This window comes from Amniculibacterium aquaticum (assembly GCF_003852705.1).
Classification (GTDB): Bacteria; Bacteroidota; Bacteroidia; order Flavobacteriales; family Weeksellaceae; genus Amniculibacterium; species Amniculibacterium aquaticum.
Genome location: NZ_REFA01000018.1, coordinates 1 through 48,438 on the forward strand (window position 1 = coordinate 1; position 48,438 = coordinate 48,438).

Consider the following 48,438-nt stretch of genomic DNA (forward strand, 5'->3'; position numbering starts at 1 on the left):
TTCGGGACTGCAAAAGTAGAAAGATTATGTTAAATAACAAGCGTTTCGCCTATTTTATTTTTAAATCTTTCTTAACTCGCTGATTGTGATGGCCTTTTTTTTAGTTTTTGGTGTTTGGTGTTTGGTGGATGGAAATGTAGGATCGCTTTAAATGGTGGGGAATTATTGGCGGTACTGAATAAACTCCTTCAAGAATGGTGAATCCTTGAAGGAGGGGAAGGTTGATGGTGTTTGGTTGATGGCTGATGGGGATGTAGGATCGCTTTAAATGATGGGAAATTATTGGTGGGCTGAATTAACTCCTTCAAGGATGGGGAATCCTTGAAGGAGGGGAAAAGGTTGATGGTGTTTGGTTGATGGCTGATGGGGATGTAGGATCGCTTTAAATGATGGGAAATTATTGGTGGGCTGAATAAACTCCTTCAAGGATGGGGAATCCTTGAAGGAGGGGAAAAGGTTGATGGTGTTTGGTGTTTGATTGATGGGGAGTGTTTTATTAATATCTTTCTTCTGGAATATATTTGAGAGGGCATCAAAGAGATATTATTGTTTTATACTTTGATTGAAAAAAAGTTAAAAACATCAAATATACCAAACACTATAAAACTAAACACACAGACCGATTGGAGGTCTCTGTCCCTCTATCCTAGCCCCGATGGGAGCGGCATCCTTTTGTAAGCCTTGGGAAAGCCCAGGCACAAAAGATACAGCGGACAGCGGGACGAGTAATGAAGAGTGACGAAATCTTGTTGCTAAAAATTGTAGAGAGATAAAGGTATGGAAATGAAAAATCGATTTCAACTAATTATGAAATCGATTTAAAAACTTCTGAATGATGTTTTAATTTTTTGAACACCTATATAAGCAATCCCGGTTCCTAGTAGGTCGGCGATGATGTCTAAAAACTCAGCTTGCCTACCTAAATCCATATAATATTGTAAAAACTCTGTGAGAAGTGCATAGAAAAGCATGATGAGAAAATAGGGAGTTGTCTTTGTTTTTGGAAATGCCAAAAGATAAAAAACACCTAAAACAATGAATATACTGAGATGCAATACCTTGTCGACCCCAGAAAACATAAAAAAGTATTCTTGGTTTTCTGTTCCGGGTTTTAGGAGCATATAGGTAAGAAATGCCCAATAAATGGGCAAAATCTTACGAAATATTTTTATGTTATTATCCAATTAAAGCTTGATAATCTTCTGCTGAAAGCAATTCGGACTGATCTGCATCTGCTGCGATTTCTACTTTAATGATCCATCCTTGTCCGTATGGATCGGAGTTTAGCAATTCTGGTTGATCTTCTAATTCTTCATTGAATTCGATAACTTTACCTGCAACCGGTAAGAAAAGATCGGATACCGTTTTCACTGCTTCTACGCTTCCGAAGATATCGTTGTTCGCCAAATCTTCGTCTACAGTATCAACATCTACAAAAACGATGTCTCCCAATTCGCTTTGTGCAAAATCCGTAATCCCGATTGTTGCTACATTTCCTTCGATCTTTACCCATTCGTGATCTTTAGAGTACTTTAATTCTGCTGGTATATTCATTTTTAGATAATTTATTTTTACAAATGTATTTAAAATATACTGATGTGTCCAAATTTAGTTGTTCAAAAACCTTAAAAACCTTTTCCATCAAAAGTGAAAGATGCCGATATCCCTGCTCTGATGGTAGAAAGTGGGAAGGCTGTTGACACTTTGTACTTGGTCATCATCTGATCGTAGAAAAGTCTTAGGTTAAGATTTTGTGAAACATTATAGTCTGCTGAAAGCTTGATGGAAAATAACCGTTGTCCACCGGTAACTTGGGAGTCGTTCAGCAAGATATTGGTGATGTTGGTGATGTTGTCTCTAATTCTAAAATCACCTCGAATGTTCAGGTCACTCTTGTAGTTTTTCTTATTCTTGCCATAGTTCATGCCCAATACAAAATCTTTGATGATGTATCCGAAACCGATCACATACTCTTTTCCGGAATCTTCGGTTAAGGTAGAGTTGACCAATCCCAGCATAAACATACGATCTCTGTTGTATTGCGCACGGAATTGAATGTTGTTTCTCATGGTAAAATCGATCCCGATAAGTGGAGAAAACGCTTCTACATAACCCACTTGGGAATATACAAATGGATTGATGAAATTACCGTTGATGTCTACAGCCGATGGATTGTTGTAGAAATCGATGTTGGACTGTATTCCGCTTGCGGTATAGGTTGATGTGTAGGCATGGTTGATGTCGAACTTAGAAAATTGTCCGTTGATTAATGGGAAATTTCTTAGTCCGGAATAAGTCACCTTCCAGTTAGGCAAAGGAAAGCCTGTTTTCTTTGCATTTTTGAGAGGTCCATCCGGAGATCGCCCTTCAATTGCTGCTCGGAAAGCCGGGATTAGCACATAGGCATTGCCCAATCCGTGTCCTTGGGTATATCCGTTGGCATCCAAAGTACCTCCCATTTGTTGAGAGATTATTTTTGAATTTTCAATCATGTTGTTGTAGATATCCCTACCGTTTGTGAAGGCTGTTTTGGCCGTAAAACTGGTATTGGAATAGGTAAATGAATCGTTTCCGAAAGAAAAATCAAACTCCGGTGTTGAAGGATTGGCATCGACATTAAATCCAGATTGGGTAAAAGTCCGGTTATAGTTGTGCAGTACATTGAAATCTACCCTAAAATCATTGATGGGTTGCACCTGAACATTGGCGGTAAAATTACGATTGGACATCTGAGAGTACGGATCGTTCATCAGAGAAGAGCCTGTTACCCATCCATTTTCAATCGCCATTCTACGGATATCGGATTGTGACCCTAACAAGAATCCGTAAGAAGGTCCGCCTGTCGTTTGTCCATAACCGTACCAATTGGGCGCAGACAGCAATCCCGGAAGTATGGTTCCGTTGTTTTCGTTGTAGTTAAAGTCAATCTGCTTAACGGACATAAACAAAGAAGCTATGCTTTGCAACGGTGTAAGTTTATTCTTGAATTTATACGGTTTGTGCACATACTTTTTCTTTTCCCAATCTTTGGTGAAGGCCGTATTCAGCGAGTCCATTTCTTGTTTTCTCTTCTGAAGTTTGGTGGATATTTTTTTGAAATAATTAAACTTACCCAAGAATTTAGGGAAATCCACAGAACCCGTAGCCATGATGGTATTGGTATTCTGCCCGATGCTTCCCAAATTTCCTTCCGGACTGGATAAAAGAGCAGTCGATCTGGAGTTCCAATTGTAGGTTAACCCGTATCCTACCTCAGCATTTACAAAATCCATGTACGGCAGATATTCAAAAGGCAGTTTGTAGTTGAGTTGCACCTTATGATTGTACAACACCGGTCTCCCTGCACGGAACACCTCTTTGAAAATGGAGTTGTTGTTCATGCCGTTCACATCCAGGTTGTCGTTCATGGTTCTCATGGCAGAATTGACTTCTGCTTTTAGTGATTTGGTAAAGTTAAATCCTAGAGCATATTGCCACCCGAAGTAGAAGTTTCTATTTTTTAGGACATCAAAATCGGCACCGGCGTTTCCACTCAACAAGGCATCGATGTTTCTAAACTCGAGTTCGTTATAATTTCTATCCACTTCCGTTCTGAAAGACAATCTGGTTGGCACCGGATTTAGGTTAAATTCTCTCAGCCATCTCAGATATTTTGTAGCATAAGGTTTGGTCCCTCCAACTTTAGCAAATGGTTTAATGACCCAAGGTTTCGGACTAAAGTTGTAATCGATATACCCTTTTAGGTACTGTCGGTAGTTGCTTTTTGTGTAAATATCACGGTAGAAATCGTCGTTGTACACGGCAGTTACCGATAGGTTTTCCACATCATAAAACTTTGGTTTGCTGTTCGGATTGGTTTTTTCCTTGTGCATATTAACCACTCCAATGCTTCGTTGTTGGGTATAGGTTCTCGCAACTTTTTTCAGTTCTTCTTTATTATTGGCTTTATCAAACTCTACATCGTTATCCAAAGGGTTGTACTTAGGATCTTCGATGGTTTGAGAATACGAATAATTCAACGGAATTTTCATTCCTGATTTTTCCGGTAAGAATTTATCTACATTAACGGTCGTATTGATGTTAAATGCCGATTGCGTCGTTTGATTTCTTTCTGCAGGTCTGGAGTCGATGTTTCCGAAGCCTACAGTAGAATAAGAGGCTGCAGTATTCACCATTGCAAAATCACCAAGGTTGAAATTCAAGCTGGTATTCCCCGCATAACCTCCTTTGTTGTCGATTTCGCCTAGGCGCAATTCATTAATCCATAAAACCAAATTTTTAAGATCACGATTGCTCAGGTTTCTTACCCCAATCATAATTGTGGTTATGCCTCCCAATGACGGACGACCTTTGATGAATATTTTCCTATTCGCATCACCAAATTCCATATCTTGGATACGGTTCATGATTTGGTTGGAGAATTGCTTGTCTCTTCTCAGCTTGGCATCAACAAAATTTTGTACATCCAAATTCATTTCGTTTTCGGAAGGCCAAATTTCCATAGGCGAAGTCGCTAATTTGTCGGTGTACTTCAGCGAGGCTTCGTATTCGTAATAATTATCTGTGGCATCGCTACCAAAACGGATAAAGAATTTGGCATCGCCATCGTAATTTCCAGGAAAAGTCTGACCTTGGTTTAGGTTTTCTGCATGTACAAAAACTTTCAGTTTTTTGTACCTTCTCATGTCCAAATTCACATTTTTATATACGCCTCTTGCTTCTTGAGCCAGGTTTTTGACCTTCATATAAAGCGAAGCTTCGTTTTGTCGTTGCGCTCCGGAAGTTCCGCTCAGTACCTGTCTTTCAATTCCTGGAGGCAAAACATACGGCGGCTGGTTCAGTCCGTTTTCTTCTAAATTAACCGATCCCAAATCAAAATTGGAATTGTCAACTAAAAAAGTGCCTTCGTTGGTTGATGTCGAATTGTCTTTTGCAATATTTTTGGTGTAAGTCCTCCAATCGGAACGCACCAAATCCATGGTTGCAAAACGAAGTGTTGAAGGTTGATCAAAACCTTTCACAATCATTCTGGCAAAACGGATGTTGTTCAAAATGGCAGGATCGGCATCGCCACCTTCTGTTGCCGATACAAAATCCGACACCGGAATTCTGAACAAATACCATTTAGAGGTCGAAGTTTGGTTGTTTTGGAAAGTTACCGGAACCGTTTTTACATCCACGATATGGTTTTGTCCCAATACCAAACTTGTAGGGCTAAGGTCGATGTTGTACTGGTTATAGTTTTCGTTTTGATCCAAATTATAGTCGCGGTTAAGATCCTCGGCATCCGGAGTCTGTGTTGCCACTTCCATAGAATTGCTCTTGGAATTTCCTTCTGGATTTCTGAAATACTTGTATCGTTGTCTTACCGAAGATCCCATGGCACCGGTAAATTGATCCGAGAGATAAAATACAAAATCGTCCGATGCCGGATCGGCTAGATTGGTGATGGGGTTGGTAAAACTAATCCCATATCTAGAAGCTTCGCCTGTGGCATCCAAGCCGTCATAACCCAAATCCTGTGCGGTACGGTCTGCACCCTCGGTGGAAAATGCATACAAAATAGGATTTTGTTTTGGCTGAATTCCCCAATTGGAATTTGTAGTTGTCGTTGCAGGTGTAGACGGTGTAGGCAAGCCATTTTCATACTGCATCATTCCGTCTTTTAGTACATCTTCCGAAACATTACCCAATTGCAATAAAAGTTTTGGTGCAGTACCCAACTGTTGGCCATCTACATAGGGATCCATCATCCAAAATTCTACATATTGAATGTTGGAATTCACAAAATTAGAAACCGTTATCGGGCGCATAAGTCCTGCCCATCGTTGTTGTGTAGATTCTGAATTTGGATTCACATTATACGGACCTCTTTCTGCCGGGAAATACGACAAATCCAGAGTGTTGGTAAAGGTTTGATCTCCGGCTACAAAATCTTTGTAGTTGTAGATTTCGGACATTTTCACCCTTCTGGAAATGTGGTTAGAAACGGCTGCTGCATCGATACCCGAAGGAGCTTTTCCGCCCACTCCGTAAAATCGTGGATCGATATTGTACCAGGTCAACAAGCCTCTTCCGTTCCCATTGGATAAGGAATTGGCAGCACCGGCACCTGCAAACAAAGGATCGTTTTGGTTTTTCTCCGGTTTGGATGCTAAAGACCAAGCATTGGGTTCTTTCAAAGAAATTTTTGAAGAAGTTTGTTCAAAATCATCGATATACGATTGGTCGTTGATACCGCTATTTTGTCCCGGCAAAAGATAGGCTGCTTCTGCTCTGAAATTAATATTGGATGGAGCTTCAGTATTCACAAACGGTATTTTGTCCGTCAATCGGGTCAGGAAAGGCAATTGATTGTTGTACAAAATATTCATCCCTGCCATGGTATTGTTCACCGCTTCTGATCCAAAATTCACTTTCTGGGTTAGTGGCACTTCTCTGTAATTGACCACCGTTCCGCCAATGGTTAGATGTTCATTGAATTTTCTTTCCAAATTCAGTCCCATAAATCGTTTTCTTTGGGTATTGAAGGTCAACTGATTTTCCAAAGAAATATTAATGGCTTGTCCGGATTGCTTCACCGTTTCGTTGATGATATTTACCGTTCCTAGCATATAGTCCACTGTAAAATCTACCCCTTCTTGCAACTGAACGCCGTTGGCGGTTACCTTAACCGAACCTTGCGGTACATTGATGGCACCCAAAGAAATCCCTTGACCTTGTGTTCCCTTGAAGCGGCCTTCCAAAGTATATCGTAGTGCCAAATTGCTTTGTGCAGCCACTTGTTTTTGTTGAGAATAAAGATCGGAATAGACATATTGTGGGTCGTTAGTTCCTAATACCGAAGCCATGTACGAACCAAAAGGCTGAACTTTGGTAAAGATTAGTTTCCCGTTATCTGGATTGATGGTAACTCCAGGTACAAAGTCGAAAATCCCATCGCCCAAGACACCACCACTTTGTTGGATGTCGTTATTGGTATTCAGTCGGTCCCAGTTGAATAATTTCAACAATATTTTATCTTGCACGGGCGTATTTGGGAGGTAGTTCACCTTTCCTCCGGTTTGTGCATCTCGGTAATAGACATTCAGTAAGAAACCGTCTCTGTTCAGGTTATTGGTGTTGAGAGAATAGATGTTTTTCATCATCAAATCCCACATTGGAGATGTGGTTTTCACAATGGAATTCGGTTTCAATAATTTTGAAACAATTACGGGACTTTCTTCAGAAAACTCTCCAATTTTGTAGACCGTATTGGATCCGTTCACCGTGAATGAATAAGACACTGCCAACAATTGATTGTCGTTCAGTCTTTGGTTTAGGGAGATGTATCCCAACTGCGCTTGGTAAGAAAACTCGTTTGGACTCAGTTTTCTGGCTTTTCTGTTGAAGATGAAATTTTCACCGTCAACAAAATTTTCAGTTCCCCCGTTTGCATTGGGCAACAATTGTCCATTGATGGTGTTGTAGGAGGTATCCACATTTCTAAGTCCAGGACCTAATGCCACGATACTGTTGTACAAATTATTTTGCGAATTGTTGGGATAGCCGGACGATCCATCGCCCAAATCTCTTACGCCGACAATACTTTTTTGGTTACTCAGGTTGCTATTTCCCTGATCCAAAACCCATACTTCTATTCGGGTGATTGAAATTTTTGAATTGATGAGCGGATAATTTTGTACTGCTGCATCGTAATTGTTTAAAAAATAATGGTTTAAGAAATAGTGTTGGTTATCTTCATAATCTACGGCATTTACTTTGAAGGTGTTCATCACGCCACCGCCTTGCACCACGATATTTCTAGCCTCACCTTGTTGTTGTGAAAGGACAAGTGTACCTTTGGTTTTCCCAAATTGAAATTCGGATTTCAGACCAAACAAAGACTCCGACCCTCGAATTAACGAGGTAGAAAGCGGCATGTTGACATTACCAAACTCTAATCTTTTCAGCCATTTGTCTTCGCCTCCCGTTGTTGGATCGTTGAGTCCTTTTTGTTGCAAATCTTTCCAAGTCCCTTTGGCTTGCCAAACCATGTTCATTTTATTTTCAAAGGCAAAACCACTTTGGGTATCGTAATTGGCTTTTAGCTGAAGATTTTCACCTACTTTTCCTAACAATCCCAACTGAATTCTTTGTTGAATATCAAATGCAAAACTGGTTCGGTTTTGTGGTAAGATAAGAGGATTATCGATTTTCTGATACAGACCTCCAATATCAAATGAGGCAAAGCCGTTGGGGATAATTTCGATTTTATTGCTGCCAAAAATGCTTTCGAACAATTTATTTTTAATGTAAAGTGCTGGGATCAATCCTTTCTTTTGGGCATCCGATTTATCCTTTCTGAACATTAGATTGTACTTGTTGGACTTTTCTTTGTAATATTCTTTTGCCAACTTCAACCGCATAAATTCGCTGTACTCTTCAGGCGTCATGGAAATGGCGTTTCCGGAAATGACATTTCCAATTTTTGGATATACAAAATACATCCCAGACGGGATATCAAAATAGGCATCGTAGGTGGTAGGATCGGGCAATTCGTACTTTTGCTTTACATAAGTACTATCAACAACCGGCTTTTTCTGTCCCAAAGCTGCAACAGAAAAAGATACGAAGACTAAAAAAAGGAGCTTATAGAATATGGATTTTTTCTTCACCAAAACTTATATGTTTTTTAATATTTGTTTCACCAAATCTTCCACAGAAAGATCCGGATTTTGTTTTAACAAGCGATCGGCCAATTTTTCACTGGTTTTTTTAGGAATACCTAATATCTCTAAAGCAGATAACGACTCGTCTTTCACTTTATTGTTTATTACCGTTGCAGCTGCATCGATTGCACCAAATTTCTGTACTTTATCTCTCAATTCTACAATGATTCTTTCTGCCGTTTTCGCGCCTATTCCTTTTACTTTTTGAAGCATCAGAGCATTGCCGGACATAATTCCGGATGCAATTTCTTGAATGCTCAACGAAGACAGCATGATGAGTGCAGATGCCGGACCTACTCCATTCACACCGATAAGCAAGTTGAACATTTCCTTCTCTTCTCGAGAATAAAATCCAAACAAGAGATGCGCATCTTCTCTAAAAATTTGCTGTGTGTATAAAAAACAAGTTTGCCCAAGAAATAACTTTTGAGAAGTCTGTACCGAAACCCCAACAAAATATCCCAGCCCAGACACTTCTACAACGGCATAAGTAGGACTAAGCTCTTGTACAATTCCTCTTAATGAATAGATCATAACTTTAAAAATTCTCTGCTTTATTTAGATTTCAAATATAAGAATTTGAAAATAAATTCTATTTTGCTTTTAATTAGATGAAAAAAGATTAAAAAATCCATTCACAAATAGATATTATACAACAACTTGTAGAAAAAAATGTAAAGTTCGTGGAGCGAAATAGACCGTTCAACGAACATTTGTTGAAAGTTGATTGGTGTTACGAAATCTTAACATGAATTCTTATTCATATTTCTTAAATTTGTTAGTACAATAAAGATATGGGAGAAAAAATCATAAATAAAATAGGTGTTTTAACCTCTGGAGGCGACGCACCAGGAATGAATGCTGCCCTACGAGCGGTAGTAAGAACAGCAAACTTTTATGGATTAGAATGCATCGGTATCCGAGAAGGTTTTAATGGTTTAATAGAAGGGAATTTTATAAAAATGGGACCACGATCCGTGAGCAACATCATTAATCTTGGAGGCACCATTCTTCGATCGGCTCGATCTAAAGAATTCAAATCGTATGAAGGAAGACAAAAAGCCTTTCAAAACTGCAAAGATCAAGGAATAGACGCTTTGGTATGCATTGGTGGAGATGGCAGCTTTACCGGTGCAAAAATTTTTGCAGAAGAATTTGGCATCAAAGTCATTGGAGTCCCAGGAACCATAGACAACGATATTTTCGGTACAGACAATACCATAGGTTTCGACACGGCTCTGAATACCGCCATGGAAGCCATCGACAAAATTAGAGATACGGCAACCTCACACAACAGGATTTTCTTTGTTGAAGTGATGGGTCGGGACGCCGGTTTTATTGCGCTGAACAGTGGAATTGCTACAGGAGCAGTGGACATCTTAATACCGGAGGAAAACGACAGTTTCGATCAGTTGGTGGACAGCTTTGAAAAGGCAAAAAAAAGAGGAAAAAACTCCAGTATTGTTGTCGTTGCCGAAGGCGAAAAATTGGGCAATGTATTTGAATTGGCCCAAAAAACCAAAGAACAATTTCCCAATTACGACATCAGGGTTTCGGTATTGGGTCACATCCAAAGAGGAGGATCACCAAGTTGTGCCGATCGCGTATTGGCAAGCCGATTGGGATTCGGTGCTGTCACTGGACTTTTAAAAGGCCTTACCAATGTTATGGCAGGCATACAGGCCAACCAATTGGTGTACACCCCAATTGATGATGCCATCAAAAAACACAACGAAATCAACCAAGACCTGCTTCTAATTTCAGAAGTTTTGGCCTTATAAAATAAAATAGAAATTAAATACACAAAAAAATTATGTCAACAATCAAAGTAGGGATCAACGGATTCGGAAGAATAGGCAACTTGGTATTCAACACCATGTTAGAAAGAGACAATATAGAAGTCGTAGGAATTAATGACCTCATCAATGCCGAATATATGGCTTACATGCTAAAATACGACTCTGTCCATGGCCGATTTTCCGGAGAAGTCCATGTAGAAGGAAACAACTTGGTTGTAAACGGTAAAACCATCCGTATTACAGCAGAAAAAGACCCCAACAACATCAAATGGAATGAAGTTGGTGCCGATTACATCGTAGAATCAACAGGGATATTTTTAACCAAAGAATCCGCAACAGCCCACCTAAATGCTGGAGCTAAAAAAGTGGTACTTTCTGCACCATCCAAAGACGACACCCCCATGTTTGTGATGGGTATCAATCATCATGAACTGAACAAAGACACCCCAATTTTCTCAAACGCATCCTGCACAACCAATTGCTTGGCACCGGTTGCTAAAGTCTTGCACGACAACTTTGGTATTGTAGAAGGATTTATGACAACCGTACACGCAGCCACTGCAACACAAAGAACGGTGGATGGAGTATCCATGAAAGATTGGAGAGGTGGGCGATCTGCATTGAACAACATCATCCCATCCACAACAGGAGCCGCTAAAGCCGTTGGAAAAGTAATTCCTGAGCTTAACGGAAAATTAACCGGAATTTCGTTTAGAGTACCTACCGTTGATGTTTCCGTAGTCGATTTTACCGTTAAATTAGAAAAAGCAACTTCTTACGAAGAAATTTGTGCAGCAATGAAAAATGCATCAGAAGGCGCTTTGAAGGGTATCTTGGGCTACACCAATGACATGGTGGTTTCACAAGATTTCGTAGGCGACAAAAGAGCTTCGATATTTGATGAACATGCAGGAATGATGCTTTCTCCAAACTTTGCAAAAATCGTTTCTTGGTACGATAACGAAACCGGATTCTCCAATAAACTGACCGACTTATTGTACCATTCATCCACTTTATAAGAGATCTTTATTTCTTCATATCCATAACCTCTTGACGATTTGAGAGGTTATTTTTTTATCCACATTTCCATTTTTTTGAATGAATAATTGTGTATTTTTGGCAAATAATATCAACAGATGAGCAACATAGAAGACAAAAAAAAAGCACTGAGTTTGGTGCTAGAAAAACTAGATAAAACCTACGGAAAAGGAACGGTAATGACGCTTGGCGATTCGTCCATCGACGATTCCATCGAAGTCATTCCTTCGGGATCTCTAGGCTTGGACATCGCCCTAGGAATTGGCGGCTATCCAAAAGGAAGAATCATCGAAATCTACGGTCCAGAATCTTCAGGTAAAACCACACTGACCCTACACGCCATTGCAGAAGCTCAGAAACAAGGAGGCATCGCAGCTTTTATTGATGCCGAACATGCTTTCGACAGAAATTATGCAGGAAAATTAGGCATCGATTTGGACAACTTAATCATCTCACAACCGGACAACGGAGAGCAAGCTTTGGAAATTGCCGACAACCTGATCCGCTCCGGAGCTATTGACATTGTGGTGATTGACTCGGTTGCTGCACTTACTCCAAAAGCAGAGATTGAAGGCGAAATGGGAGATTCCAAAATGGGACTTCATGCCCGATTGATGTCTCAAGCACTTAGAAAATTAACGGCAACCATTTCCAGAACGAAGTGTACCGTAATTTTCATCAACCAGTTGAGAGAAAAAATCGGAGTTATGTTCGGAAACCCTGAAACCACAACGGGAGGAAATGCTCTAAAATTTTATGCTTCCGTTCGTGTGGACATCAGAAAAGCAGCAGCACCAATCAAAAACGGAGACGAAGCCATTGGTAGCCGTGTGAAAGTAAAAATCGTGAAAAATAAAGTCGCTCCACCTTTCAAACAAGCGGAATTCGACATCATGTACGGAGAAGGTGTTTCCAAAGTAGGAGAAATCCTGGATGCTGCCGTAGATATGGGTATCGTTAAGAAAAGCGGATCGTGGTTCAGCTACGAAGACAGCAAATTGGGACAAGGTAGAGATGCTGTGAAAGAAGTCCTAAAAGACAATCCAGAACTGCAAGAAGAACTGGAAAACAAAATAAAAGAAGCGTTGAAGAACAAGGCATAAAAAAAAGGGAAGTCAAAATTTGACTTCCTATTTTTTTTCTCTTAACCCATTTAGAAATTGCATGAAATCCGAATTTAAATCTTTTGCCAAGCACAAAGAACCAAAGGTATTGAGATGTCCTTTGTCGTAGTACATGATGCTGTCATTTTTATAAGGTGCTTTTTCAAAAATTTTACTTTTTCCAATATCATAAAAAAAGACATTCTTTTTTCCTTTTATGATTTCATGGATTATTTCAGAATTTTTTGTTCTTGGCCAAACCTGAAATTCATCATTCATCTTTTTCATGTAACTGTTGTTCAAACGAAGCGGACTCATATCCAAAGTCGGAAAACTATTCAAAAGGACCAATTTCTGATCCGGACGAATGGTGGTTGAAAAATGATCAATCGCTTCTTTCACCGATGGTTTTATATCGTATGCAATGGCACAAAGAAAAATAACATCGGCCTTTTCTACCTCATTTTTTGTTTTCGCGACCAAAGACCTGGACCATTCATACATTTTCTTTTGAGTAGGTTCTGCATCTTCAAACCTCACCCCTTCCAATGCCGGAAAAGCATCACAAGTTAAAGTCCTAAATGAAAAACCATTTTCCCTTCCCAACTGATTAAAAAACGGTTTCAACATCAAGGCATTGCTATCACCGATCAATAAAATCTTATCATTTTTTGTTGTATCACCCATCGTTTCTACCTTACCTTCATAATGCGATGACCTGCCCATAATCGGCTTGGAAAAATAATCCGGAATGGCGTTTTGTGCAGTCAATTGGGGTAAAAAATAAATGAATCCCAGAGCAACAATTCCTTTTGCAGAAATAATGGTCAGTGTTTTTTTATAAGAAACTTTTCTAAAAACCGATTCTACAAAACGATAAGAAAGCCAAGACATCAAAATCGTAAAAACAATCACAATTGCAATTTGAATGGGCGTAAATTCATAACTCTCGTATTTGTAACGGATAAAAGCCATCACTGGCCAATGCCAAAGGTAGAGCGAATAGGAATATTCCCCTATTTTCACCATCCATTTGTTGGTAAAAATTGAAGTTAAACAATGAGATTTCAGAACCAACAACATGGCGGAAGCCAAACATGGCAACATTACCAAAACACCAGGAAAAAGAGTTTTCTCGGTAATAAAATAAGAACAAGTCAATAAAGTTATCAAACTTAGGACTGAAAGAATATTGTTTTTTACTTTCCCAAGATCCAAACCATTTTTAAACCACAAACCAAACAAACCACCTATGAGAAATTCCGGAATTCTGGCCCAAAGTGAAAAATACATTTCTGTTTGTTGACCTCGTCCGTAAATTTGAAAAGTAGAATACGAAAGAAAAAGCACGATTAAAAACACAAAAATGTAGGACAAATATTTCCTTCCCCAATACACCAACATGGGAAGCAAGAGATAAAACTGCATTTCTATAGCCAAAGACCAAGTGTGCAAAAGTGGATTTTCAGATAATTTAGCTCCAAAATACGATTCTCCATTAGAAAAAACAGTATTGGACATGAAAAAGAACGAATTTTTCAGATAGTATTTCAGCGATTTCATATCCACATACATATAGATAAAAGCTCCGCAAAGGGTTACAAAAAGAATCATGACCAGATAAGCGGGTACAATTCTAAAAAATCTTTTGACATAAAACTGCCAAAAAGAAAACCGATCTTTTTGTATATCGCTGACAATAATTGAGGTGATTAGATAACCGGAAATCACAAAAAACAAATCGACCCCTAGAAAACCACCAGGCAGCCAAGCCGAATTGAGGTGAAAGAAAAAAACCAATAAAAAAGCGACGGCACGAAGTCCTTGAATATCATTTCTAAAAATCATCAATTGTTTTTTTTTAGCAAATATATCAAACGAGATTCAATATTCAATGCCATTCTGTCAGTTTTGACAAGATGGTATTTTTTTTGTGAAGATTTGGAAAATTTAATCTAAAAATATAACATAGAAATCCAACATAAAATGGCAAAAGGAAATATCAATGTTTCGGTGGAGAACATCTTTCCACTCATCAAAAAATTCTTGTACAGCGATCACGAAATCTTCCTAAGAGAACTTATTTCTAACGCTACCGATGCAACTTTAAAGTTAAAACATCTTACTTCCATCGGCGAAGCCAAAGTAGAATACGGCAACCCGAAGATTGAAGTAAAAATAGATAAAGAAAACAAAACCCTTCACATCATCGACCAAGGTTTGGGGATGACGGCAGAAGAGGTGGAAAAATACATCAACCAAGTGGCATTTTCCGGTGCCGAAGAGTTTTTGGAAAAATACAAAGACACAGCAAAAGATTCAGGGATTATCGGTCACTTTGGTTTAGGATTTTATTCGGCTTTTATGGTGGCGAGCGAGGTAGAAATCATCACCAAATCTTATAAAGACGCTCCAGCCGTGAAATGGACTTGCGACGGAAGCCCGGAATTTACCCTAGAAGAAACCGATAAAACCGAAAGAGGTACAGAAATCATCTTGCATATTGCGGAAGATTCTACAGAATTTTTGGACGAGTTCAGAATTAGAGAACTCCTGACCAAGTACAACAAATTTATGCCGGTGCCGATTAAATTCGGGACTAAAACCGAAGAACTTCCTTTACCAGAAGGTGCTGCCGAAGATGCAAAACCCGAAACTGTGGAGGTGGACAACATCATCAACAATCCCAATCCGGCGTGGACCAAAGCTCCATCTGAACTCACCGAAGAAGATTACACCAAATTCTACCACGAGTTGTACCCGATGCAGTTTGAAGAGCCGCTTTTCAACATTCACCTGAATGTGGATTATCCGTTCAACCTGACGGGGATTTTGTATTTCCCTAAATTGGGCAACAATCTAAACATCGAAAAAGATAAAATCCAATTGTACCAAAACCAAGTTTTCGTGACGGATGAAGTAAAAGGCATCGTTCCGGATTTCTTGATGTTGCTTCGTGGCGTGATCGATTCTCCGGACATCCCATTAAATGTTTCCAGATCGTATTTACAAGCGGATGGTGCAGTGAAGAAAATTTCTTCTTACATCACCAAAAAAGTGGCAGACAAAATGTCGTCTCTCATCAACCAAAATCGTGAAGATTACGAACAAAAATGGAACGACATCAAAATCGTGATTGAATACGGGATGATTTCCGAGGAGAAATTCTTCGAAAAATCCGACAAGTTTGCGATGTACCCAACAACGGATGGGAAGTATTATCTTTGGGATGAATTGGTAGAAAAAATTAAAACCAACCAAACCGACAAAAATGACAATACGGTAATTCTTTATGCTTCGGATAAAGATGCACAGCACGCTTACATCCAAACAGCTAAAGAAAAAGGCTATGAAGTTTTGTTGTTGGATTCGCCAATCGTTCCGCATTTGATCCAAAAATTGGAATCTGCAAAAGAGAAAATCCAGTTTGCGAGAGTAGATGCCGATCATATCAACAATTTGATTAAAAAGGACGAACCGGTTATCGCAAAATTGAACGATACTGAAAAAGAATCTTTGAAAAAAGAGGTAGAAACAGCGGTTAACGATAAAAAATTCAGCGTTCAGTTGGAAGATTTAGATTCTACAGACACGCCGTTTATGATTACCCAACCGGAGTTTATCCGCAGGATGAAAGACATGCAAGCGACTGGTGGTGGCGGTATGTTCGGGATGGGCAACTTCCCGGAAATGTACAATTTGGTGGTGAACGCCAATTCGGACTTGGCTACAGAAATCCTAAAAACGGAAAATATCGAAGAGAAAAATGCCAAAATTGGGTACGCTTTAGATTTAGCAAAACTTTCTCAGAATTTGTTAAAAGGAAAAGAGCTTACGGATTTTATCCAAAGAAGTTTCCAAAAGCTTTAAAACACAAACCCAAATCACTTCTTCATATCGAAATGATCCAGAGTTTTAAAGCTCTGGATCTTTTATTTCCGACAAAGGATCCCAAAATAGATTTTTGAAATTTTGGATTCTCATATTTTTTATTTCTATACCTTCAGCTTCTAATTTTTCTTGAAATTCAGCAACCCTTAGCACACCACAAGCCGCCACTACCCGATGGGCAGGGACATCTTTTGGGCAAAGACCCATCGCCATTCCCACCTGTCTGGAAAGGTTGGGATAGCCTACGGCTTTGGCTATCGCGCCATAAGTACTCACCCTTCCTTTGGGGATAGAACGACTGATTTGGTAAACCGATTCTTTAAAATAAGCATCCATATTGTTGTGAAATTTCTAACACAAATTTAGCATAAAAAAAGACCCACTTTCGTGAGTCTTTCTTTGAAAATTAAGATTTTTATTGTTCTGAAAGAGAAATTTTCTTTCTTACTGCGTACCCTGCAACAGCAGTTGCCACCAAGATCAAAACAGGAATGTACTGATCGATGGGAGATGGATTAGCATCACCCGGAGCTCCAGGATCGGTTTCCATGGTTTGGTACTCTTTGTAAGCAGCCATTTCTTCATCACTTGGATTTTCGTCATCAAAAATACCTGCTTGTAAGGAATTCATTGCAAAAAATCCAAAAAGACATAGGAGTGATAGTATCTTTTTCATATTGTTTTATTTAATAATTTTTTTAGTTTGTTCTTTTCCACCGCTGATTACTTTTACAAGGTAAACGCCTTTTGTATTCAGTTCGAATTGAGCTTTTTTCGCTAGAGGTTTCAGAGACTTCACCACTCTACCAGCAGCATCCAACACCACAACAGCATCTATATTCGTAGAATTTTCCACGACAAATACTTCTGCATTTCTGTACACTTTCAGTTCGTCTTTTTTCACCTCTGCAGTTGCCAAAGAACCTTGAGGTTGGTACACGATTTCGAAACGGTTGGTAAACTCACCTGTGGTTGAAACAAAGGTATAAGCCTGAGAAGTTAAGTCCGTATAAGTGTTCAGTTGTTTGTCTCTCAAGTAGATGGCTTGTCCATTTTCGAACAATCCGGATACTTTTGCCAAAGAAATGGTATAATTTCCTGCAGCGGCAAATTTATTACCCAAGACCACCATATCGGTATTCACAAAATCGGCTCTACCTTGGATTGCCAATTTTTTATCGGAAACCGTTGTATAGATGGCATCATTAGGAATCGACATCATTTTAGAGTCATAAGCATCAAAAGCATTGCTGGCTCCTTGTCCGTAAGTAACCGCTATGGTAGTATAGGTATTGGCAGGGTTGGTCATTTGCAACCAATATTTTCCATTGTTTGTCGTATTTGCAGCTCTATTAAGGAAAGAAACTCCCGTATTGGTTGTCGTTCTCATGTCGTTGTTAAAAACAACAGAAGTCGTAAGTCCTTTCACAATAAAGGCCTGTCCCGGGCGAATAATTTCGTTGCTACCAGAGGCAGCAGCACTCCAAGTGGTGGTATTGGCATTGTACACCGCCCAACCTGGGTTACCTGTTGCAGCTCCCGTCTGTGTTGTATTGTTTCCTGTTGAAGAGTTCCAGAAGTAGAAAGTCTCTCCTACATTGGATAAATTCTCCAAGTAAAACGCTGCCAAATCCAAATTGGTAGGATACGGATTTCCGATCAGGTTGTAGGCATTGCCATTGGAATTGGTGGTATTGTTGATGGTTACGGATTGCGTCCCGTTGTTAGGCGTCCCAGTAAAGGTGGCCAAACCTTGTGCTACCGGCACTTTTACAGAATACCCCGTACCAAACGCAGCAGCAGTTGGGTTGGCAAGCGTGTCGTAGTAATCGGTAGCCGTATTGTATGCCATAACAAACGGAGAAGGCGAAGTATAGATGCTGTACATATTTTGTGCAGCTACCGGCGAAGACCAGAATACATATTTATTGGCATCTGCCGTAGTGGCTTTTTCTAAGGTAAATGTACCCGAACCGCTGTACGAACTGTGCTTGAAGTTGGCACCGTCTTTTACCGTGATGGTACCGTCGTTGGTAACCTTACCTGAGGCAAGTGTTCCATTTATTACAAGATTTCCGGATACTTCTAAACCGTTATTTTCATTTAAATTTAATGTTGCAGTACCTCCGATTGATGAATTTGCACCACTAAATACAATTTTACCTGCTGTATTTTGAGTCATAGTACCTGCGCCAGTTATTCCATTTCGAATTGTTTTAACTCCAGTTGAAGCCCAAGAAGCTGTAACTCCATTTACAATTTCCACAATACCATTGATGGTAGTTGGATTTAATCCTCCCATACTTAACGCATTAGTTGAAAATCTAAAAATGGGTACTGTAGAATCATCTACATTTGGAAAATATGTTACTCCCGATGCTGCAGGAGTACCTGTTGAATTCCAATCCAATACAGATGCATTTTCATAAATTGTTTTGGTGTGCAAAACAGAAGTTGCTCCCACTAAACTTCCCGCTTGTAAACTGATAACACCACCTGTCTTCACTATTACTGAGGCAGAAGTTTGATAAGTGGGTAAACCTTTTAAAATTAAAATACCTCCATTTTGGATTTCAACATCATCACCTGCCCCATCATTAAGAGTTAAACCTGCAGTAGTTGATAATGTACCTCCGTTTTCTATAACAATCTGGTCGGCTGTTATAGAAGAATTAATTGTAACGGTGTGTCCATTTCTAATGGTAATGGTATTGTCTGTATTTTTTGGAGTACTACTTGCTGCAGTCCAAGTCACTCCATCTACTGAAGATTCCCAAGTAGAAGCTTGATTCCAATTTCCTGTAGCTGTTGTACGATAGAATGCAGCCGGAGCAGCCAATGTCGTAAAATTCCCAACCAAAGGATTTGTTGTATTGTAGCAATTTCCTGTGTTGTTGTACTCGTAGATTGCCAAATGATAATTTTTGTTGGACAGTAAATCGGTTAGGGTAACCGTATTTGCAGGTCCGTTGTACACCACAAAATTGCCCGTACCAATCTGGTCGCCCAAACCTAGAGCCGGGTCTCCAACATAACTTGTACCACTTACAGGAGCAGCATTAACGGCAGAACCTTCTCTAGCCACCACCAATACATTGTCGCCATTTCCTCTGACCCAATTGATTTGTGCAGAAGATGTACTTATGTTAGTGGAAGAAAATGTCGTGGATTGCGTTGCGGGAGAGGTGCAAGTAACAGGCAATGTATAAGTAACTTCAATCCCTGTAAGTCTTAACTGAGTATTAGAAGCATTAGCATTTCTGATAATTAATTTTGAACCTGCACTTATACCAGTCACAGGGTAGGTCGTCCCACTTGGTATAGCAGAGTGGTTGGTAGTTGCAACAGCCTCTGTATCTATCTGATATCGAACCGTTGGAGTATAACCTGAAGTTGCAGTAAGTTTAAAACCTGTAATTGTAGCCCCATTTTTAGGAGTAAGTGTTATAGAACCACCATTGTATGGACTATTACTTGCATAATAAAATCTTAATGTATTATCTCCAGTGTTAAATGCGGGATTATTTGAAGATGCGTTTTTCTGCGTGGTAAACGCAATATTAGGATCTATATCACCAGAAGTTGCAGTAAAGGTATGAGATACCGTTGTTTGTCACCAACCCAATACACCGAAAAGGAGGAGAATCATGGCAAAAAGCCGATAGAATAAATTTTGTTTTAGCATAAATAATAATTTTTTACAAAACAAAAATATGAAATATTCAATAACACCTCCATTTGTAAACAAAATTTAATACAGTTTTCAAGAAAACACCCTTCTATTTAACAATAATATAAAAAATAATATCCACAAAAAACAAAAGAAAAAAGAAAATATTTTAGAAAAGAAGCAAATGCTTCACAAAAAAGTGAATAATATAAACCTAAGCGGCAAAAATGCAACGATTAGGATAAATAAAATACGACAATTAGATAAAGAGTAAAATTTAACACTTTTGAACGGTTGACGAACTTTTCCATCAAGCGAAAACCTTGAAAATCAGACGAAAACCCTAGCCCTGATTGCAGTGGAAAGCCCACAGCCAAGCTTGGGAAAAGCAATGGAGGCGAGGACTTGCAACGGAAAGCAGGTTCCCGGCTACAAAAAAAAAACCTCAACAACTTGGGCGTTGCTGAGGTGGATTGTTTTTCTTGGGAAAAGAATTTCTACTAAGAATTTTCCAAAATGTAGGTAAACATCAGTGGTGCGCAGATGGTGGCATCCGACTCTACAATGTATTTTGGTGTATCGATATCCAGTTTCCCCCAAGTGATTTTCTCGTTCGGTACCGCTCCGGAATAGGATCCGTAAGAAGTGGTAGAGTCCGAAATTTGGCAGAAATACGCCCAGAAAGGTACATCTTCCCACTCCAGATCTTGGTACATCATCGGTACCACACAGATTGGGAAATCTCCGGCGATACCGCCACCAATTTGGAAGAAACCAACACCTTTTCCTTCGGAGTTTGCTCTGTACCATTCGGTTAGGAAAATCATGTATTCGATTCCGGATTTTACGGTAGAGGCTTGTAATTTTCCTTTGATGACATTGGAAGTGAAGATGTTCCCCGTGGTAGAATCTTCCCATCCAGGTACTACGATGGGCAAGTTTTTCTCTGCCGCAGCCACGATCCAAGAGTCTTTAGGGTCGATTTCGTAATACTGCTCCAACACTCCGGAGTTTACTACTTGGTACAAAAATTCGTGTGGGAAATATCGTTCACCTTTGTCTTCGGCAGCATGCCAAACATCTTCCAGGTGCGTTTGCAATCTACGGAAAGCCTCTTCTTCCGGGATACAAGTATCGGTAACTCTGTTGTAGTGAGCGTCCAAGAGTTCTCTTTCTTGCTCTGGAGTTAGGTCTCTATAGTTAGGCACTCTTTTGTAGTGGGAATGTGCGACTAAATTCATCACATCTTCTTCCAAATTGGCTCCTGTACAAGAGATAATTTGCACTTTATCTTGACGGATCATTTCCGCAAGAATTTTCCCCATTTCCGCTGTGGACATTGCCCCAGCAAGGGTAATCATCATTTTACCACCGTCTTTCAGGTGAGCTACATATCCTTTGGAAGCATCTACCAAAGCCGCAGCGTTGAAATGTAAATAGTACTTTTCTAAAAATTCAGAAATCGGTCTATTGCTCATGTTAAAATTTTTATGGTGCAAAGATAGGATTTTTTAATGTTTCGTGTTTGGTTTTTAGTTTTTGGGGAACTGACAACTGACAACCGACAACCGACAACTATTAACCAACAACCAACAACCAATTCATTTTTTTTACCGAAATTTGCGCCATGCATCCCAGAGAATTAAAAATAGAAAATTTCACCTACGATTTACCCAACGAAAGCATCGCCTACACACCGGCAGAACCCAGAGACACCTCCAAACTTTTGGTGTACAAAAACGGGAAAATCTCCCAAGATATTTACAGAAATCTAGACTCACAACTTCCAGAAGACACGGTTCTGGTTTTCAACGATACCCGAGTGATCAAATCCAGGATATTTTTCCAAAGACCCACCGGAGCGGTGATTGAAGTGTTCTGTCTAGAACCGTATGGAGAAAATGCCCACTACGAAGCCTTCTTCCAACAAAAAGGAAGCGCATTGTGGACTTGCCTCATCGGGAAAGTCGGAAAATGGAAAGAAAAACAACTGACCAAAAGCCTAGACATCAACGGGATTGCGGTTGAACTTTCTGTGGAAATTGTAGAAAAACAAAGTGATGCCTATGTGGTGAAATTTTCTTGGACACCTGAAAATATTTCGTTTGGCGAAGTGATTGACGCTGCCGGAGTAACGCCTCTCCCACCCTACATAAAAAGGATTGCCGACGAACACGACGAGGAAACCTACCAAACCGTGTACTCGGAAAATGAAGGTTCGGTGGCTGCTCCCACAGCCGGTTTGCATTTTTCTCCTGACATTTTTGACCGTTTGGAAAGGAAAGGAATTTCTAAATTGTTCACCACACTTCATGTTGGCGCCGGAACTTTTATGCCCGTAAAATCCGATACCATGGACGGTCATAACATGCATGCCGAAGTGATGAATATTTCTGTAGATTTTCTTGAACAACTTCTAGCAAAAATAAATTCGAAGATCATCACCGTTGGGACAACTTCCACACGAACTTTGGAAAGCATCTATTGGATGGGAAATAAAATCATCAACCAACCCAACATCAGCCTCGAACAACTGAAGGTGACGCAATGGGAACCTTACGAAGGCATGAAAAGACACGGTGCCGAAGATGCGGTTTCGGCCTTGATCGAATGGATAAAACAACGCAAGGAAACCGAGCTTTCCGTAGAAACCCAAATCATCATTGCCCCAAGTTATGAATTTGGAATTGTAAAAGGTCTGATCACCAATTTCCACCAGCCGCAATCGACTTTGCTGCTTTTGGTTTCGGCATTGATTGGGGAAAGATGGAAGGAAATTTACCAGTATGCTTTGGAAAATAATTTCCGTTTCTTGAGCTACGGCGATGGGAGTTTGCTGTTGAAGTAATTTTTTTTGAACTCAATCCTTCAAGGATTTAAAATCCTTGAAGGATTCTAAACTAAATTAATTCTCAAACAAAGCAAAAATCCAAATAAAAAAGGATTCAATATTAAATAAATCATCATGGAAAAAATCTTAATGAATTGGAGCGGTGGGAAAGATTCGGCCATGGCTTTGCACCTGCTTCAACAAAATAAAAACATTGAGGTGATTTCTTTATTAACCTCGGTCAACAAAGAGATGCAAAGAATTTCCATGCACGGTGTACACATTGATTTGTTGAAAAAACAAGCCGATTGCATTGGGCTTAGTCTTCATTTGTTGCAGGTACCAGAATCGACGGAGATGGATGCTTATGAAAAAGCAATGGAAGAACAGCTGTCTTATTTCTCAAAACTTGGTGTTAGGACTTCGGCTTTTGGGGATATTTTGTTGGAAGATTTGAAAGCGTATCGGGAGAAACAGTTGGCAAAAATCGGTTGGAAGGCTGAATTTCCTTTGTGGCAAAAAGACACCAAAAAATTGGTGCATGACTTTATTGAAATGGGCTTCAGAACGAGAGTTTGCTGCATCAACAAAGAATTTTTGGGGACAGAATTTTTAGGAAGAGACATCGATGAAGATTTTATCAATGATTTACCAAAAAATGTAGATCCTTGTGGTGAAAATGGCGAGTTTCATACCTTTGTGTACGACGGACCCATTTTCAGAGAACCCCTGAACATCAGCAACGGAGAGAAGATCGAAAAATCGTATTCCCACGATGGGAAAAGCTACGGTTTTGAGTTTATCGATTTGAAATAATCGGATAACCATCAGTCACCCAATTTGAAATTTCTTCTGTTCTTTTTTTCAGAATGTTGTTTTTTTTGGTCTATTCTTTTTTCTTTAGAAGCTCTTGTGGGTTTAGTTTTCAACCTTTTTTTATCCATTTTCAGAGCACGATCTACCAATAACAAGATTTTATTGATGGCTAAAACCTTATTTTCCAACTGCGATCTGGTTTCTTGCGCCATCACTTGCAAATATCCTTCGGAATTAATTTTATTTTTCAATTTTTCCATTATTCTTAATTTTTCATCCAAATTGAAAAATAGAGAATTCATCACCAACCATTTGGCGGTCACCATGGTTTCCACTTTATTTACATTTTGACCTCCAGCACCACTGCTTCTGGCGGTTTTGAATTCTAACTCCGAACTGAAATTTTTCATAAGTACAAATGGTTCATTCTTTACACCATTCACAAATGTAAGGGAATAAAAAGGCTTTTAAAACATGATCTGATAAAAAAATATTAAAAAAATTAATGATATTAAAAAAACTTTTATACATTTGCAGTCAAGAATTGCTCTTTTACATACTGAAAATGTTATCCAGAAAGGTGGAGGGAATAGACCCAACGAAGCCTTGGCAACCTCTCGCGAAAGCGAAAAGGTGCTAAATTCTATCCAAAAAATATTGAGGAGAAGATAACAATCATCCATTTCTTACATACTTTCTTATGTAGCATTTTCATTGTTGAATTATTAAATAATAAAAAATGCTACAACACTTACTCATCACCGACTACACTTGTCTTTCGGGACAAACCTCTACCATTAATCTCACATTCGAAGTTTTTGGTCAACCCTTGCATTCTGCACCTGTGGTACTCATCAACCATGCCCTCACCGGAAATTCCAATGTTGCCGGCACCAACGGGTGGTGGAAAACCTTGGTGGGACCTGAAAAAACCATCGATACTGAAAAATACACCGTCCTTTGCTTCAATATTCCTGGAAATGGATATCAACATTATGGTTCTGTTGAAATCACTCAATTTACCGTTCAAGATGTAGCAAAAATTTTCAGATTGGGATTGGAAAAGCTTGGCATTCAAAAACTTCACACCATAATTGGTGGATCAATTGGTGGAGCGATTGGCTGGGAAATGCTTGCTCAAAACCCTAAAATTACGGAACGACTGATCCCTATTGCCACAGCAGACAAAACCAGCGATTGGCTGAATGCACAATGCCTCATCCAAAATTTTTTATTGGATTTACCCGAAAATGCGTTAGAAAAAGCACGAATGCACGCCATGCTGTGCTACAGAACTCCAGAATCCATCAACCAAAGATTTCAAAATGAAAAACAGGATCAAGAAAAATTAAAATCCCAAGAATGGTTGGAACATCATGGAGACGCCCTGAAAAACAGATTTCAAAAAGAAGCCTACCGAAACATGAACCACCTTTTGACCAGCATACAAACGAATCTTGAGTTGTTAAAAAATACCGATGCTGAAATTCATCTTATTGCTGTGGATTCCGATTTATTTTTCCCGGCCATTGAAATTAAAAATACCTACCAAAAATTAAAAAAAGAAATTAAAAACATCAGTTACAACGAGATAAAATCGATTCACGGTCACGATGCCTTTTTAATAGAATACGAACAACTCAACCAAATCCTTAACCCCATTTTAAATTATCATGAACAACAATACCATTACAATCTACAAGAACAAAGCACTTATTAATTTCGAAGGTCAAGACTTCCTAGGTCAATACGGCATAGATTCTAGAATTTTCCACGCTCTGAACAATCAAAAAATATCCGTGGGCATCATTTCTCAACAAGCCATTGAAAATGGAATTTCCGTTTTGGTGGACGAAAAAGATGCTAAAGAAGCGGTTTCTTGCCTTGAAAGAGAGTTTGAAAAAGAGAGAAAATTTGGGGTTGTCAACAGCATTTTCAATATCGAAGGACTCTCTGCCTTGGGTTTTGTTACAGACAATTTCAATAAAATCCTTACTGCTCTCAAAAAAAATAAAATCTACCCTCTGTTGCTCAATCAAGTTGCAATAGACGGTCGGGTTAATTTGGTTGTAGTAAACAGTCAGCTTGAAAAAACAAAAGCCATTATTGAAAGCGAAATTTTTGGTAAAGCAAAGTCCGTACATTTGGCACTCATTGGTCACGGAAATGTGGGTGGAGCGTTATTAGATCAGATTCTGGAATCTTCTACCGAAATTTTATCCAGAAAAAACATCAATCTGAAAGTGGTTGCCATTGCCAATTCTAAAAACCTTATCGTGAATCAATTTGGTTTGGGAAATGATTGGCTCAAAAAAATAAAATCATCGACTACGGCATCAAAAGTGGATTACATTCTGGATTTTGTTAAAGAAAATCAACTGGAAAACCTTATTGTTGTTGACAACACCGCAAGTAAAGATTTTGTAAAACACTACCCTACTTTTGCTGAGAATGGCTTTGATGTGGTCTCTTCCAATAAAATTTTCAATACCCAATCCATTTCCAGTTACAGAAACTTCAGAAAGATCCTGAAGAAAAACAATAAAAAATACCTCTACGAAACCAATGTTGGAGCAGGTCTGCCGTTGATAGACACCATTAAACTTTTGCACCTTTCCGGAGAAAACATCACCCGAATAAAAGGCGTATTTTCAGGTTCATTGAGTTATATCTTCAACCATTTTTCTGTTAGAAACGAAAAGTTCTCTACGATTCTCCAAGAAGCTCTGGACAAAGGATATACAGAACCCGACCCTAGAGAAGATCTCTCCGGAAATGATGTTGCCCGAAAACTATTAATCCTTGCCAGAGAGTTGGATTTAATCAATGAATTTGATGACATCAACATTCAAAATTTAATTCCAGAAAACCTCCAAAACATCGATAAACAAGAATTCTTGAACCGTTTCGCCGACCTTGATGATTATTTTCAAAATATAAAAAATAACCTTCCAGAGAATCATGTACTTCGATTTGTAGGGGATTTACACGGAGATCTTCAACAAGAAAAAGGAAGTTTAGATGTCAATTTAATAACCGTTCCCGCTCAATCGGCACTCGGCCAACTGAAAGGTTCGGACTCCATTTTTGAAATTTACACCGAGTCTTATGGCGAAAATCCTATTGTCATCATGGGAGCCGGAGCCGGAGCACAAGTTACAGCGAGAGGCGTTTTTGGGGATATTTTAAGAATTTCTGAAACTAGATAATTTATAACTTTAACACTATGAAATCACTTTCTCTAATAAAAAATATCCTTTCCCAACGCATCCTCATCCTCGACGGTGCCATGGGAACCATGTTGCAACGCCATCAATTTTCAGAAGAAGATTTCCGTGGCGAAAGATTTAAAGATTGGCCAAAACCGGTGAAAGGAAATAATGATTTACTTTCCCTCACCCAACCCGAAGCCATTGCCGATGTACACAGACAATATTTTGAAGCCGGTGCTGATATTGTGGAAACCAATACCTTCTCCGGAACCACCATAGCCATGGCCGATTACGGCATGGAAGAATTGGTATACGAACTCAATTTCGAGTCTGCAAAAATTGCCAGAAAAGTAGCCGATAAATTTACCGCCGCACAACCCAACAAACCAAGATTTGTTGCCGGAGCAATCGGTCCTACCAATAGAACGGCATCTCTTTCTCCGGATGTAAACGATCCGGGTTTTAGAGCCATCACTTTTGAAGAACTGAGAGTTGCCTACAAACAACAAGCAGAAGCTTTGCTGGACGGTGGTGTGGATATCCTTTTGGTGGAAACTATTTTTGATACCTTGAACGCCAAAGCTGCATTGTTTGCCATTGATGAAATTCAGGAAGAGAGAAATATACAAATTCCAATTATGGTCAGCGGAACCATTACCGATGCTTCGGGCAGAACGCTTTCTGGTCAAACTGCCGAAGCTTTTTTAATTTCTATTTCTCATCTTAATTTATTGAGTGTAGGCTTCAATTGTGCTTTGGGAGCAAAACAACTTACGCCTTACTTGGAAACCATTGCCAACAAATCCAATTTTGCCATTTCCGCTTATCCCAATGCCGGACTTCCGAATGCTTTTGGACAATATGATGAAAGCCCGGAGCAGATGGCAGAACAAATCCGAGAGTATGCCGAGAAAGGACTCATCAACATCGTTGGAGGTTGCTGTGGCACTACTCCACCGCACATCAAAGCCATTGCTGAATTGGTGGCAAAGTATGAGCCGAGAGGGGTTGGTGTTTGATGGTTTTCAGTTGTTGGTTGTCGGTTAATTGATAATTAAAGAGCCACGAAGTGGCGACATCAACAACATAGGGTGAAGCCCTATGAACACAGAGAATAACCCCATAACGAATAACAGAAAGAGGTCTGAAAGACCGACATCATTTTATAAACTTAAAATTAAATATCATGGGACAATCATTAAATAAAATATATGTTCATTTGGTATTTAGCACCAAGAATAGACAACCCGTAATTGATGATTTTATTAAAGATGAATTATTCAGTTATCTTGGTGGGATATGCAGAAATTTAGAATGCAACCCCATTCAAGTTGGAGGATATAAAGACCATGTACATATCCTATGTTTATTATCAAAAAAGATCGCACTCATGAAATTGCTTGAAGAAATAAAATCCAATTCTTCAAAATGGATAAAAACAAAAGGTACCGAGTTTAAAGATTTTTATTGGCAAAATGGATACGGTGCTTTTTTAGTAAATCCTACGGAAATAGAGATTGTGAAAAAATATATCATCAACCAAAAAGAATACCATCAAAAAAGAAGTTTCCAAGAAGAATACCTGGCATTTTTAAACAAATATAACGTTGAATACGACGAGAAATATCTTTGGGAATAAAGGATGTCGCCCTTTCAGGGCTCCCCTCTTTTGCCTTAAAAATCATAGGGTTTCACCCTATGCTATTGATTTCGCCACTTCGTGGCTCCTCTACATATTCACAAAAAGGTCTGAAAGACCAATAACATTAACATCAGGTGCAGCCTTATGAAAATTTAAAAAAATGGAAAATAAAAATCATATTAGCAACCAACAACTAAAAACTAACAACCAACAACCAAGATATCTCAGGCTCTCCGGTCTGGAACCGCTCGTCGTTACTCCGGAATCCAACTTCATCAATGTGGGAGAAAGAACCAATGTGGCAGGTTCTAAAAAGTTTTTGAGACTCATCAATGAGGGAAAATATGCCGAAGCTTTGGAAATCGCCAGAGATCAGGTAGAAGGCGGTGCACAGATTTTGGATGTCAACATGGACGATGGACTTTTAGACGGTAAAAAAGCCATGGTGAAATTTCTCAACCTCATCGCATCCGAGCCGGATATTGCCAAAATTCCTCTGATGATCGACTCCTCGAAATGGGAAATTTTAGAAGCCGGTCTGCAAGTTGCCCAAGGGAAATGTGTGGTCAATTCCATTTCATTAAAAGAAGGCGAAGAAAAATTTCTGCACGAAGCCAAAATCATCAAAAGATACGGAGCCGCCGTTGTGGTAATGGCTTTTGATGAAGTCGGTCAAGCCGATAATTACCAAAGAAGAATCGACATTTGTAAAAGATCCTACGAACTTTTGGTTGAGAAAATCAACTTTCCACCTGAGGATATTATTTTCGATTTGAACATTTTCCCTGTCGCTACCGGCATGGAAGAACACCGAAGAAATGCTTTGGATTTCATAGAAGCTACAGCTTGGGTGAAGGAAAATCTACCCTTTGTGAGCATCAGTGGTGGCGTTTCCAATGTTTCGTTTTCTTTCCGTGGGAACAATGCTGTGAGAGAAGCCATGCACTCTGTTTTCTTGTATCACGCCATCAAAGCCGGAATGAATATGGGAATTGTAAACCCAACCATGTTGGAGGTTTATGACGAAATTCCGAAAGAATTATTGGAATTGGTGGAAGATGTAATGCTCGACAGAAGAGACGATGCCACTGAGAGGTTGTTGGACTATTCGGAAAAAGTAAAATCTACCAAGAAAGAAAAAGTAGAAGATTTGGCTTGGAGGCAAGAGGATTTACAATCCAGAATTACCCATGCCATGGTGAAAGGTATCGACAAATATATCATCGAAGATGCTGAAGAAGCTCGACAACTAGCCTCAAAACCTTTAGAAGTTATCGAAGTAAATTTGATGACCGGAATGGGCGTTGTGGGTGATTTATTCGGTGCCGGAAAAATGTTTTTACCTCAGGTGGTAAAATCGGCAAGGGTGATGAAAAAAGCCGTTGCCTACCTTCAACCCTTCATCGAAGCAGAAAAAGACAGCAGCCGACCTTCGGCAGGAAAAGTTCTGATGGCAACTGTAAAAGGCGATGTTCACGATATCGGAAAAAATATTGTGAGCGTGGTTTTGGGTTGCAACAATTTCGAAATTGTCGATTTGGGTGTGATGGTCCCGTGTGAGCAAATCATCCAAACCGCTATTGATGAAAAAGTAGATGTCATCGGATTGAGCGGATTGATTACCCCAAGTTTGGACGAAATGGTGCATGTTGCCAGCGAATTGGAAAGACAAAACCTGGATTTCCCTTTATTAATCGGTGGTGCAACAACTTCCAAAGCACATACTGCGGTAAAAATTGATCCTTCGTACAACAGAACCGTCGTTCATGTGAACGATGCCTCCCGAGCAGTAGGTGTGGTTTCTAGTTTAATCAACAAGGAGAAATCTACGGCTTACGGTTTGGATATTAAGGCAGAATATGAAGATTTCCGTGAGAAATTTTTGAATAGAAGCGATCATAAAGAATATGTTTCTATTGAATTTGCCAGAGAAAATCATTACACCATCGATTTCAAACCCGAAGATATTGTAAAACCTAAAAAATTAGGAATTACGATTATCGAAGATCAGGATTTCAACGAGCTTTTAGATTTTATCGATTGGTCGCCGTTCTTCAGATCTTGGGAACTTCACGGGAAATTCCCGAATATTTTAACCGATGAAGTGGTGGGAGCCCAAGCAACGGAACTCTTCAACGATATGCAAAAAATCCTGAAACATGTATTGGACAATAAACTTTTCCATGCCAAAGCCATTTTCGGATTATTCCCTGCCAATGCAGTGGGCGATGATATTCAACTAAAAAATGAAAACGGCGAAGACTTGGCGACCTTCATCACGCTTCGTCAGCAAGTGAAGAAGTCCAAAGGCAAACCTTATCATGCTTTGAGCGATTTTATTGCTCCTTTAGAATCCGGAATTCAGGATTTCGTCGGTTGTTTCTGTGTTTCTGCTGGTTTTGGAACTGAAGAATTGGCCCAGAAATACCGTGCTGAAAACGATGACTATTCCGCGATTATGGTTCAGGCTTTGGCGGATCGATTTGCCGAAGCTTTTGCCGAATTTCTGCATCACAAAGTAAGAACCGAATATTGGGGATACGCTTCCGATGAGGCTCTGAGCAATGAAGAACTTATCAAAGAAGAGTACAAAGGCATCCGTCCGGCTCCGGGATATCCTGCTTGCCCGGATCATTTGGAAAAGAAAACCATTTGGAAAATTTTAGAAGTGGAAGAAAAAATCGGAGTTATCCTTACCGAAGGATTGGCGATGTGGCCGGCAGCGAGTGTGAGCGGTTATTATTTCGCTCATCCAGAGTCCAAATATTTTGGTTTGGGTAGGATAAAAGACGACCAATTGGAAGATTATGCACACAGAAAAAATATCCCGTTGGAAGAAGCCAGAAAATGGTTGATGCCTAAGATGGGGTGATTTTATTGGTTGTCAGTTGATGGTTGATAGTTGATGGCTTAAACTATCAAAAGAACATTGAAGAATAAATAAAATTGTAGAAATCATGAAAAAAGAATATACAGAATTGGATGTTTGGTTAGAAAGTCGAAAACTCGTGGGGTTAATTTATGAGGCAACGAGTAAGTTCCCTAAGGAAGAACTATTTGGAATTACCAATCAAATTCGACGATGTGCAGTTTCTATTCCCTCCAATATTGCAGAAGGATTAGGAAGAAAAACAAATAGTGAAACTATCCATTTTCTGCATGTTTCAAGAGGTTCTTTATATGAATTAGAAACACAAATATACCTTTCTTTTGATCTCCATTTTATTTCAACTGACAAAACAGACCAATTATTAGCCCAAATTTTAACTTGTAAAAAACTGATTAACGGATTTATCAATTATTTTAAAAATCTTAATTCATAATTTCCAACAACTGACAACTAACAACCGACAACCAAATATCAAACAATGAAAATAACAGAACATCTACATAACGCCCAAGGCAAAACCCTTTTCTCTTTTGAGATTGTCCCACCCGAAAAAGGCGTAGGCATCACCGATTTATACAAAAATATCGACCCGTTGATGGAGTTCAAACCACCCTTCATCGATGTTACCACTTCCAGGGAAGAATACATTTTTCTGGAAAGAGACGGCGGACTGATGGAAAGAAAAATCACCAGAATGCGTCCCGGAACATTAGGAATTTGCTCTGCCATTCAACACAAATACAATGTGGACACCGTTCCGCATGTGCTTTGTGGCGGATTTACCAAAGAGGAAACCGAATATCTTTTGGTCGATTGTATGTATCTCGGCATTGATAATGTGATGGCTCTGAGAGGCGATGCGATGAAGGGCGAAAAATATTTTGAAGCCACAAAAGGAGGCAACCGTTATGCTTCGGATTTGGTGAAACAAGTTCAAAATACGGGCAAAGGAAAATACCTGCACCAAGATATCAATTGCAAAGATGAAAGTCATTTCTGCATCGGTGTTGCGGGATATCCGGAAAAACACATCGAGGCTCCATCCATGAATTATGATTTGGAAATGCTCAAGAAAAAAGTAGAAAACGGTGCCGATTATATCGTAACCCAAATGTTTTTCGACAACCAAAAATATTTTGATTTTGTAAAATCCGTTCGCGAAGCCGGAATTGATATTCCGATTATTCCGGGCATCAAACCCATTGCGACGCTCAATCATTTACAACTTTTACCTCAGGTTTTCAAAATCGATTTGCCGGAAACTTTGGTAAATGAAGTTTTAAAATGCAAAAACAACCAACAAGTCCGCCAAGTGGGTGTAGAATGGGCCATCCAACAGTCCAAAGAACTATTGGCGAACCAAGTACCCGTGCTTCACTTCTACTCGATGGGGAAAAGTGATAATATTGTACAGATTGCCAGAGCGGTTTTTTAAACTTTTCACAGACTCTAAGAAATTCAGTTTGATTTTAATGATAACTTGTGCTATTGGCGCAAGTTATTTTCATTTTCAACCAAACTCACAATCAACTTGTTACTAAATATATTAAAATAAAAAGCGATTCATTGTAACCTCAAAAGCCTTCACCAACTCTATTAGAATAGAAACCGGTATTTCTTTAGAAAATAAAATTGCAATTATTTAAATCAAAAAATAAAATAATTTTAAAAATTAACAAAATGAACACCTTAGCTTTAAACCAAGTAAAATCATTATTAAAATATACTTTTACCATTGTTCCTATCGTTGCAGGTGCAGATAAGTTTTTCAATCTATTAACCAATTGGGAACAGTACATCAATCCAAGTATAGAAGGACTTTTGCCTTTCTCCGGAGCAACATTTATGATGATTGTTGGAGTAATAGAAATTGTAGCAGGGATTATTGTTTTTACAAAAACACAATTGGGAGGATATATTGTCGCGGCTTGGCTTACTGCAATTGCCCTGACTTTACTATTAGGCTTTAATTTCGTAGATGTTGCTGTTAGAGATTTGGTAATGGCTATTGCTGCATTTTCTTTGGCGAAATTGTCGGGAATAAAAGAATAATGTAAACCTGTTGTGCATATAGGAAATTATGGGAAAAAAGATTGTTCATTTGATTAAAAAATCGTATATTTAGTTGATTACCAATCAGTTAAATACATGAACAATCTTATTCAAAACTACGAAATTATTTTAAGAGAATTGACAAAAACTTGTGGTCATATTAAATCAAAACACCAAATCAGGGTTCCAAAACTTTCCGATTTGGAACTTGTTGCATTGAATATTACAGCAGAATACATGTCAATAAACTCTGAATTACAGCTATTTAGAAGCATTGCTGGAACTGAATTGGAGTCCAAAATAGAAAGAAGTATATACAACAAAAGAAAGAGAAGGCTTTTTCTTTACATCGAAAAAATCAGAGAAACATTGAGTGAAAAATTCTCGAATTTCACAGATGTTTTTATTGTTGATTCCACGCCAATTGAAATTTGTAAAATCAGTAGAGCCAATCGTTCCGGAATTTGTTCAACAGAAGAAATTAAGCCTGCTTTCGGTTATTGTGCCGCACAAAAAACACGGTATTTTGGCTATAAACTTCATGCGGTTTGCGACAAGAACGGAATCTTTCATTCCTATGATTTTTCGCCGGCAAACGTGCATGATGTAAATTATCTAAATGATATTAAACATGACTTTGAAAACTGCTTATTAATCGGTGATAGAGGATATATTAGCAAAGACTTACAAATTGATTTATTCAACCATTCCAATATTAATTTATCGGTTCCGATGAGGAAAAATCAATATGGCTTTGCAGCATTTTCAAAGACAAAATCGAGAATTAGAAAAAGGATTGAAACCGCAATTTCTCAACTGGGCGGACAGTTCTTAATCCACATCAATTTGGCTAAAACTTTTCAAGGTTTAGCCACGAGAATTGCTTCTAAAATAACGTCTTTTACAATGATTCAATACCTCAATTTCTTTATATTTAACAGAAGTTTGAACAAAACTAAAATTAATTTATGCTAAATGCACAACAGGTTAATGTAATTTTAAACTCATTTAATCTAAACTCTGGAACATGACTTCACAAGTTCAAAAACTAAAAGATACAGAGATCATTGAGAAAATCCTGAAAGGTGAAAAATCCTTGTATGAACTCATCGTTAGACGGTACAATCCTTATCTCTACAAAATCGGAAGGTCGTACAATTACAACCACGAAGACACCCAAGACCTGATGCAGGATACTTATGTAGATGCTTTCAAAAATTTAAAATCTTTTGAAAACAAAGCCAGTTTCAAAACTTGGATTTCTAAAATAATGCTGAACAATTGTTTCAGAAAGAAAGAAAAATCGAGTTACAAAAACGAATTTGCACAAGAAGTTAACGAAAATGTAATCCCTATGTTCACCCATAAAAACAACGACACCAACCATGATGTCCTTAGCAAAGAACTCGGTGGCATTATAGAAACCGCACTAGAGAGCATCCCTATGGAATATAAAATGGTTTTTTCTCTTCGAGAACTGAACGGCATGAACACCGAAGAAACGGCTCAGGCATTAGACATCTCCGAAGCCAATGTAAAAGTTCGCCTCAACAGGGCGAAAGCCATGCTGAGAGATCGATTGCAAAAAGCCTATACTCCGGATGAAATTTTCGAATTCAACCTCATCTACTGCGATGCCATGGTAGAAAGAGTGATGAATGAGATTGCAAAAATCTGACAAAAAAATCCAGTACATAGCAAAAACACAACACATTGATATTTAACTCAATACATAACTAAAAAACATTGTAATTTAATTATAACCACATAGTCACAAAGTATGTATCGTTTTTTACAAAAAGAAATACTAATAACACACAATAGATATCCGTCTTTGACGGATACTAAGTGAAACTATACTGTCTTAATTGCTGTATATACTATGTTTCTATGTGGTTTTCTGACGAGACAAGCCGCAGTGTAAATGATTGATTATTTATTTGTTAGGCTTATGATTTAGAACTTAGCAATAAAAATAAAATGTTCAAAATCCCTTTCTAAAAGATTCCAAAACACACACAAATTCTTCTTACAATTGATTTTAAAAAATCAAAAAAAAATCAGAAAGGGATGGAGCATTTTAAAAAATCAACATTATGAAAGAGACCTTACCAACCAACTTCAGAAAACAGTATTTCAACACCCCCATTATCGAAGAGGCTTTTCTGATGACCGATACCGAAAAAATGAACCAGATCGAGTTTCATTTTACAAAAATTATGGAAACTTTAGGATTGGATCTTTCAGACGACAGCCTGCAAGATACTCCTAGAAGGGTGGCTAAAATGTATGTTAAAGAAATATTTTCCGGCTTAGACCCTGCCAACAAACCCTCAATTAGCCTTTTTGAAAATAAATACGGGTACAAAAAAATGCTGGTAGAGAAAAACATCACGCTGTATTCTCATTGCGAACACCATTTTGTTCCGATTATTGGGAAAGTGCATGTTGCGTATATCCCCAAGGACCATGTCTTGGGTTTGTCCAAAATAAACAGATTGGTACAGTATTATGCAAAAAGACCTCAGGTACAAGAACGATTGACGGTTCAAATTCTGGAGGGAATGAAAGAAATCCTGGGTCATGACGATGTCGCTGTGATGGTAGAGGCCGACCATCTTTGTGTGGCTTCTCGTGGGATTTGCGACACCAACTCGTCCACCGTAACTTCAGAATTTTCGGGACAGTTTGAAAACGAGAGACTTCAAGCCGAATTTATGTCGTACCTTTAATTCAAAATCACACACCATGTCACATTTAGTAAAAATAAAATCCATAGAACACCTCACCCACGATGTTCTTCATTTGGTGGTTGAAAAACCAAAAGATTATCCTTATTTTCCAGGTCAGGCAGTGGACATTTCCATCAACAAACCGGGTTGGGAAACCAAGAAAACATGCTTCACCTTTACCAGCTTACCAGAAGATGACCAAGTAGAATTCGTCATCAAAACCTATCCTTCTCACCAAGGAATCACCAACGAATTGATTTCTGCAAAAGTGGGTGACGAGATCTACCTATACAAACCATTCGGCGATATCCGATACAAAGGCGACGGCATCTTTATTGCCGGAGGTGCCGGCATTACGCCATTTATCGCCATTTTGAAAGACTTAGAAAGGAAAAATAAATTGGGGAATAACAAACTTATTTTTGCCAACAAAGGCAAAGCCGACATTATTTTGGAAGATCATTTCAAGAAAATATTGAGTGACAAATTCATCAATGTTTTATCGGATGAAGATCTTGAAGGCTATGAGCACGGCTACATTTCTCAAGAAATAATTCAAAAACATCAAGAGCCGGAGTTGAAATTCTATTACCTCTGCGGGCCTCCTCCGATGATGAATGCGGTAGAAAAGCAATTGGCATCCTTAGGAGTAGCTGAAGACTTTATTGTAAAAGAAGGATTTTGATTTTTAGAAGTTAGAAGTTAGAAATTTTGGATTTTGGATTTTGGATTTTAAAACAGAGGAAAGGCAGTTTAACAGCTTTACAACTCCACAACTCCACAACTTAACATCTTCACAGTTTAACATCTTCACAGCTTAACATCTTTACAACTTCACAGCTTCACAACTTTACAACTTCACAGCTTTACATCTCATCAACTTCACAACTTAACAGCTTTACAACTTCACAACTTCATAAAGTATGAAAAAATACGCATTGGTAACCGGAAGTTCTGACCGAATCGGCAAATCGGTGGCCATCCATTTGGCAAAAATGGGTTACAACCTCTTGTTGCACTACAATTCTTCTTCTGAAAAAGCGGAAAAAGTAAAATCTGAAATTTTAAAAATCGGTGTACAAGCAGAAACTCTGCATTTTAATTTTTTGGAAAATAACGATTACGATGCTGCTCTTGCAGAATTAAAAAACCGTGGAATAGCCCTTGAAATTTTGGTGAATACCGCATCAGATTTTGTTCCTTCCAATTTTGAAATGAAAGGTAAAGATCTTTTGGAAAAAGAAATGAAAATAAATTTCGAAAATGCCTATCTCCTCACCAAAGCCTTTGCCAGAACATACAGCCAAGGCTGCATCATTAATTTTCTGGACACCAAAGTCACCAAAAACCACAGTGAACATTTGGATTATTTGCTCAGCAAAAAAATGCTATCGGAGTTTACTAAACTCTCCGCTCTAGAGCTTGCCCCACATTTTAGAGTGAACGGAATTGCACCCGGTCTCATCCTTCCACCCAAAGATAAAGATGAAACTTACCTGTTGAATTTGGCCAAAAACATTCCACTGAAAACCATTGGAAATCTGGATGAAATAAACAAAGCGTTGCAGTTCATCATCGAGAGTTATTTCTTCACCGGACAGATTCTCTACATCGATGGTGGCGATCATCTGATTTAGAAACATCAAACGAATTGAAAAGCCATCTAAACAACTATTAAAAATATGACTATGATAAAAGACTATAATCCCAAACTCTTAAAAGTAAAGGTTGAGAAACTCAGACTTCGTTCCTATATAGGTTTTGTCGATTGGGAAAAAGAAAAATTACAAGATTTAATTGTATCCTATTCTTTTAAATACGACAGCAAACAAGCTACAGAAACCGATCTTGTAGAATATGCAGTAGATTACAAAAAACTGAACAAAATAATAATAGAACAAATAGAACATCAACATTTTGCGCTTATAGAAACGGTTGCTGAGTTAATCTACACCAAAATCCAAGCCTATCACCCATCCATACAAGATGTAGAAGTACAGGTAGAAAAACCTCATGCTTTAAGATTTGCAGATAATGTAATGGTTTGTATAGACGGTAAAGACAGGCACAATACTGCGATTGTTTCTTTAGGTGCCAACATCAACGCCGAGGAAAACTTTAACAAAGCGCTAGAACATCTTCAGAAACTGGGCTACATTACCCAAAGAAGTGAATTTATTTGGACTGAGCCCTTAAAATTTAAAGATCAACCCGATTTTCTAAACGGCGCAGTACTTCTTCATACGACTAAAAATCTTTCTGAATTAAAATTAAATTTAAAGCAAATTGAAGCCATCCTGGGCAGGGTGAGAAGCGACAACAAAAATGCACCCAGAGAAATGGATCTTGATGTTGTGACCTACAATGGAAATATTATCGATAAAGACTGGGATGAATTTCCTTTTTTGGCTGAATTTATACTACGATTGAACCCGGAGATCCAGACCAACTAAAAACAAAAAAAACTGTTTCAAAAATTTGAAACAGTTTTTTTTGTTTATCGAAAGTACTATCTCGCTTCCAAAGAAACATAATCTCTTTTTGGAGCACCTTGATAGACTTGTCTTGGTCTTCCGATTGGATCGCCTTTTAGTCTCATCTCTTTCCATTGAGAGATCCATCCTGGTAATCTTCCTAAAGCAAACATTACGGTAAACATTTCTGTAGGGATGCCCAATGCTCTGTAGATAATACCTGAGTAGAAATCTACATTCGGGTACAATTTTCTTTCTACAAAGTAATCGTCTTCCAACGCTACTCTTTCCAATTGCATAGCAATATCTAGCGCTTTGTCTTCGATTCCTAATTTGTTAAGGATGTCATCTGCTGCTTTTTTGATAATTTTTGCTCTTGGATCGAAGTTTTTGTACACTCTATGTCCAAAGCCCATCAATCTGAAGCTGTCTTCTTTATCTTTTGCTTTTGCAATGTATTTAGAAACATCGCCTCCATCTTTTTCGATCATCTCGAGCATTTCAATCACCGCTTGGTTAGCACCACCATGAAGCGGACCCCAAAGTGCAGAAATACCAGCAGAAACAGAAGCAAACAATCCTGTATGTGCAGATCCTACCATTCTTACGGTAGAAGTAGAACAGTTTTGTTCGTGGTCTGCATGCAAGATTAACAATTTATCCAAAGCATCTACAACTACTGGATCCATGTGGAAATCTTCGTACGGCTTACGGAAGCACATTCTGTAGAAATTTTCAACATAACCTAGGTTGTTATCACCGTGGTTAATTGGCAATCCCATTTTCTTTCTGTAAGTCCATGCACAAAGGTGAGAGAATTTTGCAATTAACATTTCTGCAGCGTGATCCAAATCTTCTTTAGAAGAAACATCTACAGATCTCGGGTTGAATGCAGTAAGTGCAGAAGTCAAAGAAGACAACACTCCCATTGGGTGTGCCGAACGAGGGAATACATCGATGATTCTCTTCATTTCGTCTGCTACAAAATTATATTTCTTAATTCCTTTTTCGAAACCTTCAAACTGAGTCTTTGTTGGCAACTCACCGTGAAGTAAAAGGTACATTACTTCTGTAAAATTGGATTTCTCCGCAATTTGCTCAATGGGATAACCTCTGTAGAATAATTCTCCATTATCTCCATCCAAATAGGTAATATCACTGATTGTTGCTCCGGTATTTTTATACCCAAGATCCAAAGTAATTAGACCGGTTTGGTCTCTCAATTTAGAGATATCAATCCCTCTGTCTCCGATAACACTATCTACAATAGGATATTCAAAAGATTTCCCGTCGTAGTTCAATACAACTTTATTGTCTGACATTTTGTTAAAAAATTTTTGCTAAAAGTACATAAAAACTATCGAATAATCAAATTAGTTTCACACATGATACGATATATTTTATCAATTAAAAACATATACAGTATTATAATAAAACTATTACAATTAAACAACTGATTATCACTTTAATAGTGTGAAATAAAAAAGCATTGAGAAAAAAATCTCAATGCTCAGTAAAATTTATCTTTTAATTTTGAAGGCATCCATTCCCGGGAATACAGCAGTATCGCCAAGAGCTTCTTCAATTCTTAACAACTGATTGTACTTCGCCATTCTGTCCGAACGAGAAGCAGATCCTGTTTTAATCTGACCACAATTCATTGCGACAGCCAGATCGGCAATGGTAGCATCTTCCGTTTCACCAGAACGATGAGACATTACCGTCGTATATTTATTGTGCTGAGCCATCTGTACCGCAGCCATGGTTTCGGAAAGTGATCCAATTTGGTTCACTTTTACCAGGATTGAATTCGCAATTCCTTCGTTGATCCCTTTTGAAAGTCTCTCGACATTGGTCACGAACAAATCATCACCAACTAATTGTACTTTATCACCAATTTTATCCGTTAGCATTTTCCAACCTTCCCAATCGTTTTCTTGCATACCGTCTTCAATAGAGATGATCGGATATTTGGCACAAAGTTCGGCCAAATAAGAAACCTGCTCGCTTCTAGAACGGTGCGCACCTTTGTCGCCTTCAAATTTTCTATAATCGTAAGAACCCTCTACATAGAATTCAGATGCAGCGCAGTCCAATGCCAACATCACATCGTCTCCCGGTTTGTAGCCTGCTTTTTCAATAGCTTGCAACAAAGTATCCAAAGCATCTTCGGTACCGGAAAAAGTGGGTGCGAAACCTCCTTCATCGCCTACAGCAGTAGAAAGTCCTCTACCTTTCAAAATGGCTTTCAGATTGTGGAAGATTTCAGTTCCTTTTCTTAAAGCATGAGAGAAAGAGTCTGCTTTTACCGGCATTACCATAAATTCTTGAAAAGCAATAGGAGCATCGGAATGCGAGCCACCGTTGATCACATTCATCATGGGAACAGGAAGTACATTGGCATTGACACCACCGATGTATTTATACAAAGGCATTTTCAGTTCGGCAGCAGCTGCTTTTGCAACCGCCATGGAAACTCCCAAAATGGCGTTTGCTCCTAGATTTCCTTTGTTGGAAGTACCGTCTGCTGCAATCATGATTTTGTCAATCATATTTTGTTCAAACAAAGGCATGCCGATCAATTCCGGTGCGATAATCTCACGCACATTTTCTACGGCTTTCAAAACGCCTTTCCCCATATATTCTGCTCCACCATCTCTTAGCTCAACAGCTTCGTGCTCTCCGGTTGATGCACCCGATGGGACAGCAGCTCTACCCATAGTTCCGTTTTCGGTAAATACATCTACCTCAACAGTAGGATTGCCTCTTGAGTCTAAAATTTGTCTTGCCTCGATGTAAGAAATGTAACTCATTTTTAGTTTTTATTTTTTTATTTTTTTATTCTGTCAAATGTATTATAATTTTTTATTTAGTACAATAAATTATTGAAAAAACACGGCTTACACAAATTTTGCATAAGCCGTATTGGTAAATAGTTACTCAACTGAAATCTGATGACTTTCTACTTGATTATTAATATATATTTTCAAAATGTAAATCCCTTTGTTTAGACCTTTTACCGAAAATGAAGCTTTGTTGTTTACGATGTTCACTTTCGTTTTCGAGAACCCTAAAATATCATAAAGTTCACCTGTAATTACGGTTTCTTTTTCTGGTTTTTTGGTAGTATCTTTCAATCCGATATACACCATATCATTCGATGGATTTGGAAAAACGGTAAAGGTATTGGCAGATTGTTTCATAAATATACCTGGAGGCAATGCAGTGATTTCGAATTCTGGAATTTCGTACCATTCACTCCAACCGCAAGCGTTTTTGGCTCTTACTTTGAAGCTCGAAAATCCCGGTCCCATCGGACAAATTGTACGGGTATTTTTATCTGTTGATGAGTTGATGATGATTAGATTATTACTTCTTTGCCACTCCCAATTGTTGTTATTAAAAATATCCAATGATGTCATACCTGCAAAATTAGCAACCACTTTATCGGTAGGCAAATCTATTTTCAATTGATCTGTTGGAGCCAAACAATAGGAAACGCCCGTATTGTTTATAAAATTAAAGTCTTTGAAAACCGGAGCACCTACCCAAATTTCTTTTTCTACAACTTGACCGTTTTGAAAAACCGCCGATATAACGCCAACACCATTATATGTACCTTTTACAGTAACTCCCAAACCTGTCTGGCTTACTATTTCCAAATTACCACTTACAGACCAAGTTGCTGCACTTGGCACTTTGCAAATATCACCGAATGTATAAGTTGTATTGGTGTTTACACAAATATTAGCAGGACCTTGTAATGAGCTATCGGGAATAGGAAAATGAGGTGCTTGTAACCCTATGGTTAAATTTTTCATCAACCAATCTACCATATTTTTTGTAAAAGAAATATGCCCCATATTATAGTTTTCGCCATAGAAACTATCAAATTTTGTCTGTCCTGTACATGAAATGTTTTTATTGATTGGTTGATACCAATTTGGAAATCCAGCCGTGTCTAATGCAGAGTGCATGGGGATAAATGCTTGGGGGGATATTACAGTATTTGGATTTGGAGTGTTCAGGTTGACAATTAAATTTGATGCGGTTGTAATAATGCTGACAAACTGGTTAGATGAGGCATCTTGAGTACTGAGAGAATTAACTACCTCCTCTTTTAAGTCATTAGCAGAGTTATTAGTTCCACCTGGAACAGCATCCATTGAACCATCAAAATTATTGATGTAAGCAAGGTTTGTAATGACTATTGGATTAAAAATGGTAGCTCCCGTATTTGAGTGAGCTAGACTATATATTGTTTCATTAATGTTTTGATCTGGATTTCTTCCTAAATTAAAAATAATAGGATTTGTTGCATTCGTAAATTGATTGTAGGGTGGCATAAATCTGTTTTCAATTTTAAATATTCTTTTCCTACCTACCCTTATTCCTAATAGTTTTATCCTTACACTTGCGGCAACATCCAAAAAAACCTGACTTGGTACTGTATTATTATTTCCGGCTAATGAGCCGTTAGTTATAGAAATTTTCTTAATGCCGTTCAACACAGGATAGCCGTTTGAATTGGCAACCCCGTTTGATTTTAGTTCGTTTAAAAATGTAAGACTATTTTGGTTTTTAACAGCATTACCATTAGAATCCACAAGGTCTATTAACATCTGTTCGGCAGCTTTGGAGTGTAGAAGCTCATCATATTGTTTTTCGGCAGTATTATTTTTCAATTTTTTACCGAGAAAGAAAATATCGCCCTGTACAGAAATCGGAATATTGGCTCCTTGGTGTGGACTATCCATAGAAACCCAAAGTTTTGTATTGGTATTGATATTGTTTTTTTCTAAATATGCCAATGCGTATCGTGTTATAAGACCGCCCATACTTGGACCCATGACAACTAATTTCTCTGTACTACCAACATTTTGTAGATTCGTGTTAATTGTTTGGATAAAAGACGCTACTGTTTTGCCATTTCTCGTAATATCATCTGCACCCGCACATATTTCCCCACTTGTTGTATTGCCATCAACCTTATAGTAATAAGGGAAGTTTACCAAAATTACATCGTAATTTTCTGTGTTGAGTTTGTCGATTAAAGAGGTGGGTAATTGCGATGTACTTGAGTATTCCATAAGTTTCTCAATGGATTTATAATTTTGCTGATTAATTCCTGGATTCATTTCTAAACATCTCGCATCGTTTTGGCAATCTTGAAAATCAATTCTTCTTTTATCTCCCGGGTCGAAACCATCTACTATTATGATGGGCTTTCTCACATCGCAGGTGGAATTGTTATTTCCGTAATAAACCTTGTACTCTAATCCTCCTTTTATACCTTGTGAGTCGGCAATTGTAGAACGATATTTTATCAAATTAGAAACAGCACAAGCTCCCGCCTTTGTGGTGGAGGGTGTATTGTTCTTTTTACTTAATAAGATTGTAGCATTGGTTGTTTTACCATATTATTTTCATAAGTTATTCTGAAATTAATTTCTTGTTTTTTTATGGTATTAGTAGCAATAGGGATGTTCACATTGATTCCATTTTGGATAATCACCGAATTGTCTATTAAAGAACGAAAAACGCCATCGTCAAAATTGGCTTCTAATTTTTTGATGGGATTGCCATACTGATACCATTGGTCAGGATTTATTTTGAACAAAAAGCTATCTGTTTCACTGGTAAAAGCAGGATATAAAGGAGATACCAACAACAATTCTTTTTCTATAAAATTAGACACAAAAGAGCTGATAGGGGTAAAAATACCGTTTACCAATTTTAAATTTCCATTGCTGTTGTTTTCTTCATCGTAATTGAGATAAGCACACGGAGTGCTTATTATCCCAATTGGGATGGTGGTTGCAGTTTCTATCTCGCTTGTGAAATTTGGAAATGAATTGAAATTTGTAAAATACTGGTTATTAGACGCAATTTTCAATTCTGATAACCCTTGCTTAAAATGTTGAGCGTTACAGGTATTGAAATCGGTATTGTTAAAATTATACAAATCCGCAAAAATAGGAGCTCTGTCGAGCAATACCTTTTTGGCTGAAAACCCCGTAGTGGGAGTATAGATTTGGGAAATAGCAGTATCCCAATTGGTCTGTCCCCATAAAGCGAGTTGCCAAAATACGAGGAATAAAAATGAAAGTTTTTTCATAATTTTGAAAATTAAATGGTTAATCTGTAAATGCTTAATTATTTATTTTATCTGAGGAGAACTGCAATTCTCCTCTTTTGATTTTTTAAGGAAAATTAGTTGTGTTCATATTTGTTTTATTAAAATCAAATCTACCATCCGTAATATCAATAATGTCGTTTTCATCATTTACATTTTTCACTTTACAAGAAAATGTACCTGAAAAAATTGAATTTTCATTTTTTGAAATTGTTATTTTTCCACTACCTACTATGGATTTATAATTATGAGGTACTCCATTTTTGTAGGCAGTTATATAAATGTAATTTTTATAATTGTCATTGAAAAAGCTTGGTGCTATGCCATCGTAAATTGGATAGTCTCCTATTTGGAATGTCGTAGCTCCTGTTGTGTTTTGCAAGTATATAAAAACCCCGCCTCTATTTGTTTCTCTAAGATCTGCAGCTTGTATGTATAGATATTCACTATTAACACCTTCTCTACCAATTACCGGATAGTGATTACTTCCGGGTGGTACATATCCAATAGAATTTCTAGGTACCATTACTACGCCGTTTATTTTACAGCCAAAGGTGTTTGCTCCTACCATAGTTATTGGTGGTAATTGTGGGTCATAAGGTTTGTCCTCTTCGTTGGTTCTTTCTTTACAAGCAAGTAAGAAAAAAACAGCTAAAATTAAAATTGTGCTTTTCATAATTTTGTTCTTATTTAGGGGTTCATATTGTATAGTAATTGTTTATAGTATAGAGGGCAACGGCAATTGCCCTCTTACTTTTATGGGAAATTGGTGGTATTAATATTCACACCAAAATCAAATCTTCCATCAGTAATTTCTATAATGTCATTTGGGTCGTTTACATTTTTTGCTTTGCAATTAAAAGTTCCTGAACAAATTAAGTTAGAATTAACAGATAAAGTAATTTTACCGGTACCAGCAATAGATTTATAATTATTCGCAACACCATTTTTGTATGCTGTTACATAGATATAGTTATTATAGTTGTCATTCAAATAACTTGGAGTAATACCGTCAAATATTGGGTAATCACCAGATTGGAAAATAGTAGAGCCTACAGTATTTTGCAAATACAAAAAAACTCCACCTCGTTTAGTTTCTCTTAAATCAGCCGCTTGAATAAATTTATATTCATTATCTATTCCTTTTTGTGTCCATACTGGATAGTGATTACTTCCTGGTGGTACATATCCAATAGAGTTTCTGGGTACCATTACTACGCCGTTTATTTTACAGCCAAATGTGTTTGCTCCCACCATGGTTATTGGTGGTAATTGTGGGTCATAAGGTTTTTCCTCTTCGTTGCTTCTTTCTTTACAAGCAAGTAAGAAAAAAGTTGTTAAAATTAAAATTGTGCTTTTCATAATTTTGTAATATTAAATGATTGTTATATTGAGTAGTAATTGTTTATATTATGGAGGGCAACAGTAATTGCCCTTTATTTTTACGGAAAATTAGTTGTGTTAATGGTATTTCTATCAAAATCGAATCGGCCATCCGTTATTTCTATAATATCGTTTGGGTCGTCCTTGTTTTTTAGTTTGCACGAAAAAGTGCCCGAAATAATGTTTGGGTCGCTTTTGGTAACATTTATACCACCTGTATTGGGAATCGATAGATAAATATTGTATTCCAAAGTATTTGAATTAAATACCCTAGCCGTAATAAGGGTATTTGAAGCGGTAACATTACTCCATGCCCCATCACTTTGTCCAATCATATAGTTCTCAACTTTTATTGGGTATAGATTATAGATATTTTTGATATATATATAGCACCCATATTACTTCTTCCATCTGTTGCAAAAATATCTTCATATTCACTTGATGAGGAGCGTTTTACTGGATAGTGATCACTTCCTGGTGGTACATATCCAATAGAGTTTCTGGGTACCATTACTACGCCGTTTATTTTACAGCCAAAGGTGTTTGCTCCCACCATGGTTATTGGTGGTAGTTGTGGGTTGTATTCGTTTTCTCCACTGTTTCGGTCGCATCCCAGAAAAGCCAGAGCAAAAACCAGCGTTAAGATTAGATTTTTCATAATATTTTGTATTTAGGTCGTTTAAAGATAGTAAGAAAATGGGTATCTTTTGCATTATTGTAGTCATAAACACTCCCCGAAACGGGAACATATTTTGCAGTAGTTTCATTGTAAGTTACCCCACCAACAGAAGGATTTTCTTCGTTAAAATTGAGTTTATGGAATGTTGTATTAATAATGCCTATATCAACCGAATTATTAGCAGTGGTTGCTACTGTTCTATTTTTTAATTCTGTTAAACTTATGAACTTTGTTTGGTCGGAAGCTCTGTACAATTCGCTTAACGCTTGGAGAAAGTGTTGGTTACTAGAAATATTACTCTCGGTAGTATTATAATTGATGATGTTAGCAAAAGTGGTTACTTTATCAATTAAAACCCCGGAAGTTATTTGAGAGGTGTCTAAATTGGATAACATCACAGGCCAATTAGGGATATTTTCTGTTTGCTGAATAGTTGCGTTGCCTTGTGCTTTGACATGGGAAAGTAGAAGACAAAAAGCAAGAAGAATATAGATTTTTTTCATGATTTTTAATTTTGTTAGGTTATTTTTAATTTGAGAGGCAATTATCATTATCTATTATTTTTATGGAAATGGGTGGTTTGGTAAAGTGAAAGTATTTATATCAAATCTCCCATCTGTAATTGTTATAATTTCATTTGGATTATCATATCGAGCAAATTTCCCTGAAAAATTCCCTGAAACTATTCCATTAGAATTTCTAGTAATCATTGTGTTTCCAAAGTTTTCAACAGAACCATAATAAGCATAGTTACTAATATTACTATCCCATATTTTAAAATAAATATGGTTATTTGGCGTACTATCTATTCCTTTTTGAAAATTACTTTGTTTTAATACGAAATTCCCTGTACCAATAGAATTAAAATTTTGCAAATGGATAATCATCTGAAAACCAACAGAGCTAGCCCCATCAACAACTTCAATTTCATTCCAAGACACATTGTCAGGTGCTCCCCAAAAGATTACTCCCTTTGCAGTTGGTCCTACGCTAACACCGGTTGGGTCTCTGGGTATATAGACTTTACCATTAATTGTTACGCCAAAAGTATTAGCACCCACTTGCGTTTCGGGGGGCAATGTAAATGTAGGATTTTTTGTGTTTTCACTATCTCTGCTACAACTCATGAGAGTTATAAACGATAGTATGTAAAATACTGTTTTCATATCTATTGGTTTTAAAATTATTTATTCAAATCTACAATTTTTGTAAATGGTTTGTTACTTTATCAATTAAAACCCCGGAAGTTATTTGGAGATCACTGAAAAAGTGAATTTTCAGGAAATATGAAAAAGAAGGAGTTGAAATCTTAGGATTTTAGCTCCTTTTTTTGTACCTTGATAAGGTCTTTTAAAGATAAAGAATGTTAGTCCAACAGCA

General features: G+C 38.0%; 38 protein-coding genes, 1 pseudogene and 1 riboswitch. Of the genes and pseudogenes, 20 read left to right on the plus strand and 19 right to left on the minus strand.

Going from position 1 to position 48,438, the window contains the following annotated elements; genetic code table 11:
* Nucleotides 1–818: 818 nt before the first annotated feature.
* The 4 genes from EIY84_RS08660 to ruvA all read right to left on the minus strand — a co-directional run bounded on the left by EIY84_RS08660 (nt 819) and on the right by ruvA (nt 9,245).
* The gene (locus tag EIY84_RS08660) at nt 819–1,151 is read right to left on the minus strand and encodes a VanZ family protein (protein ID WP_124642249.1); all 333 of its coding nucleotides are present in this window, start codon (nt 1,149–1,151) and stop codon (nt 819–821) included.
* A gap of 25 nt (nt 1,152–1,176) precedes the next feature.
* Nucleotides 1,177–1,554, minus strand: coding sequence for a glycine cleavage system protein GcvH (gene gcvH, locus EIY84_RS08665; RefSeq protein WP_124642251.1), 378 nt, complete (start codon nt 1,552–1,554; stop codon nt 1,177–1,179).
* A 71-nt stretch (nt 1,555–1,625) separates the two neighbouring features.
* Nucleotides 1,626–8,657, minus strand: a complete 7,032-nt coding sequence (gene sov / locus EIY84_RS08670; RefSeq protein ID WP_124642253.1) for a T9SS outer membrane translocon Sov/SprA — start codon at nt 8,655–8,657, stop codon at nt 1,626–1,628.
* Between the two features lie 6 nt (nt 8,658–8,663).
* Nucleotides 8,664–9,245, minus strand: coding sequence for a Holliday junction branch migration protein RuvA (gene ruvA / locus EIY84_RS08675; RefSeq protein ID WP_124642255.1), 582 nt, complete (start codon nt 9,243–9,245; stop codon nt 8,664–8,666).
* 260 nt (nt 9,246–9,505) lie between these two features.
* Here ruvA and pfkA point away from each other — a divergent pair, with 260 nt between their 5' ends.
* The 3 genes from pfkA (at nt 9,506) to recA (ending at nt 12,651) form a co-directional block, all read left to right on the plus strand.
* Nucleotides 9,506–10,492, plus strand: a complete 987-nt coding sequence (gene pfkA / locus EIY84_RS08680) for a 6-phosphofructokinase (protein ID WP_124642257.1) — start codon at nt 9,506–9,508, stop codon at nt 10,490–10,492.
* A gap of 32 nt (nt 10,493–10,524) precedes the next feature.
* Nucleotides 10,525–11,529: a type I glyceraldehyde-3-phosphate dehydrogenase gene (gap, locus tag EIY84_RS08685; RefSeq protein ID WP_124642259.1), complete on the plus strand. Its 1,005-nt coding sequence runs from the start codon at nt 10,525–10,527 to the stop codon at nt 11,527–11,529.
* Nucleotides 11,530–11,646: 117 nt separating this feature from the next.
* Nucleotides 11,647–12,651 (plus strand): recombinase RecA, encoded by a 1,005-nt coding sequence (gene recA / locus EIY84_RS08690; protein ID WP_124642261.1) that lies wholly within the window; start codon nt 11,647–11,649, stop codon nt 12,649–12,651.
* 27 nt (nt 12,652–12,678) lie between these two features.
* Here recA and EIY84_RS08695 read toward each other — a convergent pair whose 3' ends face one another.
* A complete protein-coding gene (locus EIY84_RS08695) occupies nt 12,679–14,499 on the minus strand; it encodes an acyltransferase family protein (RefSeq protein ID WP_124642263.1) in 1,821 nt (606 codons plus the stop codon).
* 138 nt (nt 14,500–14,637) lie between these two features.
* On the opposite strand from EIY84_RS08695, the gene htpG reads away from it, so the two are divergent.
* Nucleotides 14,638–16,521: a molecular chaperone HtpG gene (gene htpG / locus EIY84_RS08700; RefSeq protein ID WP_124642265.1), complete on the plus strand. Its 1,884-nt coding sequence runs from the start codon at nt 14,638–14,640 to the stop codon at nt 16,519–16,521.
* Between the two features lie 45 nt (nt 16,522–16,566).
* On the opposite strand, the gene EIY84_RS08705 is transcribed toward htpG, so the two are convergent.
* The 4 genes from EIY84_RS08705 to EIY84_RS08720 all read right to left on the minus strand — a co-directional run bounded on the left by EIY84_RS08705 (nt 16,567) and on the right by EIY84_RS08720 (nt 21,690).
* The gene (locus tag EIY84_RS08705) at nt 16,567–16,878 is read right to left on the minus strand and encodes an MGMT family protein (RefSeq protein WP_124642267.1); all 312 of its coding nucleotides are present in this window, start codon (nt 16,876–16,878) and stop codon (nt 16,567–16,569) included.
* A gap of 79 nt (nt 16,879–16,957) precedes the next feature.
* A complete protein-coding gene (locus EIY84_RS08710) occupies nt 16,958–17,218 on the minus strand; it encodes a hypothetical protein (protein ID WP_124642269.1) in 261 nt (86 codons plus the stop codon).
* 6 nt (nt 17,219–17,224) lie between these two features.
* Nucleotides 17,225–19,840 carry a T9SS type A sorting domain-containing protein gene (locus tag EIY84_RS08715; protein WP_124642271.1) on the minus strand — a complete coding sequence of 872 codons (2,616 nt, stop codon included), beginning with the start codon at nt 19,838–19,840 and terminating at the stop codon, nt 17,225–17,227.
* Between the two features lie 872 nt (nt 19,841–20,712).
* The gene (locus tag EIY84_RS08720) at nt 20,713–21,690 is read right to left on the minus strand and encodes a deoxyhypusine synthase family protein (protein ID WP_124642273.1); all 978 of its coding nucleotides are present in this window, start codon (nt 21,688–21,690) and stop codon (nt 20,713–20,715) included.
* Between the two features lie 149 nt (nt 21,691–21,839).
* Here EIY84_RS08720 and EIY84_RS08725 point away from each other — a divergent pair, with 149 nt between their 5' ends.
* Together EIY84_RS08725 and EIY84_RS08730 are read left to right on the plus strand one after the other, a co-directional pair.
* Nucleotides 21,840–23,060 carry an S-adenosylmethionine:tRNA ribosyltransferase-isomerase gene (locus EIY84_RS08725; RefSeq protein WP_124642275.1) on the plus strand — a complete coding sequence of 407 codons (1,221 nt, stop codon included), beginning with the start codon at nt 21,840–21,842 and terminating at the stop codon, nt 23,058–23,060.
* Between the two features lie 117 nt (nt 23,061–23,177).
* Nucleotides 23,178–23,858 carry a Dph6-related ATP pyrophosphatase gene (locus tag EIY84_RS08730; protein WP_241154765.1) on the plus strand — a complete coding sequence of 227 codons (681 nt, stop codon included), beginning with the start codon at nt 23,178–23,180 and terminating at the stop codon, nt 23,856–23,858.
* Between the two features lie 11 nt (nt 23,859–23,869).
* Here the strand turns inward: EIY84_RS08730 and arfB are convergent, their stop codons facing one another.
* The gene (arfB, locus tag EIY84_RS08735) at nt 23,870–24,268 is read right to left on the minus strand and encodes an alternative ribosome rescue aminoacyl-tRNA hydrolase ArfB (RefSeq protein ID WP_124642279.1); all 399 of its coding nucleotides are present in this window, start codon (nt 24,266–24,268) and stop codon (nt 23,870–23,872) included.
* A 155-nt stretch (nt 24,269–24,423) separates the two neighbouring features.
* Nucleotides 24,424–24,533: riboswitch (SAM riboswitch) on the plus strand.
* 64 nt (nt 24,534–24,597) lie between these two features.
* Here arfB and EIY84_RS08740 point away from each other — a divergent pair.
* The 14 genes from EIY84_RS08740 to folK all read left to right on the plus strand — a co-directional run bounded on the left by EIY84_RS08740 (nt 24,598) and on the right by folK (nt 38,839).
* Complete coding sequence (locus EIY84_RS08740) at nt 24,598–25,578, plus strand: alpha/beta fold hydrolase (protein WP_124642281.1); 981 nt, start codon at nt 24,598–24,600, stop codon at nt 25,576–25,578.
* Nucleotides 25,532–27,067 (plus strand): ACT domain-containing protein, encoded by a 1,536-nt coding sequence (locus EIY84_RS08745; RefSeq protein WP_124642283.1) that lies wholly within the window; start codon nt 25,532–25,534, stop codon nt 27,065–27,067. Before EIY84_RS08740 ends, EIY84_RS08745 begins: the two co-directional genes overlap by 47 nt.
* 17 nt (nt 27,068–27,084) lie before the next feature.
* Entirely contained in the window at nt 27,085–28,089 is a 1,005-nt protein-coding gene (locus tag EIY84_RS08750) for a homocysteine S-methyltransferase family protein (protein ID WP_124642285.1), read from the plus strand.
* A gap of 167 nt (nt 28,090–28,256) precedes the next feature.
* Nucleotides 28,257–28,709, plus strand: a complete 453-nt coding sequence (tnpA, locus tag EIY84_RS08755; protein WP_124642287.1) for an IS200/IS605 family transposase — start codon at nt 28,257–28,259, stop codon at nt 28,707–28,709.
* Between the two features lie 163 nt (nt 28,710–28,872).
* The gene (gene metH, locus EIY84_RS08760; protein WP_124642290.1) at nt 28,873–31,584 is read left to right on the plus strand and encodes a methionine synthase; all 2,712 of its coding nucleotides are present in this window, start codon (nt 28,873–28,875) and stop codon (nt 31,582–31,584) included.
* 85 nt (nt 31,585–31,669) lie between these two features.
* Nucleotides 31,670–32,035: a four helix bundle protein gene (locus EIY84_RS08765; protein ID WP_124642292.1), complete on the plus strand. Its 366-nt coding sequence runs from the start codon at nt 31,670–31,672 to the stop codon at nt 32,033–32,035.
* 45 nt (nt 32,036–32,080) lie between these two features.
* Complete coding sequence (metF, locus tag EIY84_RS08770; RefSeq protein WP_124642294.1) at nt 32,081–33,037, plus strand: methylenetetrahydrofolate reductase [NAD(P)H]; 957 nt, start codon at nt 32,081–32,083, stop codon at nt 33,035–33,037.
* A 245-nt stretch (nt 33,038–33,282) separates the two neighbouring features.
* Complete coding sequence (locus tag EIY84_RS08775) at nt 33,283–33,654, plus strand: hypothetical protein (RefSeq protein WP_124642296.1); 372 nt, start codon at nt 33,283–33,285, stop codon at nt 33,652–33,654.
* 96 nt (nt 33,655–33,750) lie between these two features.
* Nucleotides 33,751–34,629, plus strand: a complete 879-nt coding sequence (locus EIY84_RS08780; RefSeq protein ID WP_124642298.1) for an IS982 family transposase — start codon at nt 33,751–33,753, stop codon at nt 34,627–34,629.
* 52 nt (nt 34,630–34,681) lie between these two features.
* Nucleotides 34,682–35,332 carry a sigma-70 family RNA polymerase sigma factor gene (locus tag EIY84_RS08785; RefSeq protein ID WP_124642300.1) on the plus strand — a complete coding sequence of 217 codons (651 nt, stop codon included), beginning with the start codon at nt 34,682–34,684 and terminating at the stop codon, nt 35,330–35,332.
* Between the two features lie 418 nt (nt 35,333–35,750).
* Nucleotides 35,751–36,386 (plus strand): GTP cyclohydrolase I FolE, encoded by a 636-nt coding sequence (gene folE / locus EIY84_RS08790; protein ID WP_124642302.1) that lies wholly within the window; start codon nt 35,751–35,753, stop codon nt 36,384–36,386.
* Between the two features lie 16 nt (nt 36,387–36,402).
* Complete coding sequence (locus EIY84_RS08795) at nt 36,403–37,071, plus strand: FAD-binding oxidoreductase (RefSeq protein ID WP_124642304.1); 669 nt, start codon at nt 36,403–36,405, stop codon at nt 37,069–37,071.
* Nucleotides 37,072–37,309: 238 nt separating this feature from the next.
* Nucleotides 37,310–38,023, plus strand: coding sequence for an SDR family NAD(P)-dependent oxidoreductase (locus EIY84_RS08800; protein WP_124642306.1), 714 nt, complete (start codon nt 37,310–37,312; stop codon nt 38,021–38,023).
* Between the two features lie 51 nt (nt 38,024–38,074).
* Nucleotides 38,075–38,839: a 2-amino-4-hydroxy-6-hydroxymethyldihydropteridine diphosphokinase gene (folK, locus tag EIY84_RS08805; protein WP_164472028.1), complete on the plus strand. Its 765-nt coding sequence runs from the start codon at nt 38,075–38,077 to the stop codon at nt 38,837–38,839.
* A 56-nt stretch (nt 38,840–38,895) separates the two neighbouring features.
* On the opposite strand, the gene EIY84_RS08810 is transcribed toward folK, so the two are convergent.
* The 9 genes and pseudogenes from EIY84_RS08810 to EIY84_RS08850 all read right to left on the minus strand — a co-directional run bounded on the left by EIY84_RS08810 (nt 38,896) and on the right by EIY84_RS08850 (nt 48,224).
* Entirely contained in the window at nt 38,896–40,182 is a 1,287-nt protein-coding gene (locus EIY84_RS08810) for a citrate synthase (protein WP_124642310.1), read from the minus strand.
* Between the two features lie 198 nt (nt 40,183–40,380).
* Nucleotides 40,381–41,673, minus strand: a complete 1,293-nt coding sequence (gene eno / locus EIY84_RS08815) for a phosphopyruvate hydratase (RefSeq protein ID WP_124642312.1) — start codon at nt 41,671–41,673, stop codon at nt 40,381–40,383.
* A gap of 123 nt (nt 41,674–41,796) precedes the next feature.
* Nucleotides 41,797–44,094 carry a T9SS type A sorting domain-containing protein gene (locus tag EIY84_RS08820; protein ID WP_164472029.1) on the minus strand — a complete coding sequence of 766 codons (2,298 nt, stop codon included), beginning with the start codon at nt 44,092–44,094 and terminating at the stop codon, nt 41,797–41,799.
* Nucleotides 44,095–44,246: 152 nt separating this feature from the next.
* Nucleotides 44,247–44,978 (minus strand): hypothetical protein, encoded by a 732-nt coding sequence (locus tag EIY84_RS08825; RefSeq protein ID WP_124642316.1) that lies wholly within the window; start codon nt 44,976–44,978, stop codon nt 44,247–44,249.
* Between the two features lie 85 nt (nt 44,979–45,063).
* The gene (locus EIY84_RS08830) at nt 45,064–45,672 is read right to left on the minus strand and encodes a hypothetical protein (RefSeq protein WP_124642318.1); all 609 of its coding nucleotides are present in this window, start codon (nt 45,670–45,672) and stop codon (nt 45,064–45,066) included.
* Between the two features lie 80 nt (nt 45,673–45,752).
* On the minus strand, nt 45,753–46,358 hold the full coding sequence (locus tag EIY84_RS08835) for a hypothetical protein (protein WP_124642320.1): 606 nt from the start codon (nt 46,356–46,358) through the stop codon (nt 45,753–45,755).
* Between the two features lie 80 nt (nt 46,359–46,438).
* Nucleotides 46,439–46,935 (minus strand): annotated as a pseudogene (locus EIY84_RS11965) (hypothetical protein).
* Between the two features lie 98 nt (nt 46,936–47,033).
* Nucleotides 47,034–47,561 (minus strand): hypothetical protein, encoded by a 528-nt coding sequence (locus EIY84_RS08845; protein WP_124642322.1) that lies wholly within the window; start codon nt 47,559–47,561, stop codon nt 47,034–47,036.
* A 60-nt stretch (nt 47,562–47,621) separates the two neighbouring features.
* On the minus strand, nt 47,622–48,224 hold the full coding sequence (locus tag EIY84_RS08850; RefSeq protein WP_124642325.1) for a hypothetical protein: 603 nt from the start codon (nt 48,222–48,224) through the stop codon (nt 47,622–47,624).
* Nucleotides 48,225–48,438 lie beyond the last annotated feature (214 nt).

Bases quoted from the DNA above. Each gene is read 5' to 3' on its own strand.
- EIY84_RS08810 (WP_124642310.1), bottom strand. From the start codon at position 40,182: ATGTCAGACAATAAAGTTGTATTGAACTACGACGGGAAATCTTTTGAA.
- EIY84_RS08720 (WP_124642273.1), bottom strand. From the start codon at position 21,690: ATGAGCAATAGACCGATTTCTGAATTTTTAGAAAAGTACTATTTACAT.
- EIY84_RS08750 (WP_124642285.1), top strand. From the start codon at position 27,085: ATGAAATCACTTTCTCTAATAAAAAATATCCTTTCCCAACGCATCCTC.
- recA (WP_124642261.1), top strand. From the start codon at position 11,647: ATGAGCAACATAGAAGACAAAAAAAAAGCACTGAGTTTGGTGCTAGAA.
- arfB (WP_124642279.1), bottom strand. From the start codon at position 24,268: ATGAAAAATTTCAGTTCGGAGTTAGAATTCAAAACCGCCAGAAGCAGT.
- EIY84_RS08775 (WP_124642296.1), top strand. From the start codon at position 33,283: ATGAACACCTTAGCTTTAAACCAAGTAAAATCATTATTAAAATATACT.
- EIY84_RS08830 (WP_124642318.1), bottom strand. From the start codon at position 45,672: ATGAAAAGCACAATTTTAATTTTAGCTGTTTTTTTCTTACTTGCTTGT.
- EIY84_RS08785 (WP_124642300.1), top strand. From the start codon at position 34,682: ATGACTTCACAAGTTCAAAAACTAAAAGATACAGAGATCATTGAGAAA.
- pfkA (WP_124642257.1), top strand. From the start codon at position 9,506: ATGGGAGAAAAAATCATAAATAAAATAGGTGTTTTAACCTCTGGAGGC.
- folE (WP_124642302.1), top strand. From the start codon at position 35,751: ATGAAAGAGACCTTACCAACCAACTTCAGAAAACAGTATTTCAACACC.
- tnpA (WP_124642287.1), top strand. From the start codon at position 28,257: ATGGGACAATCATTAAATAAAATATATGTTCATTTGGTATTTAGCACC.
- EIY84_RS08795 (WP_124642304.1), top strand. From the start codon at position 36,403: ATGTCACATTTAGTAAAAATAAAATCCATAGAACACCTCACCCACGAT.
- EIY84_RS08800 (WP_124642306.1), top strand. From the start codon at position 37,310: ATGAAAAAATACGCATTGGTAACCGGAAGTTCTGACCGAATCGGCAAA.
- EIY84_RS08705 (WP_124642267.1), bottom strand. From the start codon at position 16,878: ATGGATGCTTATTTTAAAGAATCGGTTTACCAAATCAGTCGTTCTATC.
- EIY84_RS08845 (WP_124642322.1), bottom strand. From the start codon at position 47,561: ATGAAAAAAATCTATATTCTTCTTGCTTTTTGTCTTCTACTTTCCCAT.
- EIY84_RS08710 (WP_124642269.1), bottom strand. From the start codon at position 17,218: ATGAAAAAGATACTATCACTCCTATGTCTTTTTGGATTTTTTGCAATG.
- gcvH (WP_124642251.1), bottom strand. From the start codon at position 1,554: ATGAATATACCAGCAGAATTAAAGTACTCTAAAGATCACGAATGGGTA.
- EIY84_RS08730 (WP_241154765.1), top strand. From the start codon at position 23,178: ATGGAAAAAATCTTAATGAATTGGAGCGGTGGGAAAGATTCGGCCATG.
- EIY84_RS08695 (WP_124642263.1), bottom strand. From the start codon at position 14,499: ATGATTTTTAGAAATGATATTCAAGGACTTCGTGCCGTCGCTTTTTTA.
- EIY84_RS08825 (WP_124642316.1), bottom strand. From the start codon at position 44,978: ATGAAAAAACTTTCATTTTTATTCCTCGTATTTTGGCAACTCGCTTTA.
- eno (WP_124642312.1), bottom strand. From the start codon at position 41,673: ATGAGTTACATTTCTTACATCGAGGCAAGACAAATTTTAGACTCAAGA.
- folK (WP_164472028.1), top strand. From the start codon at position 38,075: ATGATAAAAGACTATAATCCCAAACTCTTAAAAGTAAAGGTTGAGAAA.
- metH (WP_124642290.1), top strand. From the start codon at position 28,873: ATGGAAAATAAAAATCATATTAGCAACCAACAACTAAAAACTAACAAC.
- EIY84_RS08850 (WP_124642325.1), bottom strand. From the start codon at position 48,224: ATGAAAACAGTATTTTACATACTATCGTTTATAACTCTCATGAGTTGT.
- EIY84_RS08780 (WP_124642298.1), top strand. From the start codon at position 33,751: ATGAACAATCTTATTCAAAACTACGAAATTATTTTAAGAGAATTGACA.
- EIY84_RS08835 (WP_124642320.1), bottom strand. From the start codon at position 46,358: ATGAAAAGCACAATTTTAATTTTAACAACTTTTTTCTTACTTGCTTGT.
- gap (WP_124642259.1), top strand. From the start codon at position 10,525: ATGTCAACAATCAAAGTAGGGATCAACGGATTCGGAAGAATAGGCAAC.
- EIY84_RS08765 (WP_124642292.1), top strand. From the start codon at position 31,670: ATGAAAAAAGAATATACAGAATTGGATGTTTGGTTAGAAAGTCGAAAA.
- EIY84_RS08725 (WP_124642275.1), top strand. From the start codon at position 21,840: ATGCATCCCAGAGAATTAAAAATAGAAAATTTCACCTACGATTTACCC.
- ruvA (WP_124642255.1), bottom strand. From the start codon at position 9,245: ATGATCTATTCATTAAGAGGAATTGTACAAGAGCTTAGTCCTACTTAT.
- htpG (WP_124642265.1), top strand. From the start codon at position 14,638: ATGGCAAAAGGAAATATCAATGTTTCGGTGGAGAACATCTTTCCACTC.
- EIY84_RS08745 (WP_124642283.1), top strand. From the start codon at position 25,532: ATGAACAACAATACCATTACAATCTACAAGAACAAAGCACTTATTAAT.
- EIY84_RS08740 (WP_124642281.1), top strand. From the start codon at position 24,598: ATGCTACAACACTTACTCATCACCGACTACACTTGTCTTTCGGGACAA.
- metF (WP_124642294.1), top strand. From the start codon at position 32,081: ATGAAAATAACAGAACATCTACATAACGCCCAAGGCAAAACCCTTTTC.